Annotated in this window: 68 protein-coding genes (2 of these 68 running past the window's edge); 30 read left to right on the forward strand and 38 right to left on the reverse strand. The window is 56.0% G+C overall.

What is annotated here, in order from left to right; all coding sequences use genetic code 11:
- Positions 1-99, forward strand: the final stretch of a protein-coding gene (locus tag ACFIO0_RS19840) for a 3-hydroxyacyl-CoA dehydrogenase family protein (RefSeq protein WP_390912125.1). It extends 330 nt beyond the left edge of the window; the window shows 99 of its 429 coding nt (coding positions 331-429); the start codon falls outside the window, past its left edge; its stop codon occupies positions 97-99.
- A gap of 59 nt (positions 100-158) precedes the next feature.
- Here the strand turns inward: ACFIO0_RS19840 and ACFIO0_RS19845 are convergent, their stop codons facing one another.
- The 18 genes from ACFIO0_RS19845 to ACFIO0_RS19930 form a co-directional block, all read right to left on the reverse strand.
- A complete protein-coding gene (locus ACFIO0_RS19845) occupies positions 159-1,817 on the reverse strand; it encodes an ABC transporter substrate-binding protein (RefSeq protein ID WP_390912126.1) in 1,659 nt (552 codons plus the stop codon).
- Between the two features lie 486 nt (positions 1,818-2,303).
- Positions 2,304-3,113: a division plane positioning ATPase MipZ gene (locus ACFIO0_RS19850; protein ID WP_390912127.1), complete on the reverse strand. Its 810-nt coding sequence runs from the start codon at positions 3,111-3,113 to the stop codon at positions 2,304-2,306.
- Between the two features lie 82 nt (positions 3,114-3,195).
- Positions 3,196-4,752 (reverse strand): sulfotransferase, encoded by a 1,557-nt coding sequence (locus tag ACFIO0_RS19855; RefSeq protein WP_390915375.1) that lies wholly within the window; start codon positions 4,750-4,752, stop codon positions 3,196-3,198.
- 241 nt (positions 4,753-4,993) lie between these two features.
- Positions 4,994-5,215: a 50S ribosomal protein L31 gene (rpmE, locus tag ACFIO0_RS19860; RefSeq protein ID WP_390912128.1), complete on the reverse strand. Its 222-nt coding sequence runs from the start codon at positions 5,213-5,215 to the stop codon at positions 4,994-4,996.
- Positions 5,216-5,226: 11 nt separating this feature from the next.
- Positions 5,227-5,601: a 50S ribosomal protein L19 gene (rplS, locus tag ACFIO0_RS19865; protein ID WP_390912129.1), complete on the reverse strand. Its 375-nt coding sequence runs from the start codon at positions 5,599-5,601 to the stop codon at positions 5,227-5,229.
- Positions 5,602-5,859: 258 nt separating this feature from the next.
- Positions 5,860-7,560: a methyl-accepting chemotaxis protein gene (locus ACFIO0_RS19870; RefSeq protein WP_390912130.1), complete on the reverse strand. Its 1,701-nt coding sequence runs from the start codon at positions 7,558-7,560 to the stop codon at positions 5,860-5,862.
- On the reverse strand, positions 7,561-7,878 hold the full coding sequence (locus tag ACFIO0_RS19875) for a hypothetical protein (protein WP_390912131.1): 318 nt from the start codon (positions 7,876-7,878) through the stop codon (positions 7,561-7,563).
- A gap of 114 nt (positions 7,879-7,992) precedes the next feature.
- The gene (locus tag ACFIO0_RS19880; RefSeq protein ID WP_390912132.1) at positions 7,993-8,847 is read right to left on the reverse strand and encodes a GNAT family N-acetyltransferase; all 855 of its coding nucleotides are present in this window, start codon (positions 8,845-8,847) and stop codon (positions 7,993-7,995) included.
- A gap of 9 nt (positions 8,848-8,856) precedes the next feature.
- The gene (locus ACFIO0_RS19885; RefSeq protein ID WP_390912133.1) at positions 8,857-9,606 is read right to left on the reverse strand and encodes a polysaccharide deacetylase family protein; all 750 of its coding nucleotides are present in this window, start codon (positions 9,604-9,606) and stop codon (positions 8,857-8,859) included.
- A gap of 3 nt (positions 9,607-9,609) precedes the next feature.
- Positions 9,610-10,419 (reverse strand): tRNA (guanosine(37)-N1)-methyltransferase TrmD, encoded by an 810-nt coding sequence (gene trmD, locus ACFIO0_RS19890; protein ID WP_390912134.1) that lies wholly within the window; start codon positions 10,417-10,419, stop codon positions 9,610-9,612.
- Entirely contained in the window at positions 10,416-11,204 is a 789-nt protein-coding gene (locus ACFIO0_RS19895; RefSeq protein WP_390912135.1) for a hypothetical protein, read from the reverse strand. Before ACFIO0_RS19895 ends, trmD begins: the two co-directional genes overlap by 4 nt.
- A gap of 2 nt (positions 11,205-11,206) precedes the next feature.
- Positions 11,207-11,713 carry a ribosome maturation factor RimM gene (gene rimM / locus ACFIO0_RS19900; protein WP_390912136.1) on the reverse strand — a complete coding sequence of 169 codons (507 nt, stop codon included), beginning with the start codon at positions 11,711-11,713 and terminating at the stop codon, positions 11,207-11,209.
- Positions 11,710-11,853: a hypothetical protein gene (locus ACFIO0_RS19905; RefSeq protein WP_390912137.1), complete on the reverse strand. Its 144-nt coding sequence runs from the start codon at positions 11,851-11,853 to the stop codon at positions 11,710-11,712. Before ACFIO0_RS19905 ends, rimM begins: the two co-directional genes overlap by 4 nt.
- Positions 11,854-12,483 carry a 5,6-dimethylbenzimidazole synthase gene (bluB, locus tag ACFIO0_RS19910; protein WP_390912138.1) on the reverse strand — a complete coding sequence of 210 codons (630 nt, stop codon included), beginning with the start codon at positions 12,481-12,483 and terminating at the stop codon, positions 11,854-11,856.
- An 8-nt stretch (positions 12,484-12,491) separates the two neighbouring features.
- The gene (gene rpsP / locus ACFIO0_RS19915; protein WP_390912139.1) at positions 12,492-12,902 is read right to left on the reverse strand and encodes a 30S ribosomal protein S16; all 411 of its coding nucleotides are present in this window, start codon (positions 12,900-12,902) and stop codon (positions 12,492-12,494) included.
- Positions 12,903-12,922: 20 nt separating this feature from the next.
- Positions 12,923-13,219: a chorismate mutase gene (locus tag ACFIO0_RS19920; RefSeq protein WP_390912140.1), complete on the reverse strand. Its 297-nt coding sequence runs from the start codon at positions 13,217-13,219 to the stop codon at positions 12,923-12,925.
- Between the two features lie 50 nt (positions 13,220-13,269).
- Positions 13,270-14,754: a signal recognition particle protein gene (gene ffh, locus ACFIO0_RS19925; protein WP_390912141.1), complete on the reverse strand. Its 1,485-nt coding sequence runs from the start codon at positions 14,752-14,754 to the stop codon at positions 13,270-13,272.
- A 189-nt stretch (positions 14,755-14,943) separates the two neighbouring features.
- A complete protein-coding gene (locus ACFIO0_RS19930) occupies positions 14,944-15,474 on the reverse strand; it encodes a hypothetical protein (RefSeq protein WP_390912142.1) in 531 nt (176 codons plus the stop codon).
- A 121-nt stretch (positions 15,475-15,595) separates the two neighbouring features.
- Between ACFIO0_RS19930 and ACFIO0_RS19935 the strand changes: the two genes are divergently transcribed.
- Positions 15,596-16,474, forward strand: a complete 879-nt coding sequence (locus ACFIO0_RS19935) for a LysR substrate-binding domain-containing protein (protein WP_390912143.1) — start codon at positions 15,596-15,598, stop codon at positions 16,472-16,474.
- Positions 16,471-17,349, forward strand: a complete 879-nt coding sequence (locus tag ACFIO0_RS19940) for an EamA family transporter (RefSeq protein ID WP_390915376.1) — start codon at positions 16,471-16,473, stop codon at positions 17,347-17,349. Before ACFIO0_RS19935 ends, ACFIO0_RS19940 begins: the two co-directional genes overlap by 4 nt.
- A 224-nt stretch (positions 17,350-17,573) precedes the next feature.
- Here the strand turns inward: ACFIO0_RS19940 and ACFIO0_RS19945 are convergent, their stop codons facing one another.
- Complete coding sequence (locus tag ACFIO0_RS19945; protein ID WP_390912144.1) at positions 17,574-17,921, reverse strand: metalloregulator ArsR/SmtB family transcription factor; 348 nt, start codon at positions 17,919-17,921, stop codon at positions 17,574-17,576.
- A gap of 240 nt (positions 17,922-18,161) precedes the next feature.
- On the opposite strand from ACFIO0_RS19945, the gene ACFIO0_RS19950 reads away from it, so the two are divergent.
- From ACFIO0_RS19950 to ACFIO0_RS19975, 6 genes are all read left to right on the forward strand, one after another.
- Positions 18,162-18,515, forward strand: coding sequence for an AtpZ/AtpI family protein (locus ACFIO0_RS19950; RefSeq protein WP_390915377.1), 354 nt, complete (start codon positions 18,162-18,164; stop codon positions 18,513-18,515).
- Positions 18,516-18,517: 2 nt separating this feature from the next.
- On the forward strand, positions 18,518-19,270 hold the full coding sequence (locus ACFIO0_RS19955; protein ID WP_390912146.1) for a F0F1 ATP synthase subunit A: 753 nt from the start codon (positions 18,518-18,520) through the stop codon (positions 19,268-19,270).
- A gap of 74 nt (positions 19,271-19,344) precedes the next feature.
- Entirely contained in the window at positions 19,345-19,569 is a 225-nt protein-coding gene (locus tag ACFIO0_RS19960) for a F0F1 ATP synthase subunit C (RefSeq protein WP_025046967.1), read from the forward strand.
- Positions 19,570-19,700: 131 nt separating this feature from the next.
- Entirely contained in the window at positions 19,701-20,228 is a 528-nt protein-coding gene (locus ACFIO0_RS19965) for a F0F1 ATP synthase subunit B' (RefSeq protein ID WP_390912148.1), read from the forward strand.
- Positions 20,229-20,240: 12 nt separating this feature from the next.
- Complete coding sequence (locus ACFIO0_RS19970) at positions 20,241-20,804, forward strand: F0F1 ATP synthase subunit B (RefSeq protein ID WP_390912149.1); 564 nt, start codon at positions 20,241-20,243, stop codon at positions 20,802-20,804.
- Positions 20,805-21,007: 203 nt separating this feature from the next.
- Complete coding sequence (locus tag ACFIO0_RS19975) at positions 21,008-21,538, forward strand: hypothetical protein (RefSeq protein WP_390912151.1); 531 nt, start codon at positions 21,008-21,010, stop codon at positions 21,536-21,538.
- A gap of 24 nt (positions 21,539-21,562) precedes the next feature.
- Here the strand turns inward: ACFIO0_RS19975 and ACFIO0_RS19980 are convergent, their stop codons facing one another.
- Positions 21,563-22,330 carry an FCD domain-containing protein gene (locus tag ACFIO0_RS19980; RefSeq protein ID WP_390912152.1) on the reverse strand — a complete coding sequence of 256 codons (768 nt, stop codon included), beginning with the start codon at positions 22,328-22,330 and terminating at the stop codon, positions 21,563-21,565.
- A 123-nt stretch (positions 22,331-22,453) separates the two neighbouring features.
- On the opposite strand from ACFIO0_RS19980, the gene ACFIO0_RS19985 reads away from it, so the two are divergent.
- Both ACFIO0_RS19985 and smc read left to right on the forward strand, forming a co-directional pair.
- A complete protein-coding gene (locus ACFIO0_RS19985; RefSeq protein ID WP_390912154.1) occupies positions 22,454-22,864 on the forward strand; it encodes a hypothetical protein in 411 nt (136 codons plus the stop codon).
- Between the two features lie 126 nt (positions 22,865-22,990).
- On the forward strand, positions 22,991-26,446 hold the full coding sequence (smc, locus tag ACFIO0_RS19990; RefSeq protein ID WP_390912156.1) for a chromosome segregation protein SMC: 3,456 nt from the start codon (positions 22,991-22,993) through the stop codon (positions 26,444-26,446).
- 23 nt (positions 26,447-26,469) lie between these two features.
- On the opposite strand, the gene ACFIO0_RS19995 is transcribed toward smc, so the two are convergent.
- From ACFIO0_RS19995 to ACFIO0_RS20005, 3 genes are read right to left on the reverse strand one after another with little or no spacing between them, the layout of a single operon-like run.
- On the reverse strand, positions 26,470-27,630 hold the full coding sequence (locus ACFIO0_RS19995; protein ID WP_390912158.1) for a lytic murein transglycosylase: 1,161 nt from the start codon (positions 27,628-27,630) through the stop codon (positions 26,470-26,472).
- Between the two features lie 14 nt (positions 27,631-27,644).
- Positions 27,645-28,553 (reverse strand): adenosylcobinamide-phosphate synthase CbiB, encoded by a 909-nt coding sequence (gene cbiB, locus ACFIO0_RS20000; protein ID WP_390912160.1) that lies wholly within the window; start codon positions 28,551-28,553, stop codon positions 27,645-27,647.
- The gene (locus ACFIO0_RS20005; protein WP_390912162.1) at positions 28,550-29,500 is read right to left on the reverse strand and encodes an aminotransferase class I/II-fold pyridoxal phosphate-dependent enzyme; all 951 of its coding nucleotides are present in this window, start codon (positions 29,498-29,500) and stop codon (positions 28,550-28,552) included. Before ACFIO0_RS20005 ends, cbiB begins: the two co-directional genes overlap by 4 nt.
- Positions 29,501-29,696: 196 nt before the next feature.
- Here ACFIO0_RS20005 and ACFIO0_RS20010 point away from each other — a divergent pair, with 196 nt between their 5' ends.
- Positions 29,697-30,059, forward strand: a complete 363-nt coding sequence (locus tag ACFIO0_RS20010; RefSeq protein ID WP_390912163.1) for a response regulator transcription factor — start codon at positions 29,697-29,699, stop codon at positions 30,057-30,059.
- Positions 30,060-30,068: 9 nt separating this feature from the next.
- Here ACFIO0_RS20010 and ACFIO0_RS20015 read toward each other — a convergent pair whose 3' ends face one another.
- Positions 30,069-31,049: a glutathione S-transferase C-terminal domain-containing protein gene (locus ACFIO0_RS20015; RefSeq protein WP_390912164.1), complete on the reverse strand. Its 981-nt coding sequence runs from the start codon at positions 31,047-31,049 to the stop codon at positions 30,069-30,071.
- A gap of 198 nt (positions 31,050-31,247) precedes the next feature.
- Here ACFIO0_RS20015 and ACFIO0_RS20020 point away from each other — a divergent pair, with 198 nt between their 5' ends.
- On the forward strand, positions 31,248-31,601 hold the full coding sequence (locus tag ACFIO0_RS20020) for a hypothetical protein (RefSeq protein ID WP_390912166.1): 354 nt from the start codon (positions 31,248-31,250) through the stop codon (positions 31,599-31,601).
- A gap of 46 nt (positions 31,602-31,647) precedes the next feature.
- Here ACFIO0_RS20020 and ACFIO0_RS20025 read toward each other — a convergent pair whose 3' ends face one another.
- On the reverse strand, positions 31,648-32,817 hold the full coding sequence (locus ACFIO0_RS20025; RefSeq protein WP_390912167.1) for a PatB family C-S lyase: 1,170 nt from the start codon (positions 32,815-32,817) through the stop codon (positions 31,648-31,650).
- A gap of 99 nt (positions 32,818-32,916) precedes the next feature.
- Here ACFIO0_RS20025 and def (ACFIO0_RS20030) point away from each other — a divergent pair, with 99 nt between their 5' ends.
- The 5 genes from def (ACFIO0_RS20030) to ACFIO0_RS20050 all read left to right on the forward strand — a co-directional run bounded on the left by def (ACFIO0_RS20030) (position 32,917) and on the right by ACFIO0_RS20050 (position 35,684).
- Positions 32,917-33,435: a peptide deformylase gene (def, locus tag ACFIO0_RS20030; RefSeq protein WP_390912169.1), complete on the forward strand. Its 519-nt coding sequence runs from the start codon at positions 32,917-32,919 to the stop codon at positions 33,433-33,435.
- Positions 33,432-33,932: a peptide deformylase gene (def, locus tag ACFIO0_RS20035; protein ID WP_390912171.1), complete on the forward strand. Its 501-nt coding sequence runs from the start codon at positions 33,432-33,434 to the stop codon at positions 33,930-33,932. The genes def (ACFIO0_RS20030) and def (ACFIO0_RS20035) overlap by 4 nt, the downstream gene beginning before the upstream one ends.
- A complete protein-coding gene (def, locus tag ACFIO0_RS20040) occupies positions 33,929-34,420 on the forward strand; it encodes a peptide deformylase (RefSeq protein ID WP_390912172.1) in 492 nt (163 codons plus the stop codon). The genes def (ACFIO0_RS20035) and def (ACFIO0_RS20040) overlap by 4 nt, the downstream gene beginning before the upstream one ends.
- Before the next feature lie 109 nt (positions 34,421-34,529).
- Positions 34,530-35,435 carry a methionyl-tRNA formyltransferase gene (gene fmt, locus ACFIO0_RS20045; RefSeq protein ID WP_390912174.1) on the forward strand — a complete coding sequence of 302 codons (906 nt, stop codon included), beginning with the start codon at positions 34,530-34,532 and terminating at the stop codon, positions 35,433-35,435.
- 12 nt (positions 35,436-35,447) lie between these two features.
- The gene (locus ACFIO0_RS20050) at positions 35,448-35,684 is read left to right on the forward strand and encodes a hypothetical protein (protein WP_390912176.1); all 237 of its coding nucleotides are present in this window, start codon (positions 35,448-35,450) and stop codon (positions 35,682-35,684) included.
- 3 nt (positions 35,685-35,687) lie between these two features.
- Here ACFIO0_RS20050 and ACFIO0_RS20055 read toward each other — a convergent pair whose 3' ends face one another.
- From ACFIO0_RS20055 to ACFIO0_RS20090, 8 genes are all read right to left on the reverse strand, one after another.
- On the reverse strand, positions 35,688-36,833 hold the full coding sequence (locus tag ACFIO0_RS20055; RefSeq protein ID WP_390912178.1) for an amidohydrolase: 1,146 nt from the start codon (positions 36,831-36,833) through the stop codon (positions 35,688-35,690).
- A 94-nt stretch (positions 36,834-36,927) separates the two neighbouring features.
- The gene (locus ACFIO0_RS20060; protein ID WP_390912180.1) at positions 36,928-37,551 is read right to left on the reverse strand and encodes a TRIC cation channel family protein; all 624 of its coding nucleotides are present in this window, start codon (positions 37,549-37,551) and stop codon (positions 36,928-36,930) included.
- Positions 37,548-38,003 carry a ribonuclease HI gene (gene rnhA / locus ACFIO0_RS20065; protein ID WP_390912182.1) on the reverse strand — a complete coding sequence of 152 codons (456 nt, stop codon included), beginning with the start codon at positions 38,001-38,003 and terminating at the stop codon, positions 37,548-37,550. Before rnhA ends, ACFIO0_RS20060 begins: the two co-directional genes overlap by 4 nt.
- On the reverse strand, positions 37,996-38,589 hold the full coding sequence (locus ACFIO0_RS20070) for a methyltransferase domain-containing protein (RefSeq protein ID WP_390912183.1): 594 nt from the start codon (positions 38,587-38,589) through the stop codon (positions 37,996-37,998). Before ACFIO0_RS20070 ends, rnhA begins: the two co-directional genes overlap by 8 nt.
- Positions 38,586-39,038: a DUF3429 family protein gene (locus ACFIO0_RS20075; protein WP_390912185.1), complete on the reverse strand. Its 453-nt coding sequence runs from the start codon at positions 39,036-39,038 to the stop codon at positions 38,586-38,588. The genes ACFIO0_RS20070 and ACFIO0_RS20075 overlap by 4 nt, the downstream gene beginning before the upstream one ends.
- Positions 39,035-39,649, reverse strand: a complete 615-nt coding sequence (locus ACFIO0_RS20080; protein WP_390912187.1) for a LysE family transporter — start codon at positions 39,647-39,649, stop codon at positions 39,035-39,037. Before ACFIO0_RS20080 ends, ACFIO0_RS20075 begins: the two co-directional genes overlap by 4 nt.
- A gap of 110 nt (positions 39,650-39,759) precedes the next feature.
- A complete protein-coding gene (gene ispH / locus ACFIO0_RS20085) occupies positions 39,760-40,710 on the reverse strand; it encodes a 4-hydroxy-3-methylbut-2-enyl diphosphate reductase (RefSeq protein ID WP_390912188.1) in 951 nt (316 codons plus the stop codon).
- A 133-nt stretch (positions 40,711-40,843) separates the two neighbouring features.
- On the reverse strand, positions 40,844-41,419 hold the full coding sequence (locus ACFIO0_RS20090) for an NYN domain-containing protein (protein ID WP_390912190.1): 576 nt from the start codon (positions 41,417-41,419) through the stop codon (positions 40,844-40,846).
- 146 nt (positions 41,420-41,565) lie between these two features.
- Between ACFIO0_RS20090 and folK the strand changes: the two genes are divergently transcribed.
- The 12 genes from folK (at position 41,566) to recO (ending at position 50,869) form a co-directional block, all read left to right on the forward strand.
- Positions 41,566-42,129 (forward strand): 2-amino-4-hydroxy-6-hydroxymethyldihydropteridine diphosphokinase, encoded by a 564-nt coding sequence (gene folK, locus ACFIO0_RS20095; RefSeq protein WP_390912192.1) that lies wholly within the window; start codon positions 41,566-41,568, stop codon positions 42,127-42,129.
- A gap of 99 nt (positions 42,130-42,228) precedes the next feature.
- Positions 42,229-42,582: a DNA-directed RNA polymerase subunit omega gene (gene rpoZ / locus ACFIO0_RS20100; protein WP_390912193.1), complete on the forward strand. Its 354-nt coding sequence runs from the start codon at positions 42,229-42,231 to the stop codon at positions 42,580-42,582.
- 26 nt (positions 42,583-42,608) lie between these two features.
- A complete protein-coding gene (locus tag ACFIO0_RS20105) occupies positions 42,609-44,756 on the forward strand; it encodes a RelA/SpoT family protein (RefSeq protein WP_390912195.1) in 2,148 nt (715 codons plus the stop codon).
- A 15-nt stretch (positions 44,757-44,771) separates the two neighbouring features.
- Complete coding sequence (locus tag ACFIO0_RS20110; protein WP_390912197.1) at positions 44,772-45,437, forward strand: DUF2062 domain-containing protein; 666 nt, start codon at positions 44,772-44,774, stop codon at positions 45,435-45,437.
- 156 nt (positions 45,438-45,593) lie between these two features.
- Positions 45,594-46,349, forward strand: coding sequence for a pyridoxine 5'-phosphate synthase (locus ACFIO0_RS20115; RefSeq protein ID WP_390912199.1), 756 nt, complete (start codon positions 45,594-45,596; stop codon positions 46,347-46,349).
- Positions 46,346-46,807 (forward strand): ABZJ_00895 family protein, encoded by a 462-nt coding sequence (locus ACFIO0_RS20120; RefSeq protein WP_390912201.1) that lies wholly within the window; start codon positions 46,346-46,348, stop codon positions 46,805-46,807. Before ACFIO0_RS20115 ends, ACFIO0_RS20120 begins: the two co-directional genes overlap by 4 nt.
- Entirely contained in the window at positions 46,804-47,202 is a 399-nt protein-coding gene (acpS, locus tag ACFIO0_RS20125) for a holo-ACP synthase (protein WP_390912203.1), read from the forward strand. Before ACFIO0_RS20120 ends, acpS begins: the two co-directional genes overlap by 4 nt.
- Positions 47,203-47,316: 114 nt before the next feature.
- Positions 47,317-48,162: a signal peptidase I gene (lepB, locus tag ACFIO0_RS20130; RefSeq protein ID WP_390912204.1), complete on the forward strand. Its 846-nt coding sequence runs from the start codon at positions 47,317-47,319 to the stop codon at positions 48,160-48,162.
- Between the two features lie 37 nt (positions 48,163-48,199).
- Positions 48,200-48,886, forward strand: a complete 687-nt coding sequence (gene rnc, locus ACFIO0_RS20135) for a ribonuclease III (RefSeq protein ID WP_390912206.1) — start codon at positions 48,200-48,202, stop codon at positions 48,884-48,886.
- Positions 48,883-49,791 (forward strand): GTPase Era, encoded by a 909-nt coding sequence (gene era, locus ACFIO0_RS20140; protein ID WP_390912208.1) that lies wholly within the window; start codon positions 48,883-48,885, stop codon positions 49,789-49,791. Before rnc ends, era begins: the two co-directional genes overlap by 4 nt.
- 21 nt (positions 49,792-49,812) lie before the next feature.
- A complete protein-coding gene (locus tag ACFIO0_RS20145) occupies positions 49,813-50,142 on the forward strand; it encodes a DUF1491 family protein (RefSeq protein WP_390912209.1) in 330 nt (109 codons plus the stop codon).
- Between the two features lies 1 nt (position 50,143).
- Positions 50,144-50,869, forward strand: a complete 726-nt coding sequence (recO, locus tag ACFIO0_RS20150) for a DNA repair protein RecO (RefSeq protein ID WP_390912210.1) — start codon at positions 50,144-50,146, stop codon at positions 50,867-50,869.
- Here the strand turns inward: recO and ACFIO0_RS20155 are convergent.
- The 5 genes in view from ACFIO0_RS20155 to ACFIO0_RS20175 are tightly spaced (at most 44 nt apart) and all read right to left on the reverse strand, a layout consistent with a single transcriptional unit that may run on beyond the window.
- On the reverse strand, positions 50,853-51,242 hold the full coding sequence (locus ACFIO0_RS20155) for an META domain-containing protein (RefSeq protein ID WP_390912211.1): 390 nt from the start codon (positions 51,240-51,242) through the stop codon (positions 50,853-50,855). The genes recO and ACFIO0_RS20155 overlap by 17 nt on opposite strands.
- 8 nt (positions 51,243-51,250) lie before the next feature.
- Positions 51,251-51,772, reverse strand: coding sequence for a TetR family transcriptional regulator (locus ACFIO0_RS20160; protein WP_390912212.1), 522 nt, complete (start codon positions 51,770-51,772; stop codon positions 51,251-51,253).
- Between the two features lie 44 nt (positions 51,773-51,816).
- Entirely contained in the window at positions 51,817-53,064 is a 1,248-nt protein-coding gene (locus tag ACFIO0_RS20165; protein ID WP_390912213.1) for a DUF6596 domain-containing protein, read from the reverse strand.
- Positions 53,010-53,357 (reverse strand): YciI family protein, encoded by a 348-nt coding sequence (locus ACFIO0_RS20170; RefSeq protein WP_390912214.1) that lies wholly within the window; start codon positions 53,355-53,357, stop codon positions 53,010-53,012. Before ACFIO0_RS20170 ends, ACFIO0_RS20165 begins: the two co-directional genes overlap by 55 nt.
- A gap of 11 nt (positions 53,358-53,368) precedes the next feature.
- Positions 53,369-53,561, reverse strand: the 3' portion of a protein-coding gene (locus tag ACFIO0_RS20175; protein WP_390912215.1) for an SRPBCC family protein. 317 nt of this gene lie beyond the right edge of the window; 193 of the gene's 510 nt are visible here — the last part of the coding sequence; its start codon lies beyond the right edge, outside the window — the gene reads right to left on this strand; the stop codon is at positions 53,369-53,371.

The following is a 53,561-nucleotide window of genomic DNA, read 5'->3' on the forward strand; positions in this document are numbered from 1 at the left end:
AAGATGGCGTTGCAGGGGACGGATCCGGGTTCTGCACGGACTATCCTGTTTGAACGACTGCACTTTCCGGTTGAAAAGCTTGCGTTGCTCGAGGTGTAGCGCAATGAAAAAGGGGCCGCGAAAATCGCAGCCCCCTCGTAAAATTCAGATCGTAAAACTTAGGACCACGCGACTTCCGCTGGGCGGAATTCAAACGAGATGTGATGACCACCACCAACAAGACCGTCACGCGTGTGGTTGTACAACGAGCGCCAGTAAGGCTGGATCGTCACGCCTTCTTCTTGAACCAAGGCTTGGCCTTTTACCATCAAAGCGCGGCGCGCTTCGACGTCAGGTGTTGCCAACGCTTCTGTTAGGATGTTGTCGAATTCCGTGTTGGACCAACCAAATTCGTTCCATGCTTCGCCCGAGCGATAGGCCAAAGCCCAAACCTGGACGCCCAAAGGACGGTGGTTCCAGTTTGTGGAAGAGAACGGATACTTGGACCAGTCGTTCCAGAACGTGGAACCCGGCAAAATCGTCCGCTTCACCTTGATGCCAGCGTCGCGCAATTGGGCTGCTACAGCGTCGGTGGTGTCTTTGCGCCATGCATCGTCAATCGACATCAGCTCGTGCTCGAAATCAGCCATGCCAGCTTCTTCCATCAGGGCCTTGGCACCTGCGGGATCAACTTTGCGCTCTGGCAATTCAGCATATTCCGGGTGCATCGGACCAACGTGGTGGTTTTCAGCAGTGACACCGCGACCGGCAACACCCAGTTCCAGCAGAACGCTGTTGTCGACAGCCATTGCGATGGCCTGACGGACGCGCTTGTCGGCATATGGTTTTTTGCCATCAACTTCGGCCAATTGGTTCGGGCGAATGACGATTGTCGCCGCCGTCACAACAGAGTTGTTCACCCAGCCGTCGAGCGTGTCGAAGACGTCGATGAATTCACCCTCGATGGAGTAGGTCATGTCGATTTCGTCAGCTTCTGCGGCGGCAACAAATGCCGATGGATCCGTGCCGTAATCAATGTATTCGATGCGATCGATGTATGCGCCGTTGCCTGCGTTCCACCATGTGTGATCTTCGTTGCGAACCAACACGCCTTTAACACCAACTTCGAGCGATTCAGGTTTGTAAGGGCCTGTGCCAACCGGGTTAGAAAGTGCTGTCTCTGCAGTGTAGGACGCAGGTACGATCGCAGCTGGGTAGTCAGCCATACCAGGGATCAATGAAATGTCGGCACCTGGCAGGTTCAACGTCACGGTGTGGCTGTCTGTTACGACGATCGCACCATCAAGCGCTTTGTTCGTGTCGGCGTTGATCAAAGTGGCGAAACGACCAGCCATTGAGTTGCCCTCAACGTCTTTGTCACACCAGCCAGTGATGTTGCGCGCAACGTCTTCGGCGGTAAAATCAGAACCGTCATTCCATTTGACGCCTTTGCGTACGTTCAGAACGTAGGTTTTTGCATCTTCGGACACTTCCCAGCTTTCGAGAAGTTGTGGTTTGAAGGTACCGTCGTTTTCATAAGAAACGAGATATTCCAGCCAACCGCGTGAGAAATTCGCGATTTGGGACCAGTCATATGTACGTGGATCTTTGAGCGCGCGGACTTCTGTTTGGTAGCGAATTGTGCCGCCGGTTTTGTGACCATCGGCCATCGCTGGTGTCGCCATGCCTAGCATGCCGTAGGCTGTGGCAGCTGTCGCACCGAATGCGCTGGCAAGGGCCAGGAATTCGCGGCGGTTTACTTCGCTGTCACCGGCGCTTGCGGCTGAGTCCACGATTGACTTGGGCAAAGGCGAACCTGTGCGTGTGAAAAATGTCATTGTCTTCCTCTCTGTTGGCGTCGCGATGCTCAACTACTTTAGCCGAGTGTCGCGCCACGATTGTGCAGGTATGTCCCACACTAGGTGTTGCAGTTGATCTGCGTTTTGAACGCCTCCCCTGTTTCGGGGGACATCTGGATAGTCAGTATGCAGGCGCATGGCGTCAACCCCCACATCGGTGCGTAGGTTCAATATAGTAAAAAGTTTCTTGAATGCGACCCTTGTACTTGAGCGTCCTTTATCGTCGTAAAAGCGCCGCTTACGGACAATTGCGTGTTTTTCGTCGTGTCTTGAGGATAGGGGTTTGGTATTTAGGCCGCCCTACATTCCAAAAAAGTGAAACTAGAATGTTGCGTTAGCATTGATGTGATGTTCGATTCCGTTGCTGAGCGGAATGAGAGACCGTGACCCAATTGCAGCGCGTTCCGCGCTACACGATGTTTTCAAATCCCATCCGGGATTTGGTTTTGGCGTGCTTGGCTGACTTTAGAAATCAATGCTGACGCCGGGCAATTTGAGTGCTTTCATCAAGTCGCGCAATTCCTGACGCGCCGCGATATTCGAGATGTTCAGTTGTTTTACGCCGATGTCTTTTAGATCCAGCAAGGTCAAACCACGTGGGAAAAGCTCTCGGAAAATGACACGTTCGTTGAACCCGGGTGCAATGCGAAAGCCGATCCGGGAGGCCAGCATTTCAATGGCCCGTTCCATTTTTTCTTTGTTCACCATGCGTTGCGCACCCATTCGGTTTCGCACAACGATCCAGTCAATGGGCTGAAGGCCAGCTTGAGCACGCAGTTGTCGCGCGTTCCAAACCATCTCGGAGTACACGGATGGGCCTTTGATTTTGTCACCGGTCGCATCAATGCGGGCCAGCAAATCAAAATCGACAAAACTGTCGTTCAGTGGCGTGATCAGTGTGTCAGCCAGAGAATGTGCAACCTGACTGAGGCGCGTATGCGAGCCCGGGCAGTCGATTAGAATGAAGTCATTGTCCGGTTCAAGCGCGGCCACCGCTGCGGAAAGACGGTGATCATAGATGTTTTCACCGGGTTTTAGCGCGTTTGCATCGATCTCGGGCAGTTCATGAACGTCTGGACTGGGCAGGGTTAGATTGGCAGCGGCACAGAATTCGTTCCGGTTTTCCACGTAACGGCTAAACGTGCGTTGTCGCAGGTCCAAATCCAAAGCGCTGACTTTGTGCCCCATGCGCGACAGGGCCGACGCCACATGCATCGAAACGGTTGATTTGCCCGCGCCGCCCTTTTCATTTCCGACGACGATAATATGCGCCATGACGCTGTCCCCTTTGTCAGGGCGAAAGGCCCTGATCATATGTTTCGTGTACTATATGTTGGGGCTTTGGCTTTTGGAAGCGTCACATGGGCGTGTTTGCATCCTTCGTGTCTGGCATGTCGCGCAAGGGTGCCAACAAATCCGCGTAACGGTACCAATCTGATCTGCGTGCTGTGGGGGCGGATGTGCAATTGCGTGACCATTTTAGCTGGCAGACTTCGACCATCGCACGTGCAGATTGCCCGCTTGAGCGCAGTAAGGCATCACCGGATATGGAGACGATTGAGCCGCCGGAAAGCTCTTCCCAATGCTGCATTAATTGCCTGCTGTGTGCTTGATAGGCGCGTAGATCGTTAAGATCATGCGTGCAGCCTAGGTTTTTATTGTCATGTGACCCGGCATACATCGCCCACCCGGTCCGCATTTTGTCGCTTTTTATGTGGACGATGCGGGCTTCGGGCAGGGCGGCGTGGATCAAACCTGACCAGCGAAAATTCAACATGGCCGAATCGATGACAATTTCGCTGCCGTTTGCAGCTTGAAGCAAGCCAGAGCGCAGTTCAGACTGTAGAGCCATCAGGTCATCACGGCTTACATCGCGACTGCCTGATTGCCGCAGCTGGCGCATGAATCTGTTCATTACAGCTTCGATCAAATGCAGCGGACGCGCGGTCGCAGGCTTTGCCGCACTTTGCAAAAGTTCGCATGCATAAGAACGACCCGACCCGGGCAATCCTGTTACAAAAATTGGTAGCACCGAAGATTTTGAAAGCGGCAACGCGGTAAACCGAAGTCGTTTTAGAACAGTAAACAAAGCGCTGTCTTGGCTGCGTCGGTAGGGTGTGTTTATGCACTGGAATTTATGGAATTGTACCAGATGCTGCCGAGCAACTTCGCGCGCATCGATAAAGTCATAGTGGCGAAAGATCACGTGATGAAACGCTGCTTTTTGGTCGGCCGGAGTGGCTGGCAGTGTCACCTTTTCTTCGATTTCAGCCAAAGTCCGTTGTGCTAGGTCCGGGCGGTCTGGCGAAATGGACGCCGCGAGCACCGGCGCTGGGATTGCAGAATTTGAAACCAACGGCGCACAAATTTTGTTGATCTCTGCAATGTCGTGTGGAGTTTTTGCCAAACGGCGTGCGAGCCGTAAGGAATTCCCTTGAGGATCCCTTTGTACAGATTTTAAGGCGCTCTCAAATGATGCCTTTTCCAGACCCATTTCGAATTGAACCATTGCGATCAACCTAAGCGCTTCGGCATTTGACGAGTTAACGCTTAGTTCGTCTAAGGCGTCATGTGGTTGCCCTGCAGTCAACAAACATTCGGCGGCCTTGCGATGGTAGAGTGTCTCTTCAGGACACAGCGCACGTGCCCTTTGGAAACAAGCAGCTGCCTGACGTTGACGATTTAAGGCCCGCAATGCAGCACCTTTTCCTGCCCATAGTGTCGCCTGATCCGACTGTGTTAGCGCACGTTCAAACAATGAAACTGCATCGCTATAGGCGTCACATGCTAATGCGCATTCTGCTCTTAATTGCAGAAGCCGTGGATCAAGCGGGGCCAGAGGTTGAAGAGCATCAACAGCAGCCCTCGCGCGATCAGTTTGGCCTTGTTTAAGGTAAACGCGAGCCTGCCCCATGCGCGCCAAGACATCAGCATCAAGTGGAACCCGTCGTCGCCAAAGCCCAAAGATTTCCGAGCGGCTTTGTCGGATAACTGGCTGCATGTCCATTTTGGCGCATTCCTTGCTGTGTCAATATCAGGAACCTGTGCGCAAAAGATTACCAAAGCATCAAAGCTTTGTAGAAAAATGGAAGTAAAACGAAAAAAGGCACCACCGATAACGGTGATGCCTATGCACTGGAAAATCCGATTTGGATTTAGAAGCCCAAACCTGCATATTTGTTTTTGAACTTGGAAACGCGGCCACCTGTATCCATCAAACGGCTGTTGCCGCCTGTCCATGCCGGGTGCACAGTTGGATCGATGTCCAAGGACAGTTGATCGCCCTTGGCACCCCAAGTGGATTTCATTTGAAAGATCGTACCGTCAGTCATTTTGACGTTGATCGTGTGATATTCGGGATGTGTATCTGATTTCATCTACCCAGTCCTTACGCTTTGAGAGGCTTGTAGTTTGTGTCTTCGGCGATACGTGCGGATTTACCGCGACGTGCGCGCAGATAGTACAGTTTGGCGCGACGCACGCGGCCACGACGGACAACTGTGATTTCGTCGATGTTCGTTGAGAACAACGGGAATACACGTTCAACGCCTTCACCAAATGAAATTTTGCGAACTGTGAAAGATCCGGCAATACCTTTGCCGTTGTTGCGTGCAATGCACACACCTTCATAGTTTTGAACACGGGTACGCGTACCCTCAGTTACTTTAAAACCTACGCGGATAGTATCGCCGGCTTTGAAATCTGGGATGTTTTTGCCCAGAGAGGCGATTTGCTCCGCCTCCAGTTGTGCGATCAGGTTCATCTGACGCTTCTCCTATGTAACGTGGTTTTCCCACTGATTTTGCGCGATGTCAGAGCTCTGCGTCTTCACCGGGTCCACCGAGGTGCCCGCCAGAGGGTAAACGTCATCTTTCCTTTGAATGCTTTTGTGTCGTTATCTTGCCAACGAAGAAGGCGGCACGGCGCAAAAGGCCCGGGCGATAAATATCGAATCCGAACTTGCGTTGTTTAGGATCGGAAAGCCTTTAGGTCAAGGGGCGCGCGCATCATGCTGCCGTGATCAAGCAACCGATTTTATACTTGGTGCCGTTCCGATTGAGAACACTGAAACAGCTTTTGAGAGGCTATTCGTCGAATTGTCCAAAACGACACTTGTCACAGATGTTTCTTCGATCATTTCGGCGTCTTCTTGTGCTGCGCGATCTAACCCTTCCAGCACGGTTGTGATGTCAGACAGGCTTTGGTTTTGCTCTTGGATGCTTTGATTGATGTATGTCACTTCGTGGTTGGTTTTTTGAACAGTTTCCAAAATTCTAGTCAATGCGACACCAGACTTTTCGACCAAGGATACGCCGTTCTGAACTTGTTCTTCGCTCTTTGTAATGAGCGATTTAATCTCGTTGGCGGAATCTGATGAGCGTTGAGCAAGCGCACGTACCTCGGTTGCAACCACCGCAAATCCTCGGCCTGCGTCTCCGGCGCGGGCAGCCTCGACCCCGGCATTCAAGGCAAGCAGGTTGGTTTGAAATGCGATATCCTCGATCAAATTCACGATTTGGGAAATTTCACCGGCCGATTCTTCGATTTCTTGCATCGCCATGACGCATTCTTCGACAACTTTTGCCCCGTCGTCAGCGAAATGCTGTGATGTGGCCACAGTTTTGTTGGCGGTTGCGGCACTTTGCGCCGCGATATCGATTGAATGACCTAAGGATTGCAACGAAACAGTAACATCCGACATTGATTGTGCCCGACCTTCTGATCGTTTGGCATGATTTTTGGCCGCCGATGCGATTTCCGAGGCAGTTGCCCTGATTTGACTGATCTGCTGGGTGACGTTCTCAATTGTGGTCGTCAAAGATGCCACGGCATCGTTGTAATTTGAACGAATACTTTCATACTCTTTCGAAAAGGGCGTTACAATTGGCGCGTTCAGATCATTCGCAGCAAGTGATGCCAATGCGGCTGACAGCGCGGAAACAACGTTTTCCACTGCTTCGTGCGATTTTTGTTGCTCCGTTTGCAACTTGATCGTGGCGGCCTGGGCAGCAGCATCCGCAGTGTGCGTTCGTTCAATTTGTGCCGTCGTTTCAGCGAGGGCTTGCTGCGCGCGTTGGGTCTGTTTTTCGGCCTCCAGCTGGGCTGTTCGTGCGGCATCTCGAGCTTCAGAAGCTTCGGCTAATGATTTTTCTGCTTTCACCTGTGCAAGGCGTAGCTCTGCGTTGTCTTCGGCAGATTTTTTCATCAGGTAGACGCGTTTGCGGACAGAGAAATACAGCAACGCAGTTTCCATCACGATAACCCCACCGTGAAAGGCCGTTCGCCAGAGCGCGGCACCTACGTCTGAATTTGGATAAACTAGGGCGGGCAAAGCGATACTTAGAGTGGCATGATGCAGAGCAATTAACCCTGCGGCGGCAAGCAATGCATTGGGGTTCAGCAGCAAAAACAGAACTGCAAGAACAGCATAGTACAACATGTGACTGTCCATTTGCCATGCGTGGCCTGCGAATGCTGCCGTGATCAAAGCGGTTTGCCCGATGGTCGCTAAAACAAGGACATAATCAGTAAGAGATGGAACAAAACGTTTCGCAAAAAACGACAAAACACAGAAGGCAAATGCGATCTGTGCGGTCATCAGGATATCATTTCCCGCAGCCCAAGCAGTAATCACAGCACCAATCGCACCGGAGTAAATAACGCCCAAAACCATACGACGTCCGCCTGCGCGCACTGCATTAAACTGTTTTGAGTTTTTCATTTACCAATCTCCACAAAAGAACGTCGCCAAGGCGTGACTGCCAAATGAAACATGTCCGGCGGCCCAAAGCGTTTCGCGGAACTCGGGATTATGCGACGTCGCAAAGACCCCAAATAGTGCGCGTGTAGGTCCAATTGGATCACCGCCCGCCGCTATGATCGTGTCTGTCGGATCACGCCAGGGACTGGCCAAAACGATGATTGGAACGCCAAGCCGTGGTGCTGTGGCACCTTGCACCATCATGGGCATTGCGAGCATCGTGATGCTCACGCACACTAGGAATCCGATTTGTAATTGTGTCACGAGTCGATTTTTCATGGGGCTGTTTTAATAGCCAATCCCTTGCCAATCCGTGAATTTGAAACCGAAAAGTTTCGACAAAATTGCAAAGGTGCGGTTTCGCGGAAAATACTCGACAGATTCAGCCGCGCTTTAGTACATCTTCATGTCCAGCAGAACGATTTCTGAATACAGATGATCCACGTCGACAGGCGCCATCGCGCCCTTGGTATAGAATCTTGGAACCGCAAAAGGTGCAATCGCATCGGCGGTCACCTCATTTGCAACGAACCGGCTGTCCACGGACAAAACGGCGTTTTCCCGAGGCAAGATGCTGTCAGCGATTGCGCGGGCGTGGCGCGCAAAGGTTTTGGAGTCGCTTAAGTACAACGTTTCATACGTCACATATGCATCGTGTTTTTGTTTGATCATCAGCAGGATCAAACATGGCCCATCTGGCGTTTGGACAAGCCGGGGGTGCAGATTTAAACCTGCATGATCGGTCAGAATTTGACGGTCCTTGACAGAGATTTCTGCATCTTGTGCCAAAGGGTCATCGATGACAGATAACCCGCCTGTAATGCCGCGTGTGCGCCAGATATGTCGCTGTGTATCCAGCGGTACTAACCCGGCGCGTTCGACAACTGGAACCGCACCTTTGGCGGATGAATAGTTGGTCACAGTCACGCTTGGGTCCGCCATGATCAGCGACAGCATTTGACCGCCCAAGCCCATCCCGCGATGGGATTTCAGCACATACCAAGAGGTCATGTTCATCGTGCGTCGAGGCCCTGCATCCGTCATCCGAACTGCGCTGACCAATCCGAGCACGCCAACCAAAACACCAGCGTCACGTGCCGCTACTGCATAGGGTGCGTCCTCGCCCCAGCGCCCATCCAGCAAACGTCGCCAACCGTCGATGTCCCACTTTGCCTTTGGAAAAGCGGCACACATAAATTGCGCAATTTCTTCGCGGTCTTCGGGTGGTGCGTAGGCGATCTGAACCATGCCCGCAGCCTACGGCGTTTCGATCACGGACGACAGGCATATCCACTCAAAGCCTTGCAAACGATCTAGCAAAGCATCGATGAAATCCCATGTGGCAGCGTCGGTTTGCAAGTGATGGGTCAGGAACCCGGTTGGCTCATTTGCCTGTCCCAAACGGCGGGCACAAAGATGTTCGACGACTTGGGCCAACGTCTTTTCCGTGCCACGAAACTCGGCTCCGTTCTTCCATCGGACAGGATCAACATGTGCGTTGATCTGCTGCAAACCTGCGACGTCGGCAGCCGATGCGCCACCATCAAACGCCGACAGCATTCGAAAGCCAAGTGCGGGCAAATGCGGCAATGTTTTTTGCGCTACGCGGTTCCATGGCGGGACTAGCACGGGCAGTAAATTGGGCAACTCGGCCATTGCCAGTTTCTGCCAGCCCGCGCGCAAATCCGCAATTTGCAGGGTGACATCACGCAGATCGCCAATCTCGGATGCACGGGTGCCTTTGGGTTCGTGATTAACATGCGCGAACCCGTGCTGCAGGGCGTAAACGAGGGGCGATGCACTTAGTCGCGACGCCAGCGCGGGGTTGATTCCAACCGGAATAACGGCCAGATGCAAAGGTGCTGCATAGCGTTCGGCAAGGCCAATCAACCGGTCCAAGTCATCCGTCGGGGCCTGTGTGTCATCATCGCGCCACCAAAACGTCGGGCTACATCCCGCGTCTTTCCATAGCTGTAATTCTGCATCCAGATCGACCCAAGTCGCCATGGATCAAGTCCGCTTTTTCTTGGGAGCGATCGGCGTGTGCTGTGCCCATAAATCCGGGCGGCGGGCTTGGGTCAGCGCTTCTGACATCTCGCGCCGCCACTCAGCGATTTTCGCATGATTGCCCGACATCAAAACGTCTGGGATTGCGCGCCCGTTCCAGTCCGCAGGTTTGGTGAATTGCGGGTGTTCCAGCATCCCGTTTGAGTGGCTTTCCTCAACCGCGCTGTCGGCATTTCCCAGCACACCGGGCAGTAGGCGAACGGTGGCGTCGATCATCGCCTGCGCGGCCAATTCGCCCCCCGTCATGACAAAATCACCCAGCGATACTTCTTGGACGTTATAGTGTTCCAGCACACGTTCATCGACACCTTCAAAGCGCCCACACAGGATCGTGACGCCATCGCAACGCGCCCACGTGCGAGCCATATTCTGATCAAAGCGCTGCCCGCGCGGCGACATGTAAACGATTGGGGATTGGCCCTTTTGACGTGCAATCGCGGCCTCGATTGCGGGGCCAACAACGTCAGCGCGCAACACCATGCCCGCGCCACCGCCTGCTGGGGTGTCATCAACGTTGCGGTGTTTGGTTAGCCCGTAATCGCGAATATTATGAGTGTGCAATTGCCATTTGCCGTCTTGCAACGCGCGTCCGGTCAGGCTGGTGCCAAGGACGCCGGGAAAGGCATCTGGAAACAAGGTTAACACGCGCGCTTGCCACACGCCTGCCAGTTCCGGTGTGGTCTCCATCAAGCTGCGAGGTTGCACGCTGGCGCTGATCGATTTGCGCCCAAATGACTTTGGTGTTTTGCTCATTTTTGCGCCCCTTGTGCCAAGATTTCCTGCTTGGCGGCCTTGCGTGTATCGCTGTCTGCGTATGCACGGTTTGCCTCTAGCAGCGCAAGCAGCACTGCGTCACTATCGGGCGTGCTCACCTTGGACTGCGGAACGATCTGAGCACGCAGATCATCTGGCACATCGCATAGATCCAACAACGGATCAGTTGGTCCCAGCCTAAGGTCAACGCAGTCTTCCAGCGGTGCATAATGCACCGGACAAGGAACCGCATCTTTGGTCTGCGCGATGATCTGATCAAAGTCCGCCGCCGCAGAATATTTCGTTTCAAACTGATCGAAATCCAGGGTCATGGAGGAAGATCTCACGTGCTCCCAATAGGCGCTTTTTAACCAGGCATCCGGCCTACAGGTCGAAAAATAGATGACGTGTTCGGTCTTTGGAAACAGCTCGGTGGTCTTGCGCGATATTGCGTCCATCAGGATTGGTGTCGCGGAATAATCCATCAGATCACCACGCCCCGGCATCTGGCCTGACAGGTCTTCGGCCGAGATCACCAAACACCGGTGCGGCATCGGCGGCATGCGGTCCAATAGCACGTCAAACCGGTGCTTGACCTTGGCTAATGTCAACGCGTCGCGCCGGGTCGAATAGCCGCGCGTGGCATGCAACAATTTGGTCATCTGCCCCTTGAGACGCATGGCCACCGCGGGCATCAACAGCTTGCGATTGGCACGCAATGTTTGCTGAACAGAAGTCGTGCCAGCCTTGTGAAATCCAGCATGGATCACGACACGTTTGGGCATGCCTAGAACACACCTTCGGGCGGGTCCGCGATAATGCGGCCGGTGTCCAGATCAACAGTCGGGATCACGGCGAGGGTAAAGGGCAACAGAACGGTGGCTGAGCTATCGGGCAGTTGTACTTCTAACAAGTCGGACGCGCCGTGGTTCTGTACCGATTTGACAGTGCCCAATGTCTCGCCGCCGGTGTCCAGCACCTGTAAACCAGTGAGGTCCGAATGGTAGTATTCGTCGTCAGGCAGGCTCGGCAATTGGTCACGACGGGCGTACAGTTGCACGCCTTTTAGCGCATCAGCCTGCTCTTTGGTCGTGACCTCGGCGATGCGTACCGCGTACCCGTTTTTGATCTGCCGGATGATGGCGAGGGTGAACGCGTCGCTCCCGTCCTCGCGGGTCAGCGGGCTGTAGGTTTCGATGTCTTCGGGGATCGCGCAATAGCTTTTGATGCGCAGTTCGCCGTTAACGCCATAAGAGCCGCCAATGCTGCCCACACAGATGAATTCATCGCTCAATTGTTTGTTCCTTCGCATAGGCCGTTGATGAATTCGCCGCCTCGCGTGTCGCAATTGTCCGAGGCACCAAACCGTTCGTACAAAATGCCAGCGACAAATGCGATTGCAACAAGGAATATCGTGCGGATCAATCGGAACATCTAGCGGCTTTCGATATGCAGATCGGGGCGGCGGTGCTCCCATCCGGCGGTTTCCAGTTCAGGGGTGGTCGAATTGGTTTCTGGCCAGCCGATGCACAGATAGGCGATCAAGGACCAATTGGGCGGGACATCCAGATTATCGCACAACCGCGGGGCATCAAGGATCGAAACCCAACCCATGCCCAGCCCGTTCGCGCGGGCGTGCAACCACATCAGATTGATCGCGCCAACGACTGAATATCGGCGCATTTCGGGCATGGTCGTGGCCCCAAGACCAGAGCCTTGCGTCGTTTCGTCATCGCAGAAAACCGCAATGTGTTCAGGGGCTTCTTGCATGCCAGACAGTTTGAGGCCTGAATACATCGCGGCCTTTTCACCATCGTAACCTTTGAGGGCTTCGGCGTTGGCTGTTTGATAATTTTCGATTGCTTTGGCGCGGGCATCGGGGCTGGTCACCCGCACGATGCGCCAAGGTTCTGACAGGCCCACGGATGGGGCCAGCCTGAATGTGTCGAGGCATTGCATCAGCAACGCCTCGTCCACGGGTTTGGTCGAGAAACGGCGCACATCGCGCCGCCATCGCATCAACTGCGATAGATCGGATCGGAAGCTGTTCGAGAACGCCTCCATCCCCCAATTTACTCGGCTGCTGCGTCTTCAGCAGGGGCTTCGGCAGGTGCCTCAACCGGAGCTGCTGCGGCTTCGGCTGCTGCTGCGGCCTTGGCGGCTTTCTCTTCGACGCGCTCTTGAGCTTTCTTGTGCGGTGTACCCTTTTTCGGGTTGTTACGCTCAGCTTTTTCACGAACGCCAGCAGCTTCGAGCATGCGTGCGATACGGTCTGTTGGCTGTGCCCCTTGACCCAACCAGTACTGAACGCGCTCCATGTTCATTTGCACGCGCTCTTCGCTGTCTTTGGCCAACAACGGGTTGTATGTGCCCAATTTTTCAATAAAGCGACCATCGCGTGGCATGCGGCTGTCGGCAGCCACGATGCGGTAAAATGGACGTTTCTTGGAGCCACCACGGGCGAGACGGATTTTCATAGCCATGAGATTGTATTCCTTCGGTTTTATTCTTGGTGTTTTTTGTGATGCTGAATGACTTCAGCGATGATGAAGTTGAGTAACTTCTTGGCAAAATCAGGATCGAGATCGGCCCTGCTTGCCAAATCTTCTAGACGTGCGATCTGGGTGGCCTCGCGGGCCGGATCGGACGGGGGAAGGTCGTGTTCAGCCTTGAGTTTCCCCACAGCTTGCGTGTGTTTGAACCGCTCACCGAGCGTGTAAATCAGGATAGCATCAAGGCGATCGATGCTTTCGCGGTGCCCTTTCAGGACCTCAGCGGCGCGGGTGACTGTGTCAGTCATGCTGCGATCCCTTTTGATGCGGTATGAGTATTTTTAATCAGAACAAACACTTATTTCTTCTTTCCAAAACCGGACAGACCAGAGGGCAGGCCCATGCCGCCGCCCATGCCGGGCAGTTTGCCGCCCATTTGTTTGGCTGCGGCCTCGAGCGCTGCAGGATCCATTTGTGACGGATCCATGCCGCCTTTGCCCATCATGCCCTTCATCGCTTGTTTGAGCATGCCGCCCTTGCCCATTTTGCCCATCTTTTTCATCATGTCGGACATCTGGCGCTGCATTTTCATCAGCTTGTTCAGGTCGGACACTTCCATGCCTGCACCTTTGGCGATCCGCTTTTTGCGTGATGCTTGCAGCAGTTGTGGATTGGCGCGTTCGCGTTTGGTCATCGACTGGATCAGCGCGATTTGCTGTTTCAGGACTTTGTCGTCAAAACCTGCGGCCTCGACCTGTTTGGCCATTTTGCCCATGCCGGGCATCATGCCCATCATGCCTTGCATGCCGCCCATTTTAAGCATCTGCTCGAGCTGCATTTTCAGGTCGTTCATGTTGAACTGACCTTTGGCCATGCGCTTCATCATGCGCTCGGCTTGTTCGGCCTCGATGGTTTCTTGGGCTTTTTCAACAAGGCTGACGATGTCGCCCATGCCAAGAATGCGGCCGGCGATGCGTTCTGGTTCGAACGTCTCGATTGCGTCGAGCTTTTCGCCAAGGCCAACGAATTTGATCGGCTTGCCGGTGACCGCGCGCATGGACAGTGCCGCACCACCGCGACCGTCGCCGTCCATTCGGGTCAGGACCACGCCGGTAATGCCGATGCGTTCGTCGAAATTTTCTGCGGTGTGAACTGCGTCTTGGCCGGTCAGGCCGTCGACAACCAATAGCGTTTCGCGCGGGTCGGCGACGTCGCGTACGGCTTTGACCTGTTCCATCAGCTCTTCGTCGATGGACAGGCGACCGGCTGTGTCCAGCATGTAGACGTCGTAGCCGCCCATCGCTGCTTGGGTTTTTGCACGTTTGGCAATCGAAACCGGTTGTTCGCCAGCAACGATCGGCAGCGTGTCGACGCCGATCTGTTTGCCCAAAATCGCCAGCTGCTCCATCGCGGCCGGACGGTTCACATCCAGCGAAGCCATCAAGACCTTTTTGCCCTCGCGTTCTTTTAAACGCTTGGCCAGTTTCGCAGTCGTCGTGGTTTTACCGCCGCCTTGCAAGCCGACCATCAGGATCGGGGCAGGGGGGCTGTCGATTTTCAGATGGCCCGGTTCGCCTTCACCGCGCAGCGTGTCGATCAGTGCGTCGTGCACGATCTTGACGACCTGTTGGCCCGGTGTGACGGATTTGGTGACCGACTGACCGGTGGCTTTGTCCTGAACCGCCTTAACGAAATCGCGCGCAACGGGCAGCGAAACGTCGGCTTCTAGCAGGGCAACGCGCACTTCGCGCAGGGCGGTTTTGACGTCGTCCTCGGACAACGCGCCTTGTTTTGTGAGCCGGTCAAAGACGCCTGAGAGGCGTTCGGATAGGTTTTCAAACATGCCAAGGCCTTTCGGAGCCGGTTAATCTTTGCCCCAAAATAGGAAGGGGCGGTTCAGTTCGCAAATGCTGGCACCCGAATGGCGCAACAAAATACAGTTTTACCCCCACGGGCGAAACTCGCTGGTGGGGGTCGATCCTTGGACAGCCAAGGACCGGAAGGTTTGATGCTTCCGGATGTTGGTGGGGATTTAGGCGTCTGGGCGCGCAGAGTCAACAGGTGTGCGCAGGTGCCCGTCGCGCCGGGCCGCAGTCAGCCATTCATTTACACCATCCACGATCTGACCGGGGCCATGACCGCTTTGATGTGTGGCGGTCATCTTGTGTTTGCCGGCACTCATCCCACCGTTCAGCACAAAGATCGGGCAATGGGTCTGGGAGCCGTCATCATCATCGTAATTGGTGTCGAGTTCCGCGTGGCTAAGGTCGTGCAGGTCGTGCGTAACATTGGTGTAGCCAAGCAGGGTGCGTTTGCGGACCGTCATGGTGTTTTGGGTGGTGTTCAGGATGATCTGCACGCGTTGGGCAATGAAATACAGGAATAGTGGAAAGATCAGAGCGCTGACGCTGAGGACCACGCCGCCGCCGATGATCGATCCTGTGGTCAAGGCGATGATGCCGACCGTCACGGCGATCAAGGCCATGATGCTGATCAGCAGTGCAAACAGCCAAGGCGTGTTTTCGACAATCAAAAGGGTCGGGGTGGTGCGGGTGACTTTCATGCCTGATGTTTATTTGCTGGGCAATCGGCTTGTCAAAGGGCGCGACATATCTACCTTGCATTTTTGAACGATCGCAATCAAAGTTGCGGGCATATGTTCAATTTCGCACATGAGGGGTCGAATGGACAATTGGGACGAAATCAAGACCGCTTATCAAGTGGCACGTTTGGGCACGGTCAGTGGGGCAGCCGAGGTTCTAGGCGTGCACCATGCCACCGTGATCCGCCACATTGACGCGCTCGAAGGACGGCTGGGCGTTAAGCTGTTTCAACGACATGCACGGGGGTATACCTCGACCGAGGCGGGGGATGACTTGTTTCGTGTCGCCCAAGCCACTGACGACCAGTTCAGTCAGCTGGTCGGCCGCATCAAAGGGCGCGGCACGGACGTGTCCGGCGAATTGGTCGTGACGTCGCTGGTGTCGCTGGCCCCGTTGATGGCCCCGGTTCTGACTGCGTTTCAGCTTGAACACCCTGACCTGATTGTACGCTACCTGACGGGTGAACGCCTGTTTCGCCTTGAATACGGCGAGGCGCATGTGGCGGTGCGTGCTGGATCAGCCCCTGAGCAACCGGACAATGTGGTGCAGCCATTTGCGCGGTCAAAGATGGGGCTGTTTGCTGCGCGGTCTTATGTTGAATCATACGGCATGCCAAAGGATGTCGCGGATTACGCCAAGCACCGGTTCGTGGGGCAGGACAATGATGACAGCCGCGCGCCCTTTAACCGCTGGCTGCGTGAAAAGGTACCGGAGGCGGCACTGACCTTTCGCAGCAATGACGTGCGTGCACTGGAACAGGCGGTTCTGGCGGGGGCCGGCATCGGGTTTATGGCAATGGCAGAGGCGCAGGTGAACCCTGATCTGGTTGAGGTATTCCCGCACCAAGAAGACTGGTCAGCCCCGTTGTGGCTGGTCACACATGTGGATTTACACCGCACCCACAAGGTGCAGGTGTTTCTGAATTTCCTGAAAGATCGGTCTAAATCATGGGGCGATTGACGCCTGGACTGCAAGGCCATCTGGCGATGTTGTTATTCTCAGCCCTTGTGGCGGGGTCGTTTTCGCTGGGATCGATGGCTGCGAATGAAATCGCACCAGGCGCGCTGAATGCCATCCGGTTTGGTATCGCGGCGGTGGTGATCTGGGCGTTTGTGATGGCGAGCGGCGGCGTGCCCAAAGGGTCTTGGGCGGCCCCATGGCGGTATTGCGTGTTGGGCGCAATCTTTGGAATGTATTTTGTGCTGATGTTCGAGGGGCTCAAGACCGCGCCCCCCGTCAGTGCGGCTGCGGTGTTCACGCTGACACCGGTTTTGACCGCAGGGTTCGGCTGGTTACTGCTGCGCCAGATTTTGACGCCGCGCATGGCACTGGCGCTTTTGATCGGCGGCTTGGGCGCGTTGTGGGTGATCTTTCGCGCGGATTTTGGGGCCGCACTGGCCTTTGAAATCGGTCGCGGCGAGATGGTCTATTTTGTGGGCTGTGTTTGTCACGCGACCTACACCCCGCTGGTGCGCAAACTGAACCGAGGCGAAAGCGCGCGGGTCTTTTCGTTGGGCGTCCTGATCGCGGGTTGTGTGATTATCACGATCTTTAGCTGGTCTGACATACGGGCTACAGATTGGCTGGGCCTGCCGCGCATCGTCTGGATCACGATCATCTACGTGTCGATATTCGCCAGCGCCAGCACGTTTGTGCTGACCCAATTCGCCGCGATGCGCCTGCCGTCGGCCAAGGTGATGGCTTACACCTATCTGGTGCCCTCTTGGGTGATTTTGTGGGAAGCGGGACTGGGCAACGGCTTGCCCTTGCCTTGGGTGGCCATCGGCATATTTCTTACGGTTGTCGCACTGCTGATGTTGCTGCGCGACGCATGAAACTGCCCGGCGCACGCAATTTTCAAAAGCCGCTTGGGGGCTTCATGGGCGATCCAAGACCTGAATAACGAAAGGACAAAGACATGAGAAACGTTATCTACCTGATAGGGTTGGTTGTGGTTGTTTTGGCGGTGCTGCGTCTGGCTGGCATTGCCTAAAACACCTGCTATTCCCAAATACCGCACCCTGCGCATGTCTTGATCCGCATGTTTTGACCTAATGGCCTATTCTGGATCCGGCGCAGGGTGCGGATTTTCCAACTCGACTTTGAGAAACCGCTCGAATGCATCTAGGTTCACAGGTTCGAACTGCCCGAACCCCTGCATCCAGACAGTAGCATCGCGCATCGCGTCGGGTTCCAATTTACACCATTTGACCCGCCCACGTTTTTCCTGCGCAATCAACCCTGCGCGCGACAGGATCATCAGGTGTTTGGAAATCGCAGCCAGTGACATCTCGAACGGCTCGGCGACGTCTGTGACGGCCATGTCATCCTCCAGCAACATCGCAAGGATGGCGCGACGGGTAGGGTCAGCGAGTGCTGCAAAAATTGTATCGAGCGAATGTGCCATGACGCACTACATACGCGCCCCGGCTACCCGTTCGCAAGATCAACCAAATGGTTGAATATCCACAAACCCGTCAAAACAGGCTATCCGGGGCTGCGGCAGAACAACGCCCCCATTTGTTCTGGTCAAAAATACTCAATAAAACAGTGGCTTAAGGTCATTTCCGCGACATCAAGCAGGCAGTTGACTCAAGTCCCCTCACATCATAGCAAGCGTGCAAGTCTTCGAGAGGGGAATCCGCACGTGACTGGGCCAGATCAAAAGCAGCAAATGGAGCAGCTTGAGGCCAAGATCGCCGCGGTGAAAAAGTCGCAAGATCGCGGCCCCGTTCAAGAAGAGCATTATTCTCAGGCGCAACATGCCTGGCGGATGGTGATAGAACTGGTGGCCGGTTTGGGCATCGGGTTCGGCATTGGATACGGGTTGGATTACCTGTTCGGGACGCTCCCGATTTTCATGCTGATCTTTACCATCTTGGGTCTTGTGGCCGGGGTCAAAACGATGATCCGCAGCGCGCAAGAGATGCAAGAGAAACAACTGGCCGAATTGGCCGAAAAAGATGCAGCGGACATTTCCGCTAAAGATGAGGGAAGCTGAGAATGGCAGACGACGCAGCAAAATCTGGCGGTCTAGAATTCCACCCGATGGACCAGTTCAACATCAAGGATGTTTTCGGCGGCGCTGAGATTTCTTGGTACACGATCACAAATGCATCTGTCTGGATGGGTCTTGCGATCGTAGCGGTTGTTGCCTTGATGGTGCTGACCACGTCCAAACGCGCAATTGTGCCATCACGTGGCCAATCTGTTGCAGAGCTGGCTTACGGTTTCGTCTACAAAATGGTTGAAGACGTGACAGGCAAAGACGGTCTGGTGTTCTTCCCCTACATTATGACGCTGTTCATGTTCATCGTTTGCGCCAACTTTCTTGGCCTGATCCCGGGGTCTTTCACACCAACATCCCATTTTGCTGTGACGGTTGTGCTGGCGATGGCGGTATTCTTGACCGTAACCATTTTGGGCTTTGTTAAGAACGGCGCAAAGTTCCTGGGCCTGTTCTGGGTGGCATCTGCCCCACTGGCCCTGCGCCCGGTTTTGGCGATCATCGAGATCATCTCGTACTTTGTACGCCCCGTCAGCCACTCCATTCGTTTGGCTGGTAACGTCATGGCGGGTCACGCGGTGATCAAAGTGTTCGCAGGCTTTGCAGCAATCGCAGTGGTTAGCCCTGTCGCAATTCTGGGCATCACAGCGATGTACGCCTTGGAAATCCTGGTGTCCTTTATCCAGGCCTACGTATTTACAATTCTGACGTGCGTTTACTTGAAAGACGCGCTTCACCCGTCTCACTAAACACGACTTATCTTAACAACGGTGGGCAATCCGTCCACTTATCTATCTAACTTCCAATCGTAAGGAGAATTCTCATGGAAGGTGAACTCGCACACATCGGCGCAGGTCTCGCAGCAATCGGTTCAGGCGCAGCTGCCATCGGTGTTGGTAACGTTGCAGGCAACTACTTGGCAGGCGCATTGCGCAACCCATCTGCCGCCGCATCACAAACAGCGACACTGTTTATCGGTATCGCATTCGCAGAAGCTTTGGGGATCTTTTCGTTCCTCGTCGCCCTGCTGCTGATGTTCGCCGTCTAAGACTGCTCGAACAACAGCGTTGCCTGCGATATGTTCGCAGGTGACAAGTTCCTTACGGTCGGGCGGTTTGCACAGATGCATCCCGCCCGATGTAATGACCGCCTTTTTGAGGCGTTTGAACGGAGACCAAGATGGCTACCGAAACACACAGTGCAGCAGAGGCAGCAGGCCCCGGCATGCCACAGTTGGATTTCTCGACATGGGGCAACCAGATCTTTTGGTTGGTTCTTACCCTGATCGTGATCTATTTCGTTCTGTCGCGTATTGCGTTGCCGCGCATCGCGTCTGTTCTGGCGGAACGTCAGGGCACAATTTCAAATGACATCGCAGCAGCGGAAGACTTGAAAGCCAAAGCACAGGCAGCAGAAGCCGCCTATGACAAAGCTTTGGTTGATGCGCGTGCTGAAGCTCAGAAAATCGTGGCTGAAACCAAGGCTGGCATCCAAGCCGATCTGGACGCAGCCATCGAAAAGGCCGACGCGCAGATCGCTGTGAAAGCAGCCGAGGGCGAAAAGGTCATCGCAGACATTCGTGCCAATGCTTTGGACAGCGTCAAAGTTGTTGCCAAAGATACGGCCAAAGAAATCGTGACAGCCATGGGCGGCAAGGCGGATGCAAAATCCATCACTGCCGCTGTGACTGCACGGATGAAAGGGTAATTTGAAATGCGTATGAGCAAAATCACCCTCGCAGGTGCCACAGCATCCCTGTTGGCAACACCTGCATTCGCAGCCTCGGGTCCATTCTTTTCGCTGGGCAACACCGACTTTGTTGTGACCCTCGGCTTTATCGTTTTCATCGGCGTTTTGTTCTATTTCAAAGTGCCTTCGATGTTGGGCGGTATGTTGGACAGCCGTGCAGACGGTATCCAATCCGAAATCAACGAAGCCCGCGCGCTGCGTGAAGATGCGCAAACTCTGCTGGCCTCCTACGAGCGCAAGCAGCAAGAAGTGCAAGCGCAAGCGGACCGCATCGTGGCATCGGCCAAAGAAGAAGCAAATGCCGCAGCCGAACAGGCCCGCGCGGAGCTTGTCAAATCCATCGAGCGCCGCCTGGCCGCAGCAGAAGATCAAATCGCTTCTGCTCAAAACTCGGCTGTGAAGGAAGTGCGTGATCAATCGGTGATCATCGCTGTGGCCGTTGCACGTGACGTGATCGCCAAACAGATGACAGCCGCCAGCGGCAATTCTCTGATTGACGACGCAATCGCACAGGTCGATGCCAAACTGCACTAAGGTTTGGTTCGAGAAGATTTTAAAGGCCTCGCAGTCATCTGCGGGGCCTTTTGCGTTTGGGGCAGCGTTATTTCTGATCTCCCACGGGCCAAAGTCACATTTGTTTGGTCCCGCAAAACAAGCGGATTTCCACTTATACCGTCAATTTCTGGAAATGCGTTTGGAAATGGGTCTATCCTATCTGCATTTATAGGAGCAAATTTATGGACCATCCCGCGTATACCACGCCCACGCGCGATTGGCGCATCGACATTGTTGTCAGTGGAAATATTGGTGCCGTCTTGCGTGCGAATGCAGCACTTTGGCGGTTCTGGAGCCCTAGCCTAAATCTGTGTTGTGCCAGTCTGTCTACCGGTCTTGGCGTCGGATTGACGGTGGGGGCCGAATTGGACATGGACGGCGAGTCGATCAGCGCGGCCTTGGCCAGTTCTGCTGGCGGCAGTGTGGACGACCATCTGACCATCACGTGCCCCTTTGCTGCCAAACAGATCAAAGGGGCGACGATGAACGAAATTGCCTTTGGCGTCACGGGTGGCGTCGCGGAAATTGCAGGCAATGAATTTGTGGTCAAGGACACGTGGGAACGCGAAATGTTTGAATTCAAAGGCGGAGGGATTAGCGCGACGATTGGTCTAGGGATCAACATGGGGACGTTTACGCATTCGCGGTTTAACCCGCCGTTTGCTGTGCCCCCATCCCGGTGGGACGTTTTGGCGTATCAAAACGCGCATTAACGCGTTGGGGCTGGGTCCGTCGGGCTAGGCACCGGTTTCGTGGTCCAGCCGGAGCTGGGCGATTTTCTCGTTTTTCTGTGCCTTTTGCTGATCACGCAAGCTGTCCTCGACGTAGTCCAGATGTGCGTGAACTGCTGTTTTTGCAGCCTCTGCATCCCGGACCTGCAAGGCCGCGTTGATCGCGCGGTGCTGGTCCAGCAACACCTGCCGCGTGGTGCGTTGTTTGAACATGACTTGGCGGTTGTAAAACACCCCTTCGCGCAGCAGCTGGTACATCGAACGCATCATGTGCAGCATCACTACGTTGTGGCTGGCCTCGATAATTGCCATGTGGAATTGTGCATCCAGTTGCGCCTCATCCTCGGCATTGCGTTTGGAATGGGCCGCTTCCATCTTGTCGAACACTGCCTGCACAACTTTCAGATCGGTGTCCGAGGCAAGCCGCGCTGAACGTTCGGCTGCCAACCCTTCCATGTCGCGCCGGAAAGACAGGTAGTCGAAAACCGCCTCTTCGTGGCGCGAAAACAACTGGGTTAAGGCAGGCGCAAAGGCGGATCCCAAAACATCAGCGACAAAGACACCGGCGCCGGGGCGGGCGGTCAGCAGGCCTGAGTCTTGCAACATGCCAATCGCATCGCGCAGCGACGGCCGTGACACGCCCAAACGATCCGCCAATTCGCGTTCAGCCGGCAGGCGTTCGCCGGGGCGCAGCACACCACGCAAGATCAATTCTTCGACCTGACGCACGACGGCACCAGACAGTTTTTCGGGTTGGACAGTTTGGAAGGGCATGGGCGGTTTCCTCGATTGGTCAAATTATATAACCAAATAGCCAAGGGGGCAATTTGTTCTGAACGTGACCAGTTTTCTGCCCGAATTCAGAAAGTGTTAACCATGGGCTGACACAGTGCAACGATGATACGTTTTATCCCTCTGATGTTGCTTTTGGCAGCCTGTAATACACCGAGCCAAGCCTTTCGCGATGCGCCTGTTCGCACTGTTACGGTTGACGGTTCGACCTTTGATGTCCGGATCAAGGATCTATACGCAGAAGCACTGCGCACTAACGCCCAGTATGCGCCGCGAATGGGTCCAATTGGCGGACGCGCGGCAATCGCGATGGAACAGGTAAGCGGTTGTCGTGTGCATGATATTTCCGGTGATCAAGCGGTGATTCAGGCACGGCTTGATTGCGGCAGCGGTCTTCCACCTAAAAAGCGAGGCGCGAAGTATTTTGAGTGTCGTAAAGTCGAAGGGTTCCCTGATCGTGCGTCCAATGAGCCCGATTACATCCTCAATTGCGATCCGGTTCCTCTGCAGTTTTAGCACGTAGACCGCGATATGTTGTGGATAACTCCGCCGATTGCGCTGTTTGTAGTACGAGACGATTGACAGAGCCCTATGCGCCCCGTCACGCTGTTCCTTCATGCGGAATCAGCAAATGAGACGCCATTGCGCTTTTCGAAACTCAGACTGACGGGCTTTAAAAGCTTTGTAGACCCTACGGATTTGATCATCGCAGATGGTTTGACCGGCGTTGTGGGTCCGAACGGCTGTGGCAAATCGAATCTGCTCGAAGCGTTGCGCTGGGTTATGGGGGAAAACCGCCCGACTGCGATGCGCGGCGGTGGCATGGAAGACGTGATTTTTGCAGGTGCTGCGACCCGCCCCGCCCGCAATTTTGCCGAAGTATCGCTGCACATTGATAACTCTGAACGCCTTGCCCCGGCTGGGTTCAACGACATGGACGCGCTTGAAATCGTGCGCCGCATTACGCGTGACGTCGGCAGCGCCTACAAGGCGGCTGGCAAGGATGTGCGCGCCCGCGACGTGCAAATGTTGTTCGCGGATGCCTCGACCGGATCACACTCGCCGGCGTTGGTTCGTCAGGGCCAGATCGCCGAGCTGATCAACGCGAAACCCAAAAACCGCCGCCGGATTTTGGAAGAAGCTGCAGGCATTTCGGGTCTGTATCAGCGCCGCCACGAGGCTGAGTTGAAATTAAAAGGTGCCGAGACAAATCTGTCGCGCGTCGATGACGTAATTGAACAGCTCGCCAATCAATTGGCGCAGTTGGCACGACAAGCCCGTCAGGCCGCGCGATACCGTGAAATCGGCGAAGAATTGCGCCGCACCGAAGGCATGTTGCTGTATCGGCGCTGGCGTGAGGCAGACGATGCGCGCGCATCCGCAGATGACACGCTGCGGGGGCGGGTGACCGAAGCGGCGCAAGCCGAAGGTCTGGTCCAAGCGGCCATCAAAGCGCGGGGGGCGGCGGAAACGTCCTTGCCACCGCTGCGCGAAGAAGAAGCGATTGCAGCCGCGGTTCTGCAACGTTTGGCCGTTCAGCGTGACACGTTGTCCGACCAGGAAACCCAAGCCGAGCAGACCATTCAAACCTTAAGCAATCGCATCGATCAGTTGATCAAAGACATCGAGCGCGAAGGCGGTCTGAACCGTGACGCAGGCGAAACAATTGAGCGTTTGGAATGGGAAGCACGGGAGTTGGCAAAGGCCGGCGAAGGGCATGATGCGCGCCTGAATGACGCTGGTGAGGCATCGCGTGAAGCGGCCCAGGTGTTGCAATCCCGCGAGTCCGATCTGGGTGAGAAAACTGAAGATGTCGCGCGCTTGGCCGCCCGACACGGATCTGCACAACGCCTTTTGCAAGACAGCCGAAAAACCGAGGAAAAATCCGAATCCGAGGCTGCCAAAGCCCGTGAAGCAGTAAGCCAAAGTCAGGCGGCACTGGCCAAAGCGGGTGTTGATTTTGAAGCGGCGCAAGGCGCGTCAGTTCAGGCGGAAACATCGGCGAACCAAGCAGATGAAGCGTTGATTGCTGCTGAAACGGCGCGGGCGGAAACGCAGTCGCGTGAGGCGGATGCGCGCGGCGAACGCTCTGAGGCCGAGGGCGAGATGAATGCCTTGCGTGCTGAAACGGGTGCGCTGGCGAATTTGGTGAAACGCGACACGGCTGAGGGCGGGCAAATCCTTGATCGCTTGCAGGTGCAACAGGGTTTTGAAAAGGCTTTGGGCGCTGCTTTGGCTGATGATTTACGCGCGCCAGAGGTCGAGGTGGATGGCCCGTCCGGTTGGGCCGTTTTGCCCCCCTACGACGTTGACCAGCCCCTGCCGGACGGGGTGACTGCCTTGACCGAACACGTGTCGGTCCCCGAGGTTCTGGTGCGCCGGATGTCGCAAATCGGGCTGGTTGACAGCGATGATGCGCTGCGGTTGCAACCGCTGTTGAAACCCGGCCAACGCCTTGTGTCGCCCGAGGGGGATTTATGGCGCTGGGACGGATATCGCGCGTGGGCCGAAGACGCGCCAAGTGCGGCGGCGTTGCGGTTGCAGCAGCTAAACCGGCTTGAGGAATTGAAACAAACGCTGGAACAGGCCAGCCAGCGGGCCGAAGGTGCACGTGGCGCACACGAAGCCCTAACAGCCTTGTTGGGCGAACAAACCGAAGCAGATCGCGCAGCCCGTGCCGCCCGCCGCAATGCGGATCAGATGGTTGCGGATGCGGGCCGTGCCCTTAGCCGTGCCGAGGCGGATCGCAATCTGGCGCAAGGGCGTTTGGAATCGCTTGGTTTGGCGGTAAAGCGCCACGAAGAAGAGGCGATGGGCGCACGCAGTCGGGTGTTGGAAGCCGAACGCGCGCTTGCAGATTTGGGTGACGTTGAAGCCGAACGCGCTGCAGTCGAGGACCTGCGCATGACGGTTGAGGCCGCGCGCATCACGATGATGTCGCGCCGTTCTAGCCACGATGAGGTGCGCCGCGAGGGCGAGGCGCGCACCAAACGTGGCCAAGAAGTGACCAAAGAAATCAGCGGCTGGCGCCATCGTTTGGAAACCGCGGAAAAGCGGACGGCCGAGCTGGTTGAACGCAAGGACACCTCGCAGGCTGAACTGAAAACTGCGCAGGCAGCACCGGCTGAATTGGCCGCAAAACGTGACGAATTGGGCTTGGCAATCGCAGAGGCCGAGACACGCAAAGCGGCGTCCTCTGATGCACTCAGCGTGGCCGAAGGCGCGTTGCGTGATGCGACGATGAATGAACGCGACGCGGAGCGTTTGGCATCCGAGGCCCGTGAGGCGCGGGCGCGTTCCGAAGCGCGTGCGGAGGCCGCCCGAGAAACCGTGACAGCCGCAGCAGAACGGATCGCAGAAGAGCAACAAAAGACGCCAAACCAGCTGCTGACATCGCTGGATGTGACCCCTGAAAACATCCCCGGGGTCGAAGGTTTGGATGCTGACGTGAACCGCTTGAAGCGGCAGCGCGATGCCTTGGGTGCGGTCAATTTGCGGGCCGAAGAAGACGCCAAAGAGGTTCAGGTCGAGCACGATAGTTTGGTCAACGAAAAGCTGGACCTAGAAGAAGCGATCAAGACGCTGCGTAGTGGCATCGCCAGTCTGAACCGCGAAGGCCGCGAACGGCTTTTGACCGCGTTTGAGCAAGTGAACACCAATTTCGCATTGCTGTTCACGCACTTGTTTGGTGGCGGCGAAGCGAACCTTGTGATGGTAGAAAGCGAAGATCCGCTAGAAGCCGGGCTTGAGATCATGTGCCAACCGCCGGGCAAAAAACTGAGCACGCTCAGCTTGCTGTCGGGGGGCGAGCAAACGTTAACAGCGATGGCGCTGATTTTCGCTGTGTTCCTTGCGAACCCCGCACCGATCTGTGTGCTAGACGAGGTCGACGCGCCTTTGGATGACGCCAACGTCACGCGGTTTTGTGATCTTCTGGACGAGATGTGCCGCCAGACGGATACGCGGTTTCTGATCATCACGCACCACGCGGTGACGATGGCGCGGATGGACCGGTTGTTTGGTGTGACGATGGCCGAGCAAGGGGTCAGTCAGTTGGTGTCCGTTGATCTGAAAAAAGCGGCCGCAATGGTCAACTAAAGTCGCGCGGCCTGTTTTGCGCCTCAGAGGTTTTGCAACAATCTGGGCGTTGGCCAAGCATCAGCAGGCAAGCCAAGCCGCTGTTGTTCCTTTTGAACCGCATCGCGCGTACGTGCCCCCAGAATTCCGTCGACTTTGCCCACGTTGTAGCCACGTTCTTGCAGTTTCGATTGCAGTTGTTTCATCTGGCGGCTCGACAGGCCAGTGTCAGGGTTTCCTGCGTCATAGACAGGGGCACCTTGCAGGCGGGTCGCAAAGTAGGCGGCCGTCAAAACATACGTAAACGATTGGTTCCACTCGAAATAAACGCTGAAATTTGGATAAGCGAGGAATGCCGGTCCTTTGTGCCCTTGCGGCAAAATCAGTGAGGCAGGCAAATTTGTAAGCGTGCCGCCACGGGCTTGGACGCCCAGTTTTTGCCATTCGCCAGCAGATTTTACGGTGTTCAAGCCAGACGCAGACCAATCCATATTGCTGGGCACGCTGACTTCTTGCAGCCAGGGTTGCCCCGCCTGCCAGCCAAGATGTTGCAGCATTTTGCCGCCTGATGTCAGCGCGTCGGGGGCGGAAGTTTTCAGCGACACACGCCCGTCACCATCCGCATCCACACCGTTTTCGATGATGTCACGGGGCAGCATTTGCACCATGCCGATTTCGCCGGCCCAGGCCCCTGTCGTGCGCGCCGGATCAAATTGACCGCGGGCGTGCAGGGTCATGGCCGCAATCACTTGTGGGCGGAACAGATCGGGGCGGCGGCAATCATGCGCCAGAGTAAGCAAGGCGTTGGCGGTGTTGAAATCGCCCTGAAACGCGCCGTAATCGGTTTCAAATGCCCAGAAAGCCAGCAGCACATTGCGGTTCACGCCGTAGGTGTTTTCGATGTTTTTGAACACTGAATTATAGCGCTTGGCGTTGCTGCGCCCTGCGTTGATCCGGCTGTTCGATATCAAACGCCGCGAAAATTCGATAAAGGGTTTTTGAAACACGCCTTGGGCACGGTCAGCCTTGAGCACTTTGTTGTCTTGGCGGGTGCCTGCCAGAAACGCGTCTGCTTTTGCAGCTGGAATGCCTGCCGAAACTGCCTCGGATTTGATCCCTGCCTTAAAGCTGCTGAACGATCCGCCGCATTGAGCCTGTCCAAGGGTAGGAATGAGAAGTGCAGCGGCAAGAGCGAGAAGGCGCATGGGGGTCCAATCAATTAAAACAAAGCGATCACAAACACGACCATAAGCAGGACGGCCCATGCTTTCCACAGCATTGCGCAGGCCGCGTCAATGGCCGTTTGGTCCGGGCTTCGGTTGCCATTTGCGTGAATCCACGGGAAATCCCGGAGGGTGCCGTCGTAGGATCGAGGCCCTGACAGCGCGACATTCAGTGCGCGCGCCATTGCGGATTCTGGCCAGCCTGCGTTTGGCGAACGGTGCAGCTTGGCATCCTGTCGGATCAGTTTCATCTGTCCGATGACACCGGCAGGCAAGGCGATGAGCACGGCTGTCAGGCGCGCGGGGATCCAGTTCAGCAGATCGTCAAAACGCGCAGCCGCCCAGCCGAATTCTTCGTGCCGTTCGGTGCGATAGCCAATCATGCTGTCAGCCGTGTTCACGATTTTGTAAATTAGCAAACCGGGCAAGCCACCGATCAAAAACCAAAAAGCAGGGGCAATGACACCGTCGCTCAGGTTTTCTGCGCCGCTTTCTATGGCACCGCGTGTAACTGCACTTTGATCCATGCCGCGGGTGTCACGACCAACGATCATGGCGACTTGGCGACGCCCTTCGGCTAGCGACATACGCAGCCCCTGAGCAACGTTGCCAACATGCTGGGCTAGTGATTTCTGAGCGAGCAGGATCGCGGCGACGATGACTGTGACAATGCCGCCAAACAGGCTGATGATATATCCGAGCAGCCCAGCAGCCAGCACCAAACCGATCAGGACTAGGATACCGTTCTGGCGTTTTTGCGTGCCCGTGTTGAACCGCGTATCACAATACCCCACGGCGCGGCCCATCAGTACTGCGGGATGCGGCAGTGTGGTCCAAAGCCATTTTGGTTCGCCCATCACAGCGTCCAACAGCATCGCCAAGAACAACAGAAACGCGAGGCTCATACCGCGTTCTCCAACCGTGCCCAATCAAGGGGGTGTGGCAGGCCTAGGCGTAACCAGCTATCGGAATATGGAAATATGCGCGACCAGATTTGGGATTGCGCAAGGCGGGTTTGGTACGCCGCTGCGTCGCCGACGTCATACAAGCGAAACAGCGTCGTGCCGCCAACAACACTGGCACCTTTGCCAGTCATCAGGTTGTCCAAACGTGCGGCGTCTTTGGTCAACCGGTCACGGGTGTCTTTGGCCCATTCCTGATCGCGCAAGGCCACCGCCCCGATGTGTTGCGCTGGACCGGACACCGGCCATGGCCCGAGCATCTGTTTCAGCGCGTTGATCAATTCGGGATCGCCAATGGCAAAGCCCAATCGCAAACCCGCAAGCCCCCAGAATTTACCAAAGCTCTTTAGGATCACCGTGCCGGATGCTGCCGCGTCGGCCATGTGCGTGGCGTCAGGTGTCACGTCACAAAAGCTTTCGTCGATGATGCGCAGCTGGGTTGTTAACTCTTTTGGATGCCAAATCCGCCCGTCAGGATTGTTTGGATTAACCACAACAGTGGCATCAGGTTGCGTGCCATTTACCGCCCACCCAGCGGCATCAAAGGCGGCCGCATGTTCGTTGTATGTGGGGCCGTGGATCGAAACGGTGCCTTTGTTGGCCAATCGCGGCATGTTTGCAATCAGACACGAGGCACCGGGTGCTGCAAGTATCGCGGCCCCATCCGGAACATTCCAAAAACTGCGCGCGGCAGCAATCAATGCGTCATGCGCGCCTGCATCTGGCAAGGCAGTCCACGCATCCGGCGGAACAGCGCCTGCATCGTAGGGCAAAGGGTTAATGCCGGTGGACAAATCCATCCACTCAGCGCGCGTGCCGCCAAATGTACGGGCCGCAGCGTCTAAACCGCCCCCATGATCTTTGGCAGAACTTGTGTGTGCTTTTATCAACTATTTTTGCTTTCGCGCGACCAAAAGGCGACTTTCCGCCTGACTTCCAGCTTGAGAAAGCGGAAACCGGCCAGACTTGCAAGTGCGCCCCGGATTGTTAAGTTTTTCCAGAACTTATTAATAGTTTGTTAAGTGTTCCAGCGTTTATGTCAGGTAATATTTTATTAAGCTTAGTAAAACCGTTTTCGGAGGCCCTATGAATGTTCTGATTGTTGAAAGCCGACATGATCTTGGCGTGCTTTGGCAACGCCATCTGGAACGTCTCGCAGCAAGCGTGACACTGGTTCATGGGCAAACAGATGCAATCGAACATTTGCGGGATAACTCTCCTGACATCATCATTCTGGACCTCGTGTTAGAGGAAGGCAGTTCGCTTACGATCTCTGATTTCGCAAGCTTCCGCCGGCCCGATGCGCGGGTGATATTCGTCACCAACACCAGCTTTTTCTCGGATGGGTCAATCTTTGCCCACGCCCAGAATGCTTGCGCCTACGTACAAAGCGAAACGCCGCCAGAAGACCTGGCGGCGATGGTCGAACATTATGCATCCGTGCGTTAAGCGCAAAATCTAGATGGCTGAGCGCCCATGCGGTTCAAGGAAATCAATCGCTGGATTGATCGGGATGATCCGGTGCGGATTGATGCTGTCGTGACTGTAGTGATAGTGGCGCACAATGTGGTTCATATTCACCGTCTCTGCCACGCCCTCCATCTGAAATAACTCGCGCGTGTAGGCCCACAGGTTTGGGCAATCTACGATCCGTTTCCGGTTACATTTGAAATGCAAATGATAGACCGGATCAAATCGCACAAGCGTCGTGAACAGCCGCCAATCGGCTTCGGTCAGTTGATCCCCCATCAAATATCGACGGGTGCTTAGCCGGTCCTCAAGCCAGTCCAGCGTGTCGAACAGCGGGGTTACAGCGTCGTCGTAGGCGGTCTGTGTCGTCGCAAACCCACAGCGGTAAACGCCGTTGTTGAACGTGTTGTAGATGCGTTCGTTAACTATTTCGATGTCGTCGCGCATGGCTAAGGGCCAAAGGTCATTCGTGTTGCCCGTGATTGCGTCAAAGGCGGAATTGAACATTCGGATAATCTCGGAACTTTCGTTGCTGACAATCGTTTGACGCTGCGTGTCCCATAGGATTGGCACAGTCACGCGACCGGAAAATTGTGGATCGGCTTTGGTGTAGATGTCGCGGGCAAAAGGCAGGCCAAACAGAGCATCGCCCGTCGCACCGTTGTTGTCCGTCTCAAACGTCCAGCCGTCAGTCAGCATGTCGGGGTGCACCGCAGAGACGCCGATGTGCGCCGTCAGCCCTTTTAGCGCGCGAAAGATCAATGCACGGTGTGCCCAAGGGCAGGCATAGCTGACGTACAGGTGGTAGCGATCCGATTCTGCTTTGAATCCGTCTAGGCCTGAGGGCCCTGCGGTGCCATCTGCCGTAATCCAGTTGCGAAATTTCGCCGCCGCGCGTTCAAATTTTCCACCGGACGATTTTGTGTCGTACCATGTGTCATGCCAGATGCCGTCAACCAATAGGCCCATGCGCGTTCTCCCTTGTTGCGTTGGATCAAACGTAGGGTGAGGGCGCTGATGTGACCAGCCGTGTGCTCGCGCAGGTGGTCTGCACAAATGCACAAATCTGCAACACACGCGGGCAGGTCGCGGCACTGTCACTGAAATTTAACTTGCAGGTCCTACAGATAGGGTCATCTTTGATCGTAGGGGAAATGGAGTCGCACTATGTCAACGTATGTTCCAAAAGAAGTACAAGACGGTCTGGATCGTGCCCGCTTGGCCGGTTTGAAAAAGGCGTCGCGCTTGCGTCTGGATGCCGATGGCGTGCTCTATTCAGTATTACGGATGTGGAAGACAGGGTTTTCCATCGATGCGGCAACGGCCCCACATTTGCGTGGTTATGTTGATCTGTACGACGGTGCGGTGCATCTGTTTCAATGCCTGATTGTCGCCCACGAAGAGGCAGAGGGCGAGATTCGGTTTGAATTCAAACGCCTGACAGCCGTCGCCAATGCGCCTGCGCTTGATTTTGAAAAGCGGACAAATGCGCCGGTTGCTTTGCTCGCCGACGCACGGTGATCATGTAAGGTGGAGGTGTCCTCCACCTTTTGATGCGCGCTGTCTCTTACTGTAAATCGCCAAAGGCTTTTGCCAGCCGTTCAACCGCCTCTTGAACACGTGTGCGCGGCGTCGCGATGTTGAACCGCAAGAACGTATCGCCGCCAGTGCCAAACGTTGGCCCATGGTTCACCGCGATTTGCGCGTCTTGCTCTACCCGCTTGGTAAAATCTTCGCGGCTCATGCCGGTTCCGTCAAAATCCACCCAAGACAGATAGGTCGCCTCCAGGTTCATCGAAGCCAAGCCCGGGATTGCGTTGATCCCGTCGTCAAACAGTTTGCGATTGCCATCCAGATATTCGACCAACTCATCAACCCACGCCGCGCCTTCGGGTGAATAGGCGGCCGTCGCCATGAACAGCCCGAACGAATTTGCAGACAAGCCAAGTGCGGCCATCCGCGCCCCAAAGCGTGCGCGCAAATCAGGATCCTCGATGATCACATTGCCAGAATGGGATCCCGCAATGTTGAACGTCTTTGTTGTCGCGGTCATCATCACCAAGCGTTCAGTGATCCCTTCGATCAGGCTCATCGGGGTGTGCGTGTGCCCGGGCATCACCAGATCGTGGTGGATTTCGTCAGAGACCAAGATCAGGTCGTGCCGTTTGGCAAAATGTGCGACCGCTTGTAATTCTGATTTGGTCCAGACCGTGCCGCCCGGATTGTGGGGCGAGCACAGGATGACCATCTTTTCGTTGCCGGTCATTTGTGCCTCATAGGCATCAAAATCCATGGCGTAACGCCCGTCTTTGTTCACCAATTCGCATTCGACTACTTTGCGCCCGGCCGCGTTAATCACTTTGGCAAACGCGTGATAGACTGGCGTGAACAGCACCACGCCGTCGCCCGGATTTGTAAAGGCATCGACGCACATGGCCGTGCCGTTCACCAGCCCGTGCGTGGTGAACACCCACTCCGGCTCAACTGTCCAGCCATGGCGCGTTTGCATCCACCAGCTGATCGCGGCCTTGTATTTGCTGTCATCCCCGAAGTAACCCATCACCCCGTGATCGATTTGAGCCTGCACCGCATCCAGAATGCACTGCGGTGGTTTGAAATCCATGTCGGCGACCCACATCGCAAGGCCCGTATCTGTCGGCACGCCGTAGAGCTGCTCCATCATGTCCCATTTTACACAATGGCTGCCGCGTCGGTCGATGATGTCGTCAAAACTCATGGGGTCGTCTCCGTTTTTAGGTTTGCGCGCAGGCTACTTGGATATCGCGCAGGCGCAAGAGGCGTTGCGCATGTCGGTCGGGTGTCCTACATCACTGGCATGAAAAGATCGATCCTTTTGCACCCCGATCCCCGCCTGAAAAAGACCTGCGCCGCTGTGCCGGATCTGACGGATGACCTGCGCGCTTTGGCGGACGATATGTTGGAAACGATGTATGACGCCCCCGGTGTTGGTTTGGCCGCACCGCAGGTCGGGGTGTTGCACCGTTTGGTTGTGCTGGATTGCGTCAAAGAAGAGGGCGCCGCCGCGCGCCCGCTGATCATGTTCAACCCCGAAGTGATTGCATCGTCAGACGAAACCAACGTCTATGAAGAAGGCTGCCTGTCGATCCCCGAACATTTCGCTGACGTGACCCGCCCCGCGATGGTGCAGGTTCGTTGGATGGACCGTGACGGCAACGCGCAATCCGAGGAAATGGATGGGCTGTGGGCGACCTGTGTGCAGCACGAAATCGACCATCTCGATGGCAAACTGTTTCTAGACTATCTCAAACCTCTGAAACGTCAGATGATCACCCGCAAGATGGTGAAGTTAAAACGTGAATTGGCCCGCGGATGAGCGTGCTGCCGATTGTCCGCTGGCCTGATGTGCGCCTGACGGAAACCTGTGTTCCTGTGGCCGAAATTACCGACGATGTTCGGGCCTTGGCCGCAGATATGTTGGACACGATGTATGCCGCCCAAGGGCGCGGTTTGGCCGCGTCACAAGTTGGCGCAACGCACCGCGTGTTCGTGATGGATGCGGGCTGGAAAGAGAAACGCTCAGACCCGTTGGTGTGCATCAACCCGATGCTGCAAGAGATCGGCGAAGAACGGGTTAGCCGCGAAGAGGGCTGTCTGTCGATCCCCGGCGTGTTGGCATCCGTCAGCCGCCCGTCCCAAGTGCAAATGGTGTGGACCACGCTAGACGGCGGCCGCTGCGTTCAAAGCTTTGACGGGTTTGCCGCCGCATGTGTTCAACACGAGATTGATCACTTGGACGGGATCATCACATTCGACCACCTTGATACTGAAACACGCGCGGCTGTTGAGGCGGACTACGAGGGCGTCGCATGACGACCCGCCCGTTCGTGCCGTGGCCGGACAAACGCTTGCGCACGGCTGTCCCCGAAGTCTCCGAGATCACAGATGACATCCGTGCAATCTGGGCCGATATGGTCGAAACGATGGAAGCGATGCCTGGCGTTGGACTTGCGGCCCCGCAGATTGGCGTGATGCTTCAATTGGCCGTGGTCGATGCTACGCCGGATCGTTCGCGCCGGATTTTGTTGGCCAATCCAGTCGTCTTGCAAGCGTCACCCGAGATGAACGTCTATGACGAAGCCAGCCCGAACTTGCCCGGTGTGTCTGCCAAAATCAGCCGGCCAAAGGTTGTGACTGTGCGCTATCTGGATGCAAATGGCATGATCACGCGGACAGATTTTGACGGCTTGGAAGCGACCAGTGTGCAACATCAGATTGATCATCTGCAGGGGCGGATGTTCTTTGACCGGTTAGGACGCGTAAAGCGGGATATGTTGTTGCGCAAAGCACGAAAAATTTGAGGCTTCAGCGAGGGTGGTGTGCGACACGCACACCTTACGAGGCCCCCTGGATCAAGATACAATGAATGCGGGTAAGGTGTGCGTGTCGCACACCACGGTGGGAGGCGAAATGCGAATAATCTTTATGGGAACGCCGGAATTCTCTGTGCCTGTTCTGAACGCATTGGTGGACGCAGGGCACGATATCATTTGCGTCTATTCGCAGCCTCCGCGACCAGCTGGGCGCGGCAAGAAGGACCGCCTGACGCCAGTGCATGTCCGCGCTTTGGAATTGGACTTAGAAGTGCGCCACCCTGTTTCGTTAAAAACGGATGAGGCGTTAGCGCAGTTTCAAGCCTTGAACGCGGACGTGGCCGTTGTGGTCGCCTATGGATTAATCCTGCCGCAGTCGGTTTTGGATGCACCGTCGCGTGGGTGTTTGAATATCCACGCCAGCCTTTTGCCCCGTTGGCGCGGGGCTGCGCCTATTCACCGTTCGATTATGGCAGGCGATGCGCAGACCGGCGTGTGCATTATGCAGATGGAGGCAGGCTTGGACACCGGTCCGGTTCTATCCTGCAAGCCGTTGGAAATTGGTTCGCAAGAGACAACCGCGCAATTGCATGACCGCCTGAGCGCACTGGGGGCCACGGCAATTGTTGAAGCGTTGGATCAACTGGGCACCGTGACGCCCCAAGCGCAATCAAGCGAGGGCGTGACCTATGCGGCCAAGATCGACAAGTCCGAGGCAGCAATCGATTGGTCGCGTTCCGCCCTCGACATTGACCGCCAAATTCGCGGTCTTTCATCGTTTCCCGGCGCGTGGTTTGAACTGGATGGCACCCGTGTCAAAGTCCTTGGATCGACGCTTGTTGCTGCCCAAGGCACTGCCGGTGTCACTTTGGACGACGCGCTGTGCGTGGCCTGTGGCGATGGCGCTGTGCGCTTGACCAAGTTGCAGCGCGCGGGCAAGGGTGCACAGGACGCAGATGTTTTCTTGCGTGGAAATCCAGTGCCCAAAGGCACGCAATTGTAGGAGAAACCTCGGATGTTTCCAACGATGATCGGGACGGTTGTGATTGCAGGGATCGTTGGATATCTGGCCGAGCGCTCGAATTTCACGCACAACGGCATTCTGCAATCCATCATCATCTGCGTCGGCGGCGCGTTCCTGTTTTACTTTGTGCGCCTGATGTTCGGGATCGGATTTGGCAGCGCGGGCCTGAACGCGATTGCATCGTCAGTTGGCGCGTTGATCATCGTGCCAACCCACTGGCGCAAATAGGGTCTAGCCCAAAAGATCGCGGGCGATCCGCTCAAAGATGGCGGCTCCGATGGGGATCAAATCATCGGGAAAATCGTAATCCGGATTGTGCAATGCGGCGTGGTTTTCGCCGGGTCCAAGACACAGCATTGCGGCTTTTGCGCCCCACCCGAACACGCCGAAATCTTCTGATGCGCGCATGGGCAAACCGGCATCACCGTTTGGCACATTGATCGCGTTCATCGCGGCGACGGCCACATCGGTTGCGTCAGCGTCGTTGATGGAGGCCGAAAATTCATCAAAAATCTCAAAGCTGACCTGCAATCCTGCCTCTGCTGATAGGGTTTCGGCCAGCGCGCACGCATCGCTTTTCAAATCCGACATTGCGGCGTCTTGGGCTGTGCGCAACGTCGCGTAGACAACGCCGTCGCCGGGCGCGATGCCAAAGGTCGGTTCGCCGATGTTAACGTGGGTTACCGTGACCAATCGAAACGCATCGTCCAACGCGCCACCGGCGCCCATGGCCCCCAAGGCCGGGATCAGTTTGGCGATCGTTGGGGCAGGGGAAACGCCATCTTGAGGGTCCGCTGCGTGCGCAGTTTTGCCGGTCAACGTGATCGCCAGCCCAAGAGAGGCGCAATTGATCAGCCCTGCACGGGTCGAAACGAACCCGAAAGCGCGACCCGGTTCGTTGTGAATGGCAAAGGCCCAGTCCGGCTTGATCGCTTGAAACGCAGGGTCGGCGACAACCGCGCGCGCGCCGCTTCCGTCCTCTTCTGCGGGTTGGAACATTAACACAATGCGCCCTGTCTTGACCGGCTTGCGGGTGATCAAACGGCCCAAGGCCAGCAACATCGTCATGTGCCCGTCGTGCCCGCAAAGATGCCCTTTGCCCGGCGTCTGCGAAACCCAATCGGCGTCAGACAACTCTTGAATCGGCAGCGCGTCTAACTCGGCGCGAAATAGAACCGTTGGCCCTTTGGCTCCGCTGTCAAAGATCGCGGCGACGCCGTGGCCACCCAAACCGGTGATGATTTCTGAGGGGGCGAGAGGGCCTAACGCTTTGACAATCGTGCGGGCGGTTTGAACTTCTTCGCCGGACACTTCGGGCATGCGGTGCAGGTTACGGCGAAACTGGGTCAGTTCAACCAAATCTGAATTGGTGAGCATGGTTGATGATCCTCTGGCCATGGTGTTGCGAGTAGGATGTAGCATATCGTGCGTCGGAACAATCCAGGTTTTGCGACACGTTCAGTGCGCAAAATCAGTTTGCTGGTGGGCGTGCTTTGTACGTGGGCAATTGCCAGCCAAATGCCAGTGAACCGGCGCGCAGGCCCCACGTGACGGCGGCGGCAACGACAAGTGGTATCGGACCTTCGGCGACATAAGCATGCGTGATCCATGCGGCGGCACTGCCAGCCAATGCGGCAGATACGTAAAGCTCGCCTTGTTTTAAAACCATCGGCACCTCGTCGACGACGACATCACGCATTAACCCGCCCATGCAGCCGGTGATGACGCCCATCAGGATAACAATTGCGCTGTGTTGATCTAGTGAAATCGCGACGCCGACGCCCGCGGCCACTGCAATGGCCAAGGCAAAACTATCGAGCCAAGTCAGCACGCGGTAACGGCTTTCTACCAAGTGGGCCGTGAAAAATACGATACCTGCCGCGAGGCATGCAACGCCGATGTAGGCGGGTTGTTCGATCCAGAATATCGGATTTCGGTCTAGCAGAACGTCACGCACAGTGCCCCCGCCGACCGCCGTCAGGCAGGCGAAAAACAAAAACCCGATGGGGTCAAGTTGTGCTCGGCTTGCGACCAATGCACCGGTCAGCGCAAAGACCAAAACCGATCCATAGTCGAGGAAAACCAGCCAGCTCATTTGCTTTTGAACGGGGCCATGCCAGCGCGCGCGAGTTCATCTGCGCGTTCGTTTTCGGGATGGCCTGCGTGTCCTTTAACCCACTTCCACGTCACATCATGCGCTGCGTTCGCGATGTCCAAACGCTGCCACAGTTCGGCGTTGGCGACAGGCTTTTTCGCAGCGTTCTTCCAACCGTTTTTCTTCCAGCCAAAAATCCACGACGTGATCCCGTTTTTGACGTAGTTGGAATCCGTGATGATCGTGATTTCGGTTTTCCGCGTAAGCGATTCAAGCGCGTTGATCGCGCCCAGCAGCTCCATACGGTTGTTGGTGGTGTGGGGCTCGCCGCCCTTCAACTCACGCTCTTTTACGACCTTGGTGCCGTCCATCGCCTGCATCAAAGCCCCCCAACCGCCGGGGCCGGGATTGCCGCTGCAGGCACCGTCTGTGTATGCAAATAATTTAGTCATGCGCGCGTATTGCCATCCATTCTGAAATTGATCCGTCCAAGCCTGTGCCTGACCCCGTTACAACGTCCTGCACCTTTAGACCCGCAGCGCCGAGCAGGCCTGTCAGTTCGTCTTGGGTGTAATAACTGTAGTGCCGCCCGATTTTGTCGCGCCGTTCGCCGGTGCCGGTTTTCAACGCAATGTGCAGAACACCACCGGGTTTCAACGCTTGGCTCAGTGCTGCAAGGTGGCGCGGCATGTCGGATTTTGATGCATGTAACAGGCTGAAATTGGCCCAGATGCCATCGTAGATATCGGTGCCGCTAATGTCGTCAAAGGTCGCTTGTTTTGCTGTGACACCATCGTGTTTGCTGGCCAATTCAACCATTTCAGCAACGGCGTCAGTTGCGGTGACGCGAAATCCGTTTGCGGCCATTTTGGCGGCTGAATCCCCCGGACCACAGCCCAGATCCAACACATGTCCGCCCTCGGGCAGGCATTGGGCAAAGGCATGCAGGATCGGATCAGCGGTGTTCGCATCATGGGTCATGCGCGCGTATTTGTCGGCTTGTTGCGCGTACACACCCAAGGTTTCAGGATCACTCATAAGAAGGCTCCGATGCTGAGGCAGATCAAGACAATGCCGGTTAACAGCAGCCGCAACGGCAGCCACCAATCCGGAGTGAGTTGCCATTTGGAAAAGGCGAAATCAAGCAAAAGCAGCCCAAGAAAGCCGGTGATCAGGTTCATCGCCGCACTGGTGGGCCCGCCGCCGGTCATAAAAAACGCCCAGAGGGCCGGAAGCGTGGCGAGCGTGTAGCAAATCGCGGCTTGGGTGCCTTTGGTTTTGGTCGCAAATCCCCACAGCACGCCGGACATGAACGACAGGATGATCGCGCCGTAGAACAGTTGGATGTAGGGACCGGTAAATCGCGACCCCAGATAGGTGATGCTCCAATCCGCAAGCGGGTCAATTAAGTAAGTTGCGGCCCCCCACAGAAACGGGATCAAGCCAGCAAGCCCAAGCAGCAGAGGTGCGCGCGGGATCACGGTCATGCTTGTTCCAATGCAAGGCGTGCAGCGAGGGCTGAAAAGACGGCGGCGAACCCGCGATTGAGCCAGCGCATAATTGTCGCTGACCCAAGGATGAAGTTTCGTGCCGTTGAGGCAAAGAGCCGGTAGCCAATAAACACCACGAACGTGAGGGCCATAAAAATCGCTCCGAGCACGCTCATTTCAAGGGTGGCGGTGCCAGATTGGCCGGATAGGAACGGTGGCAAAAGGGCAAGGAAAAAGATCGACAGCTTTGGGTTCAAGATATTGATGAGAGCACCGCGGCGGGCGATGCACCAGCCGGATTCCGCTTTGCGATTGGGGCCAATCGACAATGCGCCGCCGCTGCGCAGACTGAGATAGGCAAGGTAGAGCAAGTAGGCGACGCCAGCGATTTTGACGACCGTAAAGAGCAGCGCTGAGGTGTGCAGGATTGCGGCAAGGCCAAGCGTCGCTGCCATCAAGTGCGGCAATATCCCGAAGGTACAGCCAAGTGCCGCCCAAATGGCAGCGCGCGGCCCTTGGCCCAATCCAAGGGCAAGAGTGTAGAGCACGCCTGTGCCCGGTGCGATGACGACGACAAAGGCTGTCAGGAGGAACTGAATTGAGATCATTGCGCTGTCCTGTCTGTTGTGGATGGTACGCGACACGCGTCCCTTACGGGGCCAAGATGAGAGCGAAATGAAATGAAAACGGGTAAGGTGCATCTTGATGCACCACAGGCCTAGGCAGGTTCACGCAGCACACGTGGGACTTTGAATTCAACGTTTTCGATAGCGGTTTCGACCATTTCGGTGGTCACGTCATAACGTGATTTGAATGCGTCGATGACTTCGTTGATCAGCACTTCCGGGGCAGAGGCCCCAGCGGTGATCCCGATAGACGTGATCCCATCCAAGCTTCGCCAGTCGATGTCTGTAGCCCTTTGCACCAGTTGTGCATAGCCGCATCCTGCGCGTGCGCCTACTTCGACCAGTCGTTTGGAGTTGGAAGAGTTGGGCGCGCCAACCACCAACATCGCGTCGCATTTGGGTGCCATGGCTTTGACCGCTTCTTGGCGGTTGGTCGTGGCGTAGCAAATGTCTTCTTTGTGCGGGCCGACGATGGCGGGAAACCGCATTTGCAGCGCGCTCACGATATCGGCGGTGTCATCGACACTTAGTGTGGTTTGCGTCACGTAGGCCAGGTTTTCCGGGTCACGGACAGTCAGGGTCGCCACATCGTCCGGAGTTTCGACCAGCAGCACTTCGCCCTCGGGCAGCTGCCCCATGGTGCCGACGGTTTCAGGGTGTCCTTCATGCCCGATCATGATCATTTGCAGGCCATTGTCGGAATGGCGCTGGGCCTCGATGTGGACCTTGCTGACCAGCGGGCAGGTGGCGTCGACATAAACCATATTGCGGGCAAGGGCCGCGTTGGGCACGGATTTTGGCACCCCGTGCGCCGAGAAAATCACCGGCCGGTCATCAGGGCATTCGGACAAGTCTTCGACAAACACCGCCCCTTTGTCGCGCAGCCCGTCGACGACAAATTTGTTGTGCACGATTTCGTGGCGCACAAAGACCGGCGCGCCCCACTTTTCCAACGCCATTTCGACGATCTTGATGGCGCGGTCAACGCCAGCACAAAAGCCCCGCGGCGCGGCAAGGTATAGCGTGAGGGGGGATTGTGTCATGGACGTCTCCGGCAGTGTCATGCGTCATACGTAGTGCGCGTACGCTCAGGCGTCCAGTGTCACAAAAGTGGCGAAAATGCAAAACGCCGGCCAAGTTTCCCTGCCGGCGTTTCATTCAATACTTTGGATCAGGTTAGTCTTGTGCTGCAACCATAGTTTCGCGCTGCTCTGGCGTGAATTCACGTGGCGGGCGGCCGATGACGTCCTTGAGTTCATCCAGCTCGATGAAGTTGTCCGCTTGGCGGCGCAATTCATCTGAAATCATCGGGGGCTGGCTGCGGATTGTTGACACAACAGAGACGCGCACGCCTTGGCGTTGCAGGCTTTCGACCAGTGGACGGAAATCACCGTCGCCCGAGAAAAGCACGATGTGGTCAACGCGCGGTGCCAGTTCCATCGCATCCACGGCCAATTCGATGTCCATGTTGCCTTTGACCTTACGCCGCCCCATCGAGTCGGTGTATTCTTTGGCCGGCTTGGTGACCATGGTGAAGCCGTTGTAGTTCAGCCAGTCAACCAATGGACGGATCGGCGAATATTCGTCATTTTCAAGCAAAGCTGTGTAGTAGAACGCGCGCAGCAATTTGCCACGGCGCATAAATTCTGTGCGAAGCAGTTTGTAGTCGATATCAAAGCCGAGCGATTTCGCAGCCGCGTACAAATTTGATCCATCGATGAACAGAGCCAAACGCTCATCTTTATAAAACATTAAGTGTCCTTCCGAAGAACCTTGTGCGCCCGAGTGTGAGTGGTGTGAGGCGTGGAAATGAAATATGGCAACGCACAATGGGGAAAATAGGGGTTTATGCTGATGCTGCAAGTCACCATTCTGCGCAAAAGGGGGGAATTTCGCCTATGAGTACCTCAAATATGATCGTTGCCCTAGGGGCAAACCAACCCACGTTGGAAAAATCCCTTAAGGTTACCCTAGGGCACGCAATTCAATCCATAGGCGAAAATGGGGCGGTGATTCGCGCAACCAGTCGATTTTACCAGACGCCCTGCTTTCCTGCGGGGGCCGGGCCGGACTATTTGAATGCCGCGGTTTTGATCCAGGCAGACTGGACGGCGACCCAAGCCTTGGCAATCTTGCACCGTATCGAGCAGGATTTTGGCCGTGCGCGTGTTCAGCGTTGGGGCCAGCGCACGTTGGATCTGGATCTGATCGCATACGACGATGTTGTGGCACCTGATCTGGAAACCTACCAGCATTGGCGTGATCTGCACATTGAAACCCAAAAGATGCGCGCACCTGATCAACTGATTCTGCCGCATCCTCGCCTACAAGACCGTGCGTTTGTTTTGGTTCCGATGGCCGACGTGGCCCCCGATTGGGTACATCCTGTGTCCGGCCTCAGTGTAAAACAGATGTTGGCGCAGTTGCCGCAGGACGAAAAAGACCTGGTTGTGGCCCTATAAAACCTCACGAAAACCGTTCAAAATGCGCTTGTAAATCCACCCAAAGGGCACTAGATAACGGCCTCTAACACTGATCATTTATGTTACTGGAGCTTGCTCATGGCCCGCGTCACCGTCGAAGATTGCGTAGACAAAGTCCCTAACCGGTTTGAACTGGTTATGTTGGCGTCACATCGTGCCCGCGAAATTTCGGCCGGTTCTGCCGTGACCGTTGACCGCGACAACGACAAAAACCCTGTCGTTTCCTTGCGCGAAATCGCCGAAGAAACCCAGAGCGCTGATGATCTGCGCGAGCGTCTGATCGAAAGCAACCAGACCCAGATCGAAGTTGATGAAGCCGAAGAAGACGCCATGGCGCTTCTTATGGGTGCCGAGCAGGACAAACCTGACGAAGACAGCATGAACGAAGAAATGTTGCTGCGTCAGCTGATGGCCGCTCAGGGCCAAGGCTAAGCACAACGCTTTAGGACGCGGACCACATGATATCTGCCGACGATCTGATCGCTCTGGTCCGCACCTACAATCCGAAAACCAATGAACAGCTTATCAGGGCCGCCTATGACTATGGCGGCCTTATGCACGAGGGCCAGTTCCGTCATTCGGGCGAGCCCTATTTTAGTCATCCTGTCACGGTTGCTGCCATTCTGACCGAACAGCAACTGGATGACGCCACGATCATCACCGCATTGCTGCACGACACGATCGAGGACACCAAGGCGTCGTTCTCGTCCGTATCCGAAATGTTCGGGACAGAGATCGCGATGCTGGTCGACAGTGTCACCAAACTGACCAACTTGCAGCTGAACAGCACTGAAACCAAGCAGGCCGAGAATTTTCGCAAGCTGTTCATGGCCATGTCCAAGGACATGCGCGTCATTCTGGTCAAGTTGGCGGATCGTCTGCACAACATGCGCACGATCAAATCCATGCGCCCCGACAAGCAGGTCCAAAAGGCGCGTGAAACGATGGATATCTATGCGCCACTTGCCGGTCGCATGGGGATGCAGTGGATGCGCGAAGAGCTGGAGGATCTGGCCTTTCGCGTCCTCAACCCCGAGGGGCGGTCATCGATCATGCGCCGTTTCGTGCTGTTGCAACGCGAAACCGGTGATGTGATCCAGAAGATCACGGGCGACATGCGGGCCGAGCTGAAAAAGGCAGGCATCAAAGCCGAAGTGTATGGGCGTGCCAAAAAACCCTATTCGATCTGGCGCAAGATGCAGGAAAAAGAGCTGTCGTTCAGCCGTCTTTCCGACATTTACGGGTTCCGTGTCATTACCGACTCCGAGGATGACGTTTATCGCACGCTTGGTACGATCCATCAGCGCTGGTTCGCGGTTCCGGGCCGTTTTAAGGACTACGTTAGCCAGCCCAAAACCAACGGGTATCGTTCAATCCACACCACGGTTTCTGGGCGCGATGGCAAACGGGTCGAGGTTCAGATCAGGACCCGTCAGATGCACGATGTCGCCGAAACCGGCGTTGCTGCACACTGGTCCTATCGTGATGGCAAACGGTCGCAAAACCCGTTTGCAGTTGATCCATCCAAATGGATTGCGCAGTTGACCGAGCAATTTGATTCAGAAGAAAACCACGAGGATTTCCTCGAGGCGGTCAAGCTGGAAATGTATTCCGATCAGGTGTTTTGCTTTACGCCCAAGGGCGAGGTGGTCAAGCTGCCGCGCGGTGCGACGCCAATCGATTTCGCCTATGCGATCCACACGCGGATCGGCAACGCCTGTGTGGGTGCCAAGATCGACGGCATGCGCGTACCGCTGTGGACCCGTGTGAAAAACGGCCAATCGGTCGAGGTTATCACTGCCGAGGGGCAAACGCCGCAGACGACTTGGCTGGAAATTGCCACAACGGGCAAAGCCAGAACCGCAATTCGGCGCAGCCTGCGCGAAGCTGATCGCGACCGGTTTATCAAACTCGGGCGCGAACTGGCCCGATCCGCATTTGGGCAACTTGGTAAAAAGGCGACGGACAAGGCGCTGTCGACGGCTGCCAAACATTTGCGCCTGACGGATGCGGACGAAGTTCTGGCCCGTCTTGGCAGTGCCGAACTGACGGGGCGCGAAGTCGTCACCGCGATTTACCCGGACCTGTCACCAAAAGAAGGCAAGGCGGTGGATTCGCGCCGCGCCGTGATCGGCCTGGGCAAAGGGCAGTCGTTCAAACGGGCTGCATGTTGCGAACCTTTGCCCGGAGAGCGGATCATCGGCATCACGTTTCGCGGTCAGGGCGTCATGGTGCACGCCATCGACTGTGCGCGCCTCGCCTCGTTCGAGGAATCGCCAGAGCGGTGGATCGATCTGCATTGGCACGACGGTACCCACGCGGCCGAGTACGGTGCCACGCTGCAAATGACGATTGGCAATGACGCAGGTGTCCTTGGTCGTATCTGCACCTTGATCGGCGAGACCGGCGCAAATATCTCAGATCTACATTTTGTGGACCGCAAACCTGACTTTTACCGTTTGCTGATTTATGTGGAATTACGAGACGCGTCGCATTTGCATTCGCTGATGCGCGTTCTAGAAGCAGAAAACGAAGTCGCAACAATTGAACGTTACAGAGATACGGCAACTTCTGAACCGGACGGTACGCAATCGCGTCCCCATTAAACAAAGGGCTAAGCGTTGATATTCAAACGCCGCGATCCAAAAACATATCTGCGCGCGGTGGTCGAATTCGTTTGGCCACGCGGCGGATGGGCGCGCGCGTTTCACTATGTCCGCCACCGTTTGCGCCGCCTACCCGACAGCCCTGAGCGTATTGCACGCGGCATGTGGGCGGGTGTTTTCGCTGCATTCACGCCGTTTTATGGTTTGCACTTTGTGGTTGCGGTCGTGATGGCGCGCGTGATGCGTGGCAACATGCTGGCGTCCTTGATGGGCACGTTCTTTGGCAATCCTTTGACCTATTTTCCGATTGGCTTGGCAGCATTGAAAACCGGGCATTGGATGCTTGGCACCGAAATGGAAGAAGGCGCGCATCGTTCCTTTACTGGCAAATTCTGGGATGCGGGCGCTGATCTTTGGTACAACCTCAAGGCTGTCTTTATGGGGCAGCCAACCGATTGGCGTGGCCTGTCGGTGTTCTATGACGAAGTGTTCTACCCCTATTTGGTTGGCGGCATCGTTCCGGGCATCGTTGCGGCCACAATCGTTTACTATGTCAGCGTTCCGTTGATCCGCGCCTACCAGCACCGGCGCAAAGGTCTGATAAAAGCCAAATTCGAAGCGCTGAAAGCCAAGGCCGCCGCCAAAGCAGAAGCAAAGCGCAAGGTCGAGGATCAGGGTTAGGCGCTATCTGCTGATCGACCTAGGCGTGGTTTGTTGAACGAAATCAGACGTCCTCTTGTGTCGGTACAATTCTCTTGGGCGCACGTCTTTCCCCCTGCGCGCCAAACTGATTAGAGTGCCATAAATCGTTTTGGCGACTCTTATCAGGGGATCTGCATGACCTATTCCAGCAAGCTGCGCCTCGGCGTGAACATCGACCACGTGGCAACTGTGCGCAACGCACGCGGCGGTGACACGCCTGATCCGCTGCGCGCCGCACGTATCGCACAAGAATGCGGCGCAGACGGGATCACAGCACATTTGCGCGAAGACCGCCGCCACATCTCGGATGCGGACATCGAAGGGTTGATGGACATTCTGACCATCCCGCTGAACTTTGAAATGGCCGCAACGGACGAAATGCAGGCCATCGCGTTGCGTCACAAACCACATGCGGTTTGCATCGTTCCTGAGAAACGCGAAGAACGCACAACCGAAGGCGGGCTAGAGGTTGCGCGCGAGGAAAACAAGCTGGCGCATTTTATCGCGCCGTTGCGCGAGGCTGGCTGCCGCGTGTCGATCTTTATCGCCGCAGATCAACGTCAGATCGACGCCGCACACCGCATTGGCGCACAGGTGATCGAATTGCATTCGGGTGCCTATTGCGATGCCCACCACGAGGGACGTTTTGAGGATCGCGACCGCGAATTAATAGCGCTGCGCGAGATGAGCACTTATGCCCATTCACTGGGCCTCGAGGTGCACGTGGGTCACGGTTTGACCTACGAAACGGTGAAACCTGTTGCGGCCTTTCCAGAAGTGATGGAACTGAACATCGGGCATTTCCTGATCGGCGAGGCGATTTTTCGCGGGTTGGACCCGGCAATGGCAGAAATGCGCCGCCTGATGGATGAAGCGCGAGCAGGCAAATGACCGAAGGTTACAAAATCGGGTACTGGCGCTTTAGCGCGTGGTTTTTAGGCCTGTCGATTGCGATCCCTGCGGCCTCGTTTGCGCTTAAGGCGGCGACGGGTGTCGAGCTTGGTCAATTTGCGGGCACGATCATCCCGATGATCGTCGCCTCGATGCAAGAAGGTGTGCAATTTGCACGTGGCACAAAACGTGCGCCCGGTGGCAAGGAACGGTTTTTGATGGCGCGGATGTTGACCTGCATCGCGATCGCCTGGACCAGTGTGTTGGTGTTTGTGACGGTTCTGTTTGCGCCACAAATCGGCGCGGTTTTGATGTCGACACTGGGGCCTGCGGTGCTGATGGGATTGATCCTGTTCATGATCGCAATCTTCTTTTTCATGGCTTGGATGTTTGTCGGCATGGGGGCGCGAAACGAAATGAAATTGGTCAGTAAAAACGTGACCAAGGATTTCGAATGATCCTTGGTATCGGAACTGACCTCGCCAACATCGAACGGATCCAAGGCGTGTTGGATCGGCATGGCGACCGGTTTCGCAATCGGGTGTTCACAGACATCGAACAAGCCAAAGCTGCGCGGCGCAAGGACGTAGCTGGAACCTATGCCAAACGCTGGGCCGCAAAAGAGGCGTGCTCAAAGGCGCTGGGCACAGGCCTGCGTATGGGCATTTCGTGGAAAGACATGGCCGTCAGTAATCTGGACACCGGTCAACCGGTGATGGCGGTGACGGGATGGGCGGCCGAGCGCCTGAAAAGCATGACACCGGACGGGCATGACGCAATCATCCATGTCACGTTGACCGACGATCACCCTTGGGCACAGGCGTTTGTCGTGATCGAAGCCCGCCCAACATAGTCCCAACCGCCTGATATCTGACCGGTAAGGTGTGCGTGGCGCACACCCCATGGCTTGACTTGCGCCCAGTGGAACCGCATGTAGCTTGCAACACTTGAGCAGGGAAATTCGAAGATGGCCAAAGCCGAAAAAAAAGAAGGCAATTCGATTATTGAGACGATTAAAACCGTGGTATACGCGCTTTTGATTGCCGGTGTCTTCCGCACGCTCTTTTTTCAACCGTTTTGGATCCCGTCAGGATCGATGAAAGAAACGCTTTTGATCGGCGATTTTCTGTTCGTAAACAAAATGGCCTACGGCTATTCCTACGCCTCTTGCCCCAGCATCAAAATCCAGCGTTTGGGCATTGATCTGGACGCGCAAAAACTGTGCGGCGTTTTTGATGGCGACAACGGCCGTTTCTGGGCGGGCGAACCTGATCGCGGTGACGTGGTTGTGTTTCGTCATCCGACAAATGGCACTGATTATATCAAACGTTTGGTTGGGCTGCCGGGCGACAAGGTACAAGTCACGAACGGCATTATCAGCTTGAATGGCGTGCCTGTGCCGCAGGTTCCGGTTGGCAATTTCACTGAAAAAAAAGCGCCTCAAGGGCCTCACCAGCTTAGCCCGCGCTGTGCAAATGGACCGGTCGGTGCAGGTGGTGTTTGCGAAAAAGAGCGCTACCAAGAGACCTTTCCCGAAGGTAACACACACGTCGTTTTGAACACCTTTAACCAACCAGGGTCACCCGACAACACTAAGGTATTTGCTGTTCCCGAAGGCCACTATTTCTTCATGGGCGACAACCGCGACAACTCTAATGACAGCCGCGTCTCGCAGCTAAGTCGCGGCGTCGGGTTTGTTCCATACGAAAACCTGATTGGTCGGGCTGATCGCATTATGTTCTCGTCTGCCGGCCGTTCAATGTTGTTTGTTTGGACATGGCGCGGCGACCGCTTCTTTAAGGCTGTCGATTGATTTTTGACCTCACAAATCCCTTTCAGGTAGGTGCCTTGTGAAGCTCAGTGCCGAACTCAAAGCCTTTGAAGACCGCATCGCGCATCACTTCGAAACGCCTGTTTTGCTGACACGCGCGGTCACTCATTCGTCGATGTCCTCGCCCACGCGCAGCGATAACCAGCGGATGGAATTCCTTGGTGACCGCGTCCTGGGCTTGGTGATGTCCGAGGCCCTGTATCAGGCCGACACCGATGCCGCCGAAGGTCAGTTGGCCCCGCGTTTCAATGCCCTCGTGCGCAAGGAAACTTGCGCAGATATCGCGCGCGATATTGGTTTGGGCGAGGTTTTGCGCCTTGGTCGCTCCGAGATGATTTCAGGTGGGCGCCGTAAACAAGCCTTGCTGGGTGACGCCATGGAGGCCGTGATTGCCGCTGTCTATCTGGACGCCGGATACGACGCGGCCCGCACGATGATTTTACGCCTTTGGAAAACCCGCATCGAGACCGTCGATGATGACGCGCGTGATCCAAAGACGGCTTTGCAGGAATGGGCGCAAGCGCGTAAGCTGGCTCCACCGAAATACGTTGAAACTGCGCGCAGCGGGCCGGATCACGCTCCGGTTTTTACGATCGCCGCGCAACTGGACAATGGCACCTCTGCCACGGCAACCGCCGGATCAAAACGTCAGGCCGAACAGGCCGCAGCCAAAGCCCTTTTGGCAGAATTGGAAAGCACACAATGACCACTCGCGCAGGTTTTGTCGCCTTGATCGGAGAGCCGAACGCCGGCAAATCCACCTTGCTGAACCGCATGGTCGGGGCCAAGGTTTCGATCGTCACCCACAAGGTCCAGACGACCCGCACCCGAATTCGGGGTGTGGCGATGGAGGGCGAAACCCAGATCGTTTTTGTCGACACGCCGGGCCTATTTGCGCCGCGTCGCCGGCTGGACCGTGCGATGGTTGCCGCCGCTTGGGGCGGCGCTGCGGACGCGGATGTTGTCGTGCTGATGGTCGAGGCAAACCGTGGTGTGACCGAAGGTGTCGAAAGCATCCTTGAGGGATTGGCCGACATCGGTAAGGGGCGCAAAGTGGCGCTGGCGGTGAATAAAATTGACCGTGTCGAAGCCCCTGTCTTGCTGGGGCTGACCAAGGATTTGAACGAACGCTACCCGTTTGTTGAGACGTTCATGATCTCGGCTGAACGCGGCCACGGCGTTGATGCACTGCGCGAATGGCTGGCTGGCGAATTGCCCGAAGGCCCATGGCTGTACCCCGAGGATCAGATTGCCGATCTGCCGATGCGCATGATTGCAGCCGAAATGACTCGCGAAAAGCTGACACTGCGTTTGCATCAAGAACTGCCGTACCAAATGACGGTCGAGACCGAGAATTGGGAAGATCGCAAAGACGGATCTGCCAAGATTGATCAGGTTGTTTACGTCGTGCGTGATGGTCACAAAGGCATTCTGCTGGGCCACAAAGGCGAGACGATCAAAGCTGTCGGCAAGGAATCCCGCAAAGAGCTCGAGGAATTCTTGGGGCGCCGCGTACACCTGTTTTTACAGGTCAAGGTGCGCAGTGGCTGGCTGGACGAGGCAGAACGCTATTCTGAAATGGGCCTGAATTTCAAAGATGGAAATGCGTGAAAACAGCGATCAGGTAACGCGATGGCGCGTCTGACTTCTCGGTTTTGGGTCGATGCGTATCGCGCACGGTTGCGGGTGTTGGACATTGACGCGTTTGTTGTCGCCCACGGCGATGACACGGGCGGGGCGGTTTTGGTCAAGCTGTCGACGCTGGATGGCCAAGCAGTACTGCATCAGCGATCCTTCGATTTGCTAACTGGCACGCGGGCGTGGATAGAACTGACTGCTGGCCCCGAACGTGACGTGGACGCCGCAATTGCCCGACAACGTGAATTTGATCCCGACCTTTGGGTGATCGAAGTTGAGGACCGTCAGGGCCGCCATCTGCTAGATCAGGACGGGTTGGCGTAACATGGAATGGCGCGGCACGGGCATATTGCTGGCGGTGCGCCGACATGGTGAAAGCTCTGCTATCATTGAGGTTTTTACCGAAACGCACGGTCGTCATGCGGGCGTCGTGCGCGGTGGCACCAGCCGAAAAATCGCCCCGATTTTACAACCCGGCGCGCAGCTGGATGTTGCGTGGCGGGCGCGGTTAGAGGGGCACATCGGCAGCTTTACGGTCGAACCTGTACGCTCGCGCGCGGTCGCTGCGATGTCGGATCGTTTGATGCTGGCGGGGCTGAATACGGTCACGGGGTTGCTGACGTTTTGCCTGCCTGAACGCGAAGTCCACGCACCGCTTTATCGTCGAACCGAGACGCTGCTGGACTTGCTGGATCAACCAGATTTGTGGCCACTGGCCTATTTGCGGTGGGAATTGGCACTGCTCGAAGAGATGGGTTATGCGCTGCAGCTTGACACCTGTGCCGTCACCGGAACGCAGGATGATCTGGCGTATGTGTCGCCGAAAACTGGCCGCGCTGTGTCGCGCGGGGCAGCGGGTGAATGGGCCAGCCGATTGTTGCCGTTGCCTGATGTTTTGCGTGGAATTGGGGCTGCGGGGGATGCAGAAATCGCTGAGGGCTTTCGCACAACGGGTCATTTTCTAAGCGCGCATTTGGCCGCAAATCAAGGCAATCGTGCCTTGCCAGAAGCGCGTGCGCGATTTGTCGATGCGTTTAACCGCCAGATTTGAACACCATTTCGCGCCCTTCAGGGGTGCTTAGGATCAGCGTGTTGTTCAGCACTTCGGACAGGGACATCGCATCGAGCGCTTGGAAAAACTGCGCCTCGGCATCCAGATCAGGGCAGGCCATTTTGGTGGCCCCGATCGGACCGGCTTTAAACCACGGATAAGGCACGGTCAGGTCGGCAAAATAGCGATTGCAGGGGGCTTGTCCGCTGATGCGTCCTTCTTCGGGGAACTCAATAGTGGCACGCGCCGCAAACCGTTTGCCGTCAAGTTCGGTTAGTGTCCAAACCCGATCAGCGGCCCCGTAGGCGCGCAAGGTTTCATCCCCGCGGCAGGCAGAAATCAGCAGGACAAGGGCGAGAATGACAAAGCGCATGATGGCTCCTATTGCAGGGCAAGTACCAGATCGATGAGCGCGTCAAACGCCATCTGCGGTGTGGTGTCCGATGTGATGTTCGCAGCGCCGATCAACGTGGCATAGCAAGACAAGGCAAAGGCCGGATTCTTGAGACCCAACTGGCCCAAAAGGCGGGCAATATGCGCCAGACGCTGTTCGTCAACTTGCGCAACAGCTTTTGCAGCATTGGCATTCGACTGTGCCCAAGCGCGGATCGCAGGATCAGCCTTGGATTGCATGATCTGAGCGGCGAAGTCGCGCAACCGAGCATCAGCACTGCCGGTCGCAGAAAGCTGGTCAACGACATCTGCAAAAGCGTCACTTTGCCAGCGTGCAAGAACCGCCCGATGGAACGCAGGGACGTCGGTAAAATGCCAGTAGAACGACCCCTTAGTGGTGCCGATCGCCCGCGCCAAAGGTTCGGCTCGCAATGCGTCGGGCCCTTTGGTAATCAGAGCCGCCAGACCTGCTGCGGTCCAAGTGTCGATGCTGTGGCGTTGTGTTTTCATGTGATCGCCATACGGTGACGTATGCTGTCGCACAAGTGGTGTCTCTAGATTTTTACGAGATTGGCGATTTGTCGCGCGAGGTATGACCGTGAGGGGGCATCGCTGCACAATTCCAAAGCACATTGATAGGCGGCGTGGGCTGCTTGGGGCTGATCGTCTATCACCAAAAGATGCGCTTGTGTCGCATGAAACGGTTGAAAGTTCTTAATCTGCTTGGCAGATATCTGATCAAGCAGGGCCAATCCGGCCTTGGCATTTTGCGCGCGGCCAATGGCTGCGGCTTGGGCCACGGCACTGCCCAGCGTCGGATACAATCGGTGCAATGCCGTCGTCAGTTGTGCGATTGCCTGCCAATCGGTTTCACTTGTGTTGGCACGATGTGCATGGACAGACTGGATTGCAGCCTCGATCTGGAACCGCCCGATCTGCCCCATGGATTGGGCGTGCCCGAGCATTTTGGTGGCGTAATCAATCAACCGGTGATCCCAGTTTTCCGTGTCTTGCAAGTGCGTTGGCACCAGAACCCCGTTCAGGATGCGCGCACTGCTACGCGATTGCCCAAAAGCAATGAGTGCCGCGAGGCCGAAGGGCTCAGGATCGTTCCGGTGCAATTGAGTGAGAAGAGACGCGAGATATAGCGCTTCGCCCGCCAATGCGTCGCCGCCCTGCAACCAATCGAGGGCGTAGGCACCGTAGATCGCCTCGGTCACGGCAGACAAACGGGCGGGCAGGTCCGTGCTGTCAGGAATGGAAAAGGTGATACCGCTATCTTTGATCTTTGATTTTGCGCGCACCAATCGCTGGGCCATCGCCGCTGGCGGCAACGCAAAGGCGCGGGCGATGTCGGACGCTTGAACACCAAGCACGGTTTGCAACATCAAAGGCGTGTGCATGGCGCGATCGATCGCGGGGTGGGCGCACACGAACATCAGCTTAAGCCGCTCGTCAGGGAAATCTGCGGGATCAAGGTTGGCCATATCGGGAATATCCGTTTCAGGAACCAGACGGGCATCCCGACGCTGAACATCTGTCAACCGATTGCGCGCAGTGGTCAAAAGCCATGCTTGGGGATTGGCTGGAACACCATTGGCCGGCCATGTTGTCAGCGCCTTGGCAAAAGCATCCGATAGCGCATCTTCGGCGGCGGCAATGTCACGGCCACGACTGGCAAGGATCGCCACCAGCCGCCCGTAAGACGCACGCGCAGCGGCTTCGGCTGCATTTGCTGTCGCGTTCGTCACCCCATCATCGACGCGCGAATTTCGACCTTGCCGCGCCGCGCTGCCGGACATTTGCGCGCCCATTCCATCGCGGCATCAAGGTCTGGAACATCGACCACAAAATACCCGCCCAGCGTTTCTTTGGTGTCGGCAAAGGGGCCATCTTGGATACGCTCTGTACCCCCCAACAATGACAGGGTCGTGGCCGTGTGCGTGGCGTACAACCTGTCGGTATCCACAAAAACGCCAGCCTCGTTCAGGTCCTGAATATAGGCCCCGTACAGTTGTTTTTCCTTGTCCCAGTCATCGGCCGTCAGATGGGCCAGATTGGCGGGATCGGTGTATAGTAAAAATGTATAACGCACGTTTTTGTTCCTTAGCTGGCCGTGTTGAGGTTGCTGAGACCCTGTTCCAAAGTCTTGCCGATCATTTTGTCCATGAACAGACCAAATGTGCGTTTGATCGGGTTCAAGCCCATGTCGGCCTGCATGGTCCACGTCACTTCTGTGCCATCTGCTTTGGGCAGGACCGTGAGAATTTGAATAGGCTGCCCCATCGCACCGAGGTCA

Source organism: Pseudosulfitobacter sp. SM2401, assembly GCF_042932805.1.
GTDB lineage: Bacteria > Pseudomonadota > Alphaproteobacteria > Rhodobacterales > Rhodobacteraceae > Ascidiaceihabitans.

Excerpts from the sequence above, each read along its gene's own strand:
- rnhA (WP_390912182.1), bottom strand. The coding sequence starts at position 38,003 with ATGACTAAATTATTTGCATACACAGACGGTGCCTGCAGCGGCAATCCC.
- ACFIO0_RS19995 (WP_390912158.1), bottom strand. The coding sequence starts at position 27,630 with ATGCGCCTTCTCGCTCTTGCCGCTGCACTTCTCATTCCTACCCTTGGA.
- ACFIO0_RS20010 (WP_390912163.1), top strand. The coding sequence starts at position 29,697 with ATGAATGTTCTGATTGTTGAAAGCCGACATGATCTTGGCGTGCTTTGG.
- ACFIO0_RS20020 (WP_390912166.1), top strand. The coding sequence starts at position 31,248 with ATGTCAACGTATGTTCCAAAAGAAGTACAAGACGGTCTGGATCGTGCC.
- ACFIO0_RS19960 (WP_025046967.1), top strand. The coding sequence starts at position 19,345 with ATGGAAGGTGAACTCGCACACATCGGCGCAGGTCTCGCAGCAATCGGT.
- ACFIO0_RS19930 (WP_390912142.1), bottom strand. The coding sequence starts at position 15,474 with ATGAAAGTCACCCGCACCACCCCGACCCTTTTGATTGTCGAAAACACG.
- ACFIO0_RS20075 (WP_390912185.1), bottom strand. The coding sequence starts at position 39,038 with ATGACCGTGATCCCGCGCGCACCTCTGCTGCTTGGGCTTGCTGGCTTG.
- trmD (WP_390912134.1), bottom strand. The coding sequence starts at position 10,419 with ATGAGCAAAACACCAAAGTCATTTGGGCGCAAATCGATCAGCGCCAGC.
- ACFIO0_RS19905 (WP_390912137.1), bottom strand. The coding sequence starts at position 11,853 with ATGTTCCGATTGATCCGCACGATATTCCTTGTTGCAATCGCATTTGTC.
- ACFIO0_RS20165 (WP_390912213.1), bottom strand. The coding sequence starts at position 53,064 with ATGTCCGGCAGCGCGGCGCGGCAAGGTCGAAATTCGCGCGTCGATGAT.
- fmt (WP_390912174.1), top strand. The coding sequence starts at position 34,530 with ATGCGAATAATCTTTATGGGAACGCCGGAATTCTCTGTGCCTGTTCTG.
- ACFIO0_RS19985 (WP_390912154.1), top strand. The coding sequence starts at position 22,454 with ATGATACGTTTTATCCCTCTGATGTTGCTTTTGGCAGCCTGTAATACA.
- ACFIO0_RS19920 (WP_390912140.1), bottom strand. The coding sequence starts at position 13,219 with ATGACTGACACAGTCACCCGCGCCGCTGAGGTCCTGAAAGGGCACCGC.
- ACFIO0_RS20145 (WP_390912209.1), top strand. The coding sequence starts at position 49,813 with ATGGCGCGTCTGACTTCTCGGTTTTGGGTCGATGCGTATCGCGCACGG.
- ACFIO0_RS19980 (WP_390912152.1), bottom strand. The coding sequence starts at position 22,330 with ATGCCCTTCCAAACTGTCCAACCCGAAAAACTGTCTGGTGCCGTCGTG.
- ACFIO0_RS19965 (WP_390912148.1), top strand. The coding sequence starts at position 19,701 with ATGGCTACCGAAACACACAGTGCAGCAGAGGCAGCAGGCCCCGGCATG.
- ACFIO0_RS19870 (WP_390912130.1), bottom strand. The coding sequence starts at position 7,560 with ATGAAAAACTCAAAACAGTTTAATGCAGTGCGCGCAGGCGGACGTCGT.
- ffh (WP_390912141.1), bottom strand. The coding sequence starts at position 14,754 with ATGTTTGAAAACCTATCCGAACGCCTCTCAGGCGTCTTTGACCGGCTC.
- era (WP_390912208.1), top strand. The coding sequence starts at position 48,883 with ATGACCACTCGCGCAGGTTTTGTCGCCTTGATCGGAGAGCCGAACGCC.
- ACFIO0_RS20155 (WP_390912211.1), bottom strand. The coding sequence starts at position 51,242 with ATGCGCTTTGTCATTCTCGCCCTTGTCCTGCTGATTTCTGCCTGCCGC.
- ACFIO0_RS20050 (WP_390912176.1), top strand. The coding sequence starts at position 35,448 with ATGTTTCCAACGATGATCGGGACGGTTGTGATTGCAGGGATCGTTGGA.
- ACFIO0_RS19935 (WP_390912143.1), top strand. The coding sequence starts at position 15,596 with ATGGACAATTGGGACGAAATCAAGACCGCTTATCAAGTGGCACGTTTG.
- ACFIO0_RS19955 (WP_390912146.1), top strand. The coding sequence starts at position 18,518 with ATGGCAGACGACGCAGCAAAATCTGGCGGTCTAGAATTCCACCCGATG.
- folK (WP_390912192.1), top strand. The coding sequence starts at position 41,566 with ATGAGTACCTCAAATATGATCGTTGCCCTAGGGGCAAACCAACCCACG.
- def (WP_390912172.1), top strand. The coding sequence starts at position 33,929 with ATGACGACCCGCCCGTTCGTGCCGTGGCCGGACAAACGCTTGCGCACG.
- rplS (WP_390912129.1), bottom strand. The coding sequence starts at position 5,601 with ATGAACCTGATCGCACAACTGGAGGCGGAGCAAATCGCCTCTCTGGGC.
- ACFIO0_RS20015 (WP_390912164.1), bottom strand. The coding sequence starts at position 31,049 with ATGGGCCTATTGGTTGACGGCATCTGGCATGACACATGGTACGACACA.
- ACFIO0_RS19875 (WP_390912131.1), bottom strand. The coding sequence starts at position 7,878 with ATGAAAAATCGACTCGTGACACAATTACAAATCGGATTCCTAGTGTGC.
- def (WP_390912169.1), top strand. The coding sequence starts at position 32,917 with ATGAAAAGATCGATCCTTTTGCACCCCGATCCCCGCCTGAAAAAGACC.
- ACFIO0_RS19945 (WP_390912144.1), bottom strand. The coding sequence starts at position 17,921 with ATGGCACATTCGCTCGATACAATTTTTGCAGCACTCGCTGACCCTACC.
- ACFIO0_RS20115 (WP_390912199.1), top strand. The coding sequence starts at position 45,594 with ATGACCTATTCCAGCAAGCTGCGCCTCGGCGTGAACATCGACCACGTG.
- ACFIO0_RS20080 (WP_390912187.1), bottom strand. The coding sequence starts at position 39,649 with ATGATCTCAATTCAGTTCCTCCTGACAGCCTTTGTCGTCGTCATCGCA.
- ACFIO0_RS20120 (WP_390912201.1), top strand. The coding sequence starts at position 46,346 with ATGACCGAAGGTTACAAAATCGGGTACTGGCGCTTTAGCGCGTGGTTT.
- def (WP_390912171.1), top strand. The coding sequence starts at position 33,432 with ATGAGCGTGCTGCCGATTGTCCGCTGGCCTGATGTGCGCCTGACGGAA.
- ACFIO0_RS19970 (WP_390912149.1), top strand. The coding sequence starts at position 20,241 with ATGAGCAAAATCACCCTCGCAGGTGCCACAGCATCCCTGTTGGCAACA.
- ACFIO0_RS20070 (WP_390912183.1), bottom strand. The coding sequence starts at position 38,589 with ATGAGTGATCCTGAAACCTTGGGTGTGTACGCGCAACAAGCCGACAAA.
- rpoZ (WP_390912193.1), top strand. The coding sequence starts at position 42,229 with ATGGCCCGCGTCACCGTCGAAGATTGCGTAGACAAAGTCCCTAACCGG.
- lepB (WP_390912204.1), top strand. The coding sequence starts at position 47,317 with ATGGCCAAAGCCGAAAAAAAAGAAGGCAATTCGATTATTGAGACGATT.
- acpS (WP_390912203.1), top strand. The coding sequence starts at position 46,804 with ATGATCCTTGGTATCGGAACTGACCTCGCCAACATCGAACGGATCCAA.
- ACFIO0_RS19895 (WP_390912135.1), bottom strand. The coding sequence starts at position 11,204 with ATGCCCAAACGTGTCGTGATCCATGCTGGATTTCACAAGGCTGGCACG.
- ACFIO0_RS20105 (WP_390912195.1), top strand. The coding sequence starts at position 42,609 with ATGATATCTGCCGACGATCTGATCGCTCTGGTCCGCACCTACAATCCG.
- ispH (WP_390912188.1), bottom strand. The coding sequence starts at position 40,710 with ATGACACAATCCCCCCTCACGCTATACCTTGCCGCGCCGCGGGGCTTT.
- rpmE (WP_390912128.1), bottom strand. The coding sequence starts at position 5,215 with ATGAAATCAGATACACATCCCGAATATCACACGATCAACGTCAAAATG.
- ACFIO0_RS19975 (WP_390912151.1), top strand. The coding sequence starts at position 21,008 with ATGGACCATCCCGCGTATACCACGCCCACGCGCGATTGGCGCATCGAC.
- ACFIO0_RS19855 (WP_390915375.1), bottom strand. The coding sequence starts at position 4,752 with ATGGGGCAGGCTCGCGTTTACCTTAAACAAGGCCAAACTGATCGCGCG.
- ACFIO0_RS19880 (WP_390912132.1), bottom strand. The coding sequence starts at position 8,847 with ATGGTTCAGATCGCCTACGCACCACCCGAAGACCGCGAAGAAATTGCG.
- ACFIO0_RS19850 (WP_390912127.1), bottom strand. The coding sequence starts at position 3,113 with ATGGCGCATATTATCGTCGTCGGAAATGAAAAGGGCGGCGCGGGCAAA.
- ACFIO0_RS20025 (WP_390912167.1), bottom strand. The coding sequence starts at position 32,817 with ATGAGTTTTGACGACATCATCGACCGACGCGGCAGCCATTGTGTAAAA.
- rpsP (WP_390912139.1), bottom strand. The coding sequence starts at position 12,902 with ATGGCTATGAAAATCCGTCTCGCCCGTGGTGGCTCCAAGAAACGTCCA.
- ACFIO0_RS20060 (WP_390912180.1), bottom strand. The coding sequence starts at position 37,551 with ATGAGCTGGCTGGTTTTCCTCGACTATGGATCGGTTTTGGTCTTTGCG.
- ACFIO0_RS20090 (WP_390912190.1), bottom strand. The coding sequence starts at position 41,419 with ATGTTTTATAAAGATGAGCGTTTGGCTCTGTTCATCGATGGATCAAAT.
- cbiB (WP_390912160.1), bottom strand. The coding sequence starts at position 28,553 with ATGAGCCTCGCGTTTCTGTTGTTCTTGGCGATGCTGTTGGACGCTGTG.
- recO (WP_390912210.1), top strand. The coding sequence starts at position 50,144 with ATGGAATGGCGCGGCACGGGCATATTGCTGGCGGTGCGCCGACATGGT.
- ACFIO0_RS19885 (WP_390912133.1), bottom strand. The coding sequence starts at position 9,606 with ATGGCGACTTGGGTCGATCTGGATGCAGAATTACAGCTATGGAAAGAC.
- ACFIO0_RS20055 (WP_390912178.1), bottom strand. The coding sequence starts at position 36,833 with ATGCTCACCAATTCAGATTTGGTTGAACTGACCCAGTTTCGCCGTAAC.
- ACFIO0_RS20160 (WP_390912212.1), bottom strand. The coding sequence starts at position 51,772 with ATGAAAACACAACGCCACAGCATCGACACTTGGACCGCAGCAGGTCTG.
- ACFIO0_RS19845 (WP_390912126.1), bottom strand. The coding sequence starts at position 1,817 with ATGACATTTTTCACACGCACAGGTTCGCCTTTGCCCAAGTCAATCGTG.
- bluB (WP_390912138.1), bottom strand. The coding sequence starts at position 12,483 with ATGGAGGCGTTCTCGAACAGCTTCCGATCCGATCTATCGCAGTTGATG.